Annotated in this window: 44 protein-coding genes and 1 pseudogene; 27 read left to right on the forward strand and 18 right to left on the reverse strand. The window is 58.1% G+C overall.

Going from position 1 to position 40,674, the window contains the following annotated elements; translation table 11 throughout:
* From HOC_RS16660 to bphC, 11 genes and pseudogenes are all read right to left on the reverse strand, one after another.
* Window positions 1–263: YecA/YgfB family protein (locus tag HOC_RS16660; protein WP_035540694.1), on the reverse strand; the 263-nt coding region annotated here is incomplete at its 3' end.
* A complete protein-coding gene (gene tnpC / locus HOC_RS16665) occupies window positions 251–1,903 on the reverse strand; it encodes an IS66 family transposase (RefSeq protein WP_084146413.1) in 1,653 nt (550 codons plus the stop codon). The genes tnpC and HOC_RS16660, both read right to left, overlap by 13 nt.
* A gap of 38 nt (window positions 1,904–1,941) precedes the next feature.
* Window positions 1,942–2,295, reverse strand: coding sequence for an IS66 family insertion sequence element accessory protein TnpB (gene tnpB / locus HOC_RS16670; RefSeq protein WP_035540695.1), 354 nt, complete (start codon window positions 2,293–2,295; stop codon window positions 1,942–1,944).
* On the reverse strand, window positions 2,292–2,696 hold the full coding sequence (tnpA, locus tag HOC_RS16675; RefSeq protein ID WP_206741593.1) for an IS66-like element accessory protein TnpA: 405 nt from the start codon (window positions 2,694–2,696) through the stop codon (window positions 2,292–2,294). Before tnpA (HOC_RS16675) ends, tnpB begins: the two co-directional genes overlap by 4 nt.
* A gap of 96 nt (window positions 2,697–2,792) precedes the next feature.
* Window positions 2,793–2,894: pseudogene (locus tag HOC_RS22845) on the reverse strand (IS66 family insertion sequence element accessory protein TnpB); the annotation flags it as partial.
* Complete coding sequence (gene tnpA / locus HOC_RS16685) at window positions 2,891–3,244, reverse strand: IS66-like element accessory protein TnpA (RefSeq protein WP_045695144.1); 354 nt, start codon at window positions 3,242–3,244, stop codon at window positions 2,891–2,893. The gene tnpA (HOC_RS16685) and the pseudogene HOC_RS22845, both read right to left, overlap by 4 nt.
* Window positions 3,245–3,616: 372 nt before the next feature.
* Complete coding sequence (locus HOC_RS16690) at window positions 3,617–4,213, reverse strand: 2-hydroxychromene-2-carboxylate isomerase (RefSeq protein ID WP_035540696.1); 597 nt, start codon at window positions 4,211–4,213, stop codon at window positions 3,617–3,619.
* Window positions 4,210–5,472 (reverse strand): aromatic ring-hydroxylating dioxygenase subunit alpha, encoded by a 1,263-nt coding sequence (locus HOC_RS16695; RefSeq protein ID WP_035540699.1) that lies wholly within the window; start codon window positions 5,470–5,472, stop codon window positions 4,210–4,212. Before HOC_RS16695 ends, HOC_RS16690 begins: the two co-directional genes overlap by 4 nt.
* Before the next feature lie 22 nt (window positions 5,473–5,494).
* Window positions 5,495–5,983 (reverse strand): aromatic-ring-hydroxylating dioxygenase subunit beta, encoded by a 489-nt coding sequence (locus HOC_RS16700; RefSeq protein ID WP_045695146.1) that lies wholly within the window; start codon window positions 5,981–5,983, stop codon window positions 5,495–5,497.
* A gap of 1 nt (window position 5,984) precedes the next feature.
* On the reverse strand, window positions 5,985–6,311 hold the full coding sequence (locus HOC_RS16705) for a non-heme iron oxygenase ferredoxin subunit (RefSeq protein ID WP_035540700.1): 327 nt from the start codon (window positions 6,309–6,311) through the stop codon (window positions 5,985–5,987).
* A gap of 53 nt (window positions 6,312–6,364) precedes the next feature.
* The gene (gene bphC / locus HOC_RS16710; protein ID WP_035540701.1) at window positions 6,365–7,264 is read right to left on the reverse strand and encodes a biphenyl-2,3-diol 1,2-dioxygenase; all 900 of its coding nucleotides are present in this window, start codon (window positions 7,262–7,264) and stop codon (window positions 6,365–6,367) included.
* Between the two features lie 306 nt (window positions 7,265–7,570).
* Between bphC and HOC_RS16715 the strand changes: the two genes are divergently transcribed.
* The 19 genes from HOC_RS16715 to HOC_RS16805 all read left to right on the forward strand — a co-directional run bounded on the left by HOC_RS16715 (window position 7,571) and on the right by HOC_RS16805 (window position 23,711).
* On the forward strand, window positions 7,571–8,983 hold the full coding sequence (locus HOC_RS16715; protein WP_045695147.1) for an SRPBCC family protein: 1,413 nt from the start codon (window positions 7,571–7,573) through the stop codon (window positions 8,981–8,983).
* Window positions 8,980–9,474: an aromatic-ring-hydroxylating dioxygenase subunit beta gene (locus HOC_RS16720; protein ID WP_035540703.1), complete on the forward strand. Its 495-nt coding sequence runs from the start codon at window positions 8,980–8,982 to the stop codon at window positions 9,472–9,474. The genes HOC_RS16715 and HOC_RS16720 overlap by 4 nt, the downstream gene beginning before the upstream one ends.
* Window positions 9,458–10,480, forward strand: a complete 1,023-nt coding sequence (locus HOC_RS16725; protein ID WP_045695149.1) for a PdxA family dehydrogenase — start codon at window positions 9,458–9,460, stop codon at window positions 10,478–10,480. Before HOC_RS16720 ends, HOC_RS16725 begins: the two co-directional genes overlap by 17 nt.
* On the forward strand, window positions 10,477–11,757 hold the full coding sequence (locus HOC_RS16730; RefSeq protein WP_035540707.1) for an aromatic ring-hydroxylating dioxygenase subunit alpha: 1,281 nt from the start codon (window positions 10,477–10,479) through the stop codon (window positions 11,755–11,757). The genes HOC_RS16725 and HOC_RS16730 overlap by 4 nt, the downstream gene beginning before the upstream one ends.
* A complete protein-coding gene (locus HOC_RS16735; protein WP_035540708.1) occupies window positions 11,754–12,233 on the forward strand; it encodes an aromatic-ring-hydroxylating dioxygenase subunit beta in 480 nt (159 codons plus the stop codon). The genes HOC_RS16730 and HOC_RS16735 overlap by 4 nt, the downstream gene beginning before the upstream one ends.
* Window positions 12,234–12,275: 42 nt before the next feature.
* A complete protein-coding gene (gstA, locus tag HOC_RS16740) occupies window positions 12,276–12,881 on the forward strand; it encodes a glutathione transferase GstA (protein WP_035540710.1) in 606 nt (201 codons plus the stop codon).
* A gap of 195 nt (window positions 12,882–13,076) precedes the next feature.
* On the forward strand, window positions 13,077–13,928 hold the full coding sequence (locus HOC_RS16745; protein ID WP_035540711.1) for an alpha/beta fold hydrolase: 852 nt from the start codon (window positions 13,077–13,079) through the stop codon (window positions 13,926–13,928).
* Window positions 13,929–13,948: 20 nt separating this feature from the next.
* Window positions 13,949–14,872, forward strand: a complete 924-nt coding sequence (locus tag HOC_RS16750) for a catechol 2,3-dioxygenase (protein ID WP_035540713.1) — start codon at window positions 13,949–13,951, stop codon at window positions 14,870–14,872.
* A gap of 14 nt (window positions 14,873–14,886) precedes the next feature.
* Entirely contained in the window at window positions 14,887–15,306 is a 420-nt protein-coding gene (locus HOC_RS16755; protein ID WP_206741594.1) for a GlcG/HbpS family heme-binding protein, read from the forward strand.
* 39 nt (window positions 15,307–15,345) lie between these two features.
* Window positions 15,346–16,830 carry a 2-hydroxymuconic semialdehyde dehydrogenase gene (locus HOC_RS16760; RefSeq protein ID WP_035540717.1) on the forward strand — a complete coding sequence of 495 codons (1,485 nt, stop codon included), beginning with the start codon at window positions 15,346–15,348 and terminating at the stop codon, window positions 16,828–16,830.
* Window positions 16,831–16,834: 4 nt separating this feature from the next.
* A complete protein-coding gene (locus tag HOC_RS16765) occupies window positions 16,835–17,647 on the forward strand; it encodes a fumarylacetoacetate hydrolase family protein (protein WP_035540718.1) in 813 nt (270 codons plus the stop codon).
* A gap of 22 nt (window positions 17,648–17,669) precedes the next feature.
* A complete protein-coding gene (locus tag HOC_RS16770) occupies window positions 17,670–18,608 on the forward strand; it encodes an acetaldehyde dehydrogenase (acetylating) (protein ID WP_035540761.1) in 939 nt (312 codons plus the stop codon).
* Window positions 18,605–19,636 carry a 4-hydroxy-2-oxovalerate aldolase gene (gene dmpG / locus HOC_RS16775; protein WP_035540720.1) on the forward strand — a complete coding sequence of 344 codons (1,032 nt, stop codon included), beginning with the start codon at window positions 18,605–18,607 and terminating at the stop codon, window positions 19,634–19,636. Before HOC_RS16770 ends, dmpG begins: the two co-directional genes overlap by 4 nt.
* Before the next feature lie 9 nt (window positions 19,637–19,645).
* Complete coding sequence (locus HOC_RS16780; protein ID WP_035540762.1) at window positions 19,646–20,416, forward strand: 2-keto-4-pentenoate hydratase; 771 nt, start codon at window positions 19,646–19,648, stop codon at window positions 20,414–20,416.
* A complete protein-coding gene (locus HOC_RS16785) occupies window positions 20,417–20,629 on the forward strand; it encodes a 2-hydroxymuconate tautomerase (RefSeq protein WP_035540723.1) in 213 nt (70 codons plus the stop codon).
* Window position 20,630: 1 nt separating this feature from the next.
* A complete protein-coding gene (locus HOC_RS16790; RefSeq protein WP_045695151.1) occupies window positions 20,631–20,909 on the forward strand; it encodes a 2Fe-2S iron-sulfur cluster-binding protein in 279 nt (92 codons plus the stop codon).
* A 23-nt stretch (window positions 20,910–20,932) separates the two neighbouring features.
* Window positions 20,933–22,432 (forward strand): aldehyde dehydrogenase family protein, encoded by a 1,500-nt coding sequence (locus HOC_RS16795; RefSeq protein WP_035540725.1) that lies wholly within the window; start codon window positions 20,933–20,935, stop codon window positions 22,430–22,432.
* A 39-nt stretch (window positions 22,433–22,471) separates the two neighbouring features.
* Entirely contained in the window at window positions 22,472–23,272 is an 801-nt protein-coding gene (gene hcaB / locus HOC_RS16800) for a 3-(cis-5,6-dihydroxycyclohexa-1,3-dien-1-yl)propanoate dehydrogenase (protein WP_035540728.1), read from the forward strand.
* Window positions 23,273–23,330: 58 nt separating this feature from the next.
* Window positions 23,331–23,711 carry a hypothetical protein gene (locus HOC_RS16805; protein WP_035540730.1) on the forward strand — a complete coding sequence of 127 codons (381 nt, stop codon included), beginning with the start codon at window positions 23,331–23,333 and terminating at the stop codon, window positions 23,709–23,711.
* Window positions 23,712–23,806: 95 nt separating this feature from the next.
* Here the strand turns inward: HOC_RS16805 and HOC_RS16810 are convergent, their stop codons facing one another.
* The 6 genes from HOC_RS16810 to HOC_RS16835 form a co-directional block, all read right to left on the reverse strand.
* Window positions 23,807–24,847, reverse strand: a complete 1,041-nt coding sequence (locus HOC_RS16810) for a 2Fe-2S iron-sulfur cluster-binding protein (RefSeq protein ID WP_035540732.1) — start codon at window positions 24,845–24,847, stop codon at window positions 23,807–23,809.
* A gap of 120 nt (window positions 24,848–24,967) precedes the next feature.
* Entirely contained in the window at window positions 24,968–26,110 is a 1,143-nt protein-coding gene (locus HOC_RS16815) for an alkane 1-monooxygenase (RefSeq protein ID WP_277813056.1), read from the reverse strand.
* A 93-nt stretch (window positions 26,111–26,203) separates the two neighbouring features.
* On the reverse strand, window positions 26,204–26,755 hold the full coding sequence (locus HOC_RS16820; RefSeq protein ID WP_035540734.1) for a 3-phenylpropionate/cinnamic acid dioxygenase subunit beta: 552 nt from the start codon (window positions 26,753–26,755) through the stop codon (window positions 26,204–26,206).
* Between the two features lie 14 nt (window positions 26,756–26,769).
* The gene (locus HOC_RS16825) at window positions 26,770–28,137 is read right to left on the reverse strand and encodes an aromatic ring-hydroxylating oxygenase subunit alpha (RefSeq protein WP_035540736.1); all 1,368 of its coding nucleotides are present in this window, start codon (window positions 28,135–28,137) and stop codon (window positions 26,770–26,772) included.
* A 35-nt stretch (window positions 28,138–28,172) separates the two neighbouring features.
* Window positions 28,173–28,700 (reverse strand): aromatic-ring-hydroxylating dioxygenase subunit beta, encoded by a 528-nt coding sequence (locus tag HOC_RS16830; RefSeq protein ID WP_035540738.1) that lies wholly within the window; start codon window positions 28,698–28,700, stop codon window positions 28,173–28,175.
* Window positions 28,693–30,039, reverse strand: a complete 1,347-nt coding sequence (locus HOC_RS16835) for an aromatic ring-hydroxylating oxygenase subunit alpha (RefSeq protein WP_035540740.1) — start codon at window positions 30,037–30,039, stop codon at window positions 28,693–28,695. Before HOC_RS16835 ends, HOC_RS16830 begins: the two co-directional genes overlap by 8 nt.
* Window positions 30,040–30,256: 217 nt before the next feature.
* Between HOC_RS16835 and HOC_RS16840 the strand changes: the two genes are divergently transcribed.
* Together HOC_RS16840 and HOC_RS16845 are read left to right on the forward strand one after the other, a co-directional pair.
* Window positions 30,257–31,900, forward strand: a complete 1,644-nt coding sequence (locus HOC_RS16840) for a sigma-54-dependent Fis family transcriptional regulator (protein WP_035540741.1) — start codon at window positions 30,257–30,259, stop codon at window positions 31,898–31,900.
* A 96-nt stretch (window positions 31,901–31,996) separates the two neighbouring features.
* Window positions 31,997–33,223 carry an NAD(P)/FAD-dependent oxidoreductase gene (locus tag HOC_RS16845; RefSeq protein WP_035540742.1) on the forward strand — a complete coding sequence of 409 codons (1,227 nt, stop codon included), beginning with the start codon at window positions 31,997–31,999 and terminating at the stop codon, window positions 33,221–33,223.
* A 25-nt stretch (window positions 33,224–33,248) separates the two neighbouring features.
* Here the strand turns inward: HOC_RS16845 and HOC_RS16850 are convergent, their stop codons facing one another.
* The gene (locus tag HOC_RS16850) at window positions 33,249–34,034 is read right to left on the reverse strand and encodes a 1,6-dihydroxycyclohexa-2,4-diene-1-carboxylate dehydrogenase (protein WP_035540743.1); all 786 of its coding nucleotides are present in this window, start codon (window positions 34,032–34,034) and stop codon (window positions 33,249–33,251) included.
* Between the two features lie 182 nt (window positions 34,035–34,216).
* Between HOC_RS16850 and HOC_RS16855 the strand changes: the two genes are divergently transcribed.
* The 6 genes from HOC_RS16855 (at window position 34,217) to HOC_RS16880 (ending at window position 40,650) form a co-directional block, all read left to right on the forward strand.
* Window positions 34,217–35,188, forward strand: coding sequence for a dihydrodipicolinate synthase family protein (locus HOC_RS16855; protein WP_206741596.1), 972 nt, complete (start codon window positions 34,217–34,219; stop codon window positions 35,186–35,188).
* A 29-nt stretch (window positions 35,189–35,217) separates the two neighbouring features.
* Window positions 35,218–36,393: an aromatic ring-hydroxylating oxygenase subunit alpha gene (locus tag HOC_RS16860; RefSeq protein ID WP_035540745.1), complete on the forward strand. Its 1,176-nt coding sequence runs from the start codon at window positions 35,218–35,220 to the stop codon at window positions 36,391–36,393.
* Window positions 36,390–36,887, forward strand: coding sequence for an aromatic-ring-hydroxylating dioxygenase subunit beta (locus tag HOC_RS16865; RefSeq protein WP_035540746.1), 498 nt, complete (start codon window positions 36,390–36,392; stop codon window positions 36,885–36,887). Before HOC_RS16860 ends, HOC_RS16865 begins: the two co-directional genes overlap by 4 nt.
* A 434-nt stretch (window positions 36,888–37,321) precedes the next feature.
* The gene (locus HOC_RS16870) at window positions 37,322–38,245 is read left to right on the forward strand and encodes a fatty acid desaturase (RefSeq protein WP_035540747.1); all 924 of its coding nucleotides are present in this window, start codon (window positions 37,322–37,324) and stop codon (window positions 38,243–38,245) included.
* 352 nt (window positions 38,246–38,597) lie between these two features.
* Complete coding sequence (locus HOC_RS16875) at window positions 38,598–40,004, forward strand: MFS transporter (RefSeq protein ID WP_162174885.1); 1,407 nt, start codon at window positions 38,598–38,600, stop codon at window positions 40,002–40,004.
* Between the two features lie 196 nt (window positions 40,005–40,200).
* Window positions 40,201–40,650 carry a MarR family winged helix-turn-helix transcriptional regulator gene (locus HOC_RS16880; RefSeq protein WP_035540749.1) on the forward strand — a complete coding sequence of 150 codons (450 nt, stop codon included), beginning with the start codon at window positions 40,201–40,203 and terminating at the stop codon, window positions 40,648–40,650.
* The last annotated feature ends 24 nt before the right edge of the window (window positions 40,651–40,674 follow it).

The raw sequence follows: 40,674 nt of genomic DNA on the forward strand, positions 1-40,674 counted from the left end.
TAACGGACCACTTTTCGGGAGGCAGACCAGTAGAGCGCCATGATCAGGCCGAGGATTTCGTTTGCCTCAGTCTGGTCCTCGAACACCGGACCGTCTCCGCCCCAGACGACAGGCAGCCATACGCTTGGCAGGATCATTTCGGGGCAGACGAGGAGGCCGGTGAGGAACCCGTCGAGCTCGGGCACCATCATGACTTCATCGTCTTCCTGAGAGACGAGGAAGTGATCGAGCCGGGCAAGGCCTTCGTCTGTCAGCTTGCGCATGCGAACGGCCCCGGCAGGAGTTCATCAAGTCGGCTCATGGGATGGCCCTGGGCAATGGCTTCGAGCGTTTTGGTCAGGTAGCCGAGCGGTTCGACGCCGTTGAGTTTGCAGGTTTCGATCAACGACGCGGTGCAGGCCCAGGCATGCGCGCCTTCATCATGACCGGCGAACAGATGGTTCTTGCGGCCGAGGGCCAGCGGACGGATGCGGTTCTCAACCGGGTTGCTGTCCATCTCGACATGGCCGTCAGAGAGGAACACCTGCAGCCCGCCCCAGCAGTTGGCGATGTAGGTGAGATGCTCACCCAGCCTGGACTTGGCAGAGATGCGTGCGCGTTTCTGCTTGAGCCAGTCGCCGAACGCAGCCACCAGCGGCGCGGTGCGGGCCTGGCGGACAAGCCGGCGCGCTTCCGGATCAAGGCCGCGGATTTCTGCTTCGATGGCGTAGAGCGCTGCGATCTGTTTGAGGCCTTCATCGGCAATGGGCGAGTTCGAGGACTTCTTGATCTCCACCAGCTTGCGGCGTGCATGCGCCCAGCAGTTGGCAAGCACGAGCGCGCCCTCCGGCCGGCCTTTCCGCGCGAGGCGCTTGTAGCCTGCATAGGCATCGACCTGCAGCGTTCCGGTGAACCCATTCAGGAACGCCTCGGCATGCTTTCCGCCCCGGCCATCAGCGTAGAAGTAGACCACACCCGGCGGACCTGTCCCGCCCCATCCGCGTTCATCCCGGGCCAGCGCCCAGAGATAACCGCTCTTGGTCATGCCTCGTCCAGGATCGAGCACCGGGCACCGGGTTTCGTCCATGAACAGGTGGCCTGAGGTTTTGAGGATTTCAGCAAGCCGCCGCGTCAGCGGAGAGAGATGATAGCCCGCGGCCCCGCTCCAGCCGGCGAGTGTCGAGCGATCCAGCAGGACACCGGACCGGGCAAAGATCTGCGCCTGCCGGTAAAGTGGAAGATGATCGCCGTATTTGGAGACGAGGACCTGCGCGATCAGCGCTTCGGTTGGCAAGCCGCCTTCGATCAGGTGCGCCGGGGCCGGCACCTGCGTCACGCCAGCCTCGCAGGTCCGGCAGGCATATTTGGGACGTACCGTGACGATCACCCGGAGCTGCGCCGGCACGCAGTCGAGCCGCTCCGTGCGGTCCTCGCCGATCCTCACCATCTCCCCGCAGCCGCACGGGCACTCAAGGCTCTCCGGTTCGATCACACGTTCGATCCGCTCAAGATGGTCTGGCAGGCGGCCGATATTGCGCCGGGAAGGCTCACGCGCCGTGCACCCGCGACTGCGCGCTTCGCTTTCTTCCTCAGCCTTTGCAACCGCCGTCTCGAGATCTTCAAGCAACAGGTCGAGCTGGTCCGGATCAAGGCGCTCAGACTTCTTGCCATAGAGCGCACGGCGCAGCTCCTTCACCAGGTACTCAAGCCGCGCGTTCAGGGCTTTGATTTCCCCAATCTCGTCGGCGATGGCGGCGGCGCTCTCTTCAGCCGCAGCGGCCTTTTTTTCAGCAGCGGCAGCTTTCTGTTCGTGCGCGGCGATCTGTTCTGCACGCGCCTCAATCAACTCCGCCTGCGCCGCCAGAACCGCCCGCACCTTCGGCGGAAGTCCGGCAAGTTCTGAAGCAGTGAGCGTCTCGGGCATAAGCCATATTATACACTGCTTCGTTCGCGGTGACTCGCTTATTCGACAAGGTTCGGACGGCGAACATTCACCGCGCGTACCTTGCGCCAGTCGAGACCTTCAAACAGCGCGCCGAACTGGGCTGCCGAGAGCTTCATCACCCCGTCCCGGATCGGCGGCCAGGCAAAGCTGCCCTGTTCGAGCCGCTTGTACGCCAGCACCAGCCCGCCGCCGTCCCAGGTCAGAACCTTGATCCGGTCCGCCCGCTTCGAACGGAACACGACGATGATCCCCGAATGAGGATCGAGGCCCAGCTCCGACTGCACCACCGCCGCAAGACCGTCATGGCCTTTGCGGAAGTCCACAGGCTTCACCGCCACGACCACCCTCAGGCCCTGTCCGGTCAGGATCATGTGATGCGCAGGACGCGGACAATGTCGCCAAGACGGGCCGCGCTGATATCCGCCGGCACCCGAACGACGATCCCGCCCGTCTCGATGCTGATCGCCCCGCACCTGCTTTGATCTTCATGCTCGGCCGTGCGGAGATCGCCCACGACCAGATGGGCAAAGGGTTCTTCGCCAGCCGATGGTAGTATCAGTCGCCCCTCGCGCACCGCCCGGCGCCATCCGGTTAGATGCTGCGGCGTCAGGCCGTGGCGATGCGCAACCGCGCTCACCTTCACGCCCGGCTCGAAGCTTTCGGCAACGATCTGCGCTTTGACCTCATCGGGCCAATTGCGACGCCCCGTCGGACCCTCGAGAACCTCAAGCCGGCTTATGTTGCTCCCAGCGGAAGCCAACAAATGTTGCACTGTTTGTTCCAACGCTTTGCTCCAAACCAAAACGCAAAGCTCGCCGAAACAACGTCGAAGGAGAACCCGTCATAACGGTGGGGCGGTCGCACCGCTTACGACCTTCTCGGCCAGTGCGGAAAGGCCATTAAAGCCCTTGCGCATGTCGGTCACGCCAGCCGCCAGCCAGACCCTGGTCGAAGCCGGAACCGGGATCATGTCACCTGCCTCAGGGCACGCAACACCCTCACCAGGGATGGCTCGTCCCTGCAGCGGATACGCGCTCCCGCCGCCAGTTCCACGATCACCTCATCGCCTGGCCCCGATAAAGGTTGGGCGGTCACCGCGACAGGCGCCGGACCGATCTTGACCGGAAGGAAACCCGTGACCGCCTTGTCGCCCCCGAAGCGGGGATCACGAAGCCAGTTGAAAATGACGTTCGCGTTCATGCCATGTCGGCGGGCCACTTCGGCTACCGACACAAACGGCTCCCGCGTCTCGGCCAGGACCTGGAGCTTGAAGGCCCTTGAATAACTCCGCCGCTTGCGCACAGGCTTATGGTCAAACATGGTCGGATCGTGTCCACTTGAATCAGGCGGACACTATCCGCCTCCATCCAACCAAAATCAGCATCGAGGCGTTCACCACAAGGGCGGGCAGACCGGACGGTTACATAGAATATATTATAATTGTCTGTAGAGCATCATACCGAATTTGTGGGGAGGCTCGTAAATACTGTTGATCGACAGCCACCCAACCCGTTCTACCAACACCATATCTGTCCAGATCGCCCCCTTTCAGGCCCGGACACGCCCGTGCTGCGAGCGCGCACAATCGAGACGTCCGCCGAAGCACAAGGAAAGCCAATGGCAGATAAAGTACCATGTGCAGCGACGGCAATACGTCCCTTTCTTGGCATCACAAACTCTCCTAATTTCGAATTACTCATTGGTAGCAACCAGGTAAGATTCGAGAAAATCGAGGCGGTCATTGCCCCAGAATATTTGATCATCGACAAACATAAGAGGCGCGCCGAATACGCCTCTTTGATAAGCTTGCGTACGCACCTTGCGATATTCGCCCTGGCCGGTTGGAGATGCTATGAATTCGCACAACCCATCGGCGTCGAGGCCAGTTTCTTCGGCACAACTTCGTAACTCGCTGAGATCACCAGGATCGATGCCAAGTCCCCAGATTCGGTGGTATGCCGCTGTGACAAAAGCTTCGGCCTGGCCATGGCCGCGAGCGTAAACCACCGCGCAGTTCCAGTCTGCACAGGCGAAACTCGCAGGAAATTTCAATGGCGCCGCGTATTTGACTGCCCAACGCTCCAGATCAGCCATCATGACCTTTATTTTCGGTGCAACTTCACGGTTGGATGGGCCATAGTTGCCAGCGGCAATCTTCGCCTCCGGAATGTCGATCGGCCAATATTCGATCTTGCAACCAGTCCTCCGGGCCAGGTCTGGCAACTTCAGCTGCGCGAGATAGCTGAAGGGACTGATAAAATCAAAATAGAAGTCGATTGTTTTGGTCAAGGTGCAATTCCAAAGCCGACCAGCTTCTCGTAGTTGTGCCAGAACCCAATAATGGCGCCTTCAGTGACCAGGTGGTCGGCATCATCGGGGCGATCGCCGCCCATGGCGATGTATGAGGCCGCGTCGTGTTCGCCTATGACAGCTCTCTGCACTATCTCGACCGCTTCGCCATCTTCCATGGAGACCAGCCCGGCCGGACCGATCAGGTTTGCCTGTTTCTGCCTGATCGCCTGCATCTCGACATCGTCGTCGGCATAGCCAAAATGGGTCCAGACGAGTTCGAAGCCATCGGTGCCCTTAGTCACGGTCTGCCTGACAGCCAGAGTGTTCTGGATTTGCTGGAGCACTAGGTTCGGGAAGACAGCAAGGATGACGAGGGTCACACCATCGTCGAATTCCTGCCGACCCTTCAGGAGCGACATGTCCTGAAGTTTGAACTCGGTGTCAAAAGTTCGGGAGTCGCCGTAGGCCTGCTTATCTGCCGCATCATCGTTGCTGGCGGCGATCGAATAAAGCAGTGAATGGCGCTTGTTAGCATCCATCACGCTCTTGCCCGTCTGTGTGGAGCGGTAGAGACCGAAAGTGTTATGGAACAGGTGGAGCAAACTCGCGTGATAAGGGTCGCGTGTGTTCTCCGCATACAGCTTCCAGTTGCCGTGGACATGCTGGCGCTGATCTCCAAGAACCTTGATCGGCTTGCACATGATACGTTCGATGTGCTCGATCACGATCGGCCCCAGAAAGTCACGCAGCGGCTCTACAGTTTCCGAAAAGCTGGCGAAGACCAACCCACCTACAGAATCTACGCGCAGCTTTCTAAGGCCATGCTCCTTCATGTCGAAGTCGCCCGGCATACCGCCCTGACCCTTAAGCCCGCGCCGGAACGGAACCCCGATCAGATTGCCTTCCAAATCATATGCCCACTGATGGTATACGCATTCCAGACTGGGCCGGTTGCCGCGCATCTCGCGGCAGACCAAGGCACCGCGGTGGGCGCAGCGGTTGACCACAACATGGACTTTTCCGTCGCTACCTCGGGTAACTATTACCGGGGTCTCGCCGATGAAGGTCGACTTGAAGTCTCCAGGCTCGGGAACTTCGGCTTCTAGTGCGACGAAGGACCACGTCTCACCCTGGAAGATGTTTTCCTGCTCGCGCCTGTAATAGTCCGGATCCGTGAATACCCGATAAGGAACACGGTAGCCCGCGACGTCCGCTGTTGCCGAAGACCCTCTGTTTTTAAGCGCTTTTTCTGCCATAACTACATTTCCATGATAAGGGTCAGATTGGACGAACCATCATTGTATCGATGACGTTTGTGTCAAAAACAGCGACCTTTGATATAAAAAGAGGCTGGTCTTCGCTGCAATCGATCTCGTCAATATACTTCCCGGCATTGTATATTTCGGTGTGTCCGTCCGCACGGGTCATGAGAACGGCGTAGTTCGTTTGCGTCGTTATCTTGAATTCATGCGCCGAAACGATGCGCGTCGGACCAAGGATGTGGCGATAGCTGTGGACCGGGAAAATGTTTGCCTTGCGTAGGGAAATTATGCGGTCGACCAACATGCCCTTGCTGTCGCAGAATATTGCGGACAGTGTCAGATTGCGATCATGGTTCTCGCGTGCGATGACGCGGTAGGTGCAATCCGGTACGAACAGGTCGGGCCATTTCTCCAGCCGGTCGTCATCTATCAATTCGGCGTGGGTCGCGTTGAGTTCGGTCGCAAGTTGCTGCAAGCGAAACCGCTCAGAAGTGGACAGGTCCATTTCAGGCCGCTCCGCCCAGTTCGTCGATGCAAACCCAACCATCCTCGATAGCAACCGCGTATGTTTTGACCGGAACCTGACATGGAAAGGCCTTCGCCGCCCCCGTGGCGATGTCGAACGAACCGCCATGAAAAGGACATTCGATGATGCCGCCATCCTGGTACCCATCGGTCAGCATGGCGTTTCCATGGGTGCACATGTTGTCGGTGACGAAGATGTCACCATTAACATTGTAAACAGCGAGCGCCGGCAGGTCATCCAGAAACACGCCGACCGGTTCGCCATCCTTGACGTCGGCAACTGGACAAAGACGTACCTTACTTGTCATAGTGTTTCGCAATCCTTTGAAATAATTGATATGACAGCCATTTTGGAGGCCCCTTACTGGAGAGGGATATCCATGCCGTACCCCTGGGCCTCATTGCCGTGGCCGAAAATATCGCGGGTGTAGAATTCCTGCTGGGCTGGCGCCTTGCGAGCACCCCAACCAAATTCCCACAACCAGCCGGACGGGTTGGCGCAGTAGAAGGTGAGGGCCAAATCGTTGGCATGTTTGCCAAGCTGAAGCGCGACATCGATCTGCCGCTCGCGCACGATGTCGTGAGCGAGCCCGAGGTCGTCCAGTTCAGTATATTCAAACATCAGATGGTTGATGCGCTTTTCCATCGGGCCGAGGCCGAAGGCGACCGAGTGCTGCCGTTCGTTGCAATGCATGAAGTACGGCATGGCAACCATGCCGTTGGGCAGGTGCAACTGGTATTCAACCGATCCGCGCAGCCCCAACAGGCGGTAAAACGCGGCTGCGGCTTCGACATCGTCTTGGCGCAGGATGCAGTGACCGATCCCTTCCGACCCGGTGACGAATTTGCCGAACATGGGGCGTCCGGGATGGAAAGGCTTGTGGGCATCCACTTGCGGGCCGAAGAAGATTTCGGTGGGGTTTCCACCGGGATCGGTCAACTTGGCCAGGCCGAGCACGCGACGCTCGCGGGCTTCGGCATCGCTCGCCACAGTCACTGCTACCCCGGCGTTGGTCAGCTTTTCAACCATTGCCTCGAACTCGGTCGGATCGCCAAGCCGCCAGCCCATATAGGCCAGATCGTCAGTGTCGCCTTTGATAAGTGCAATGCGATGATGCCACAGATCCATCCGGAGATAGATCCGATCACCCTCACCTTCGTCGACGACTTCCATTCCGGCAACCTCGGCTGCGTAGGCTCGCCACGCATCGAGATCTGTCACTGACATGCCCAGATATCCAAGTTCGGTGACCGATGACATTTGCTACTTCTCCCCTTTATCTCTGCCTTGGACGTTATGTCCAAATGCCCAACGGATCCGCCGTCGCCATTATTGCGACTTCGACTATCCGATTCTGTGGGTGTTATAACTCAAGATTTCTCATGGTGCAATACGTTGCATATACTAAATTCCTCGTGTATAGAAGGCAATGGTTAGGTCTGACAGTTCGATTCGTTGCCTGATGTTTCTCCATGTTTCCGACGATGCGGACGTGGGAAGTTCACGGCGCTCAAGGATTTCGGGCGCGGCATCTGACTGGAATTTAAAAAACGGGAGAAATCAGACATGAATGCGACGGAAGAGCTCGTTGGGCGTATTGCCGACCTGCAGGTCCTGCGGGGCCGATTACAATCATGGCTGGCCAAGGATGAAACGCGCGGCGTCTATCAGGTAGATCGTGCCGCTTTTACCGACCCCGAAATGTTTGAGCTTGAGGTAAAGTACGTTTTTGAACGCAACTGGGTGTTCGTTGCGCATGAAAGTCAGGTCGCTAAGCCCAACGATTTCATCACAACAAAAATCGGCAGGGTGCCTGTCCTTATTACGCGAGACAAGGCCGGGAACCTTCGTGGCATGATCAATGCCTGCGCGCATCGGGGCGCGCGCGTCTGCCGTGAAAAGGCCGGAAATAAGAAGAATTTCATGTGCCCGTTTCATGGATGGACCTATTCATCGGCAGGCGATTTGCTGGACGTCACGGAAGAAGCGGCTGGCGGCTATGCGCCGGGCTTCGACAAGGCTGATTTTGGTCTGCCGCAAATTGCGCGCCTTGAAAGCTATCGCGGTTTCATATTCGCAAGCCTTTCCGACGACGTCTTGCCGCTTGAGGATTATCTGGCTGGGTCGAAAACGTTCATTGACCTGCTTGTCGATCAATCCCAGACCGGAGAGCTTGAGGTAATCCCTGGTGCCACCCGATATCGTTATCAGGGCAACTGGAAGATGCAGGTTGAAAACGGTCTTGACGGATATCACGTCAGCACTGTCCACGCCAACTACTTCATGACCGTCCAGCGGCGTGTTCTGGGCGAATCGAAAAACGATACCAAGGCGATCGATTTTGCCAACTTCAATCAGCAGGATGGCGGGTCGTTCTCTTTCAAGAATGGCCATACGGTCCTGTGGGCTGACTATGCCAATTTCAAGGACCGACCGAACTTTCAGTGGATCGATTGGCTGACTGCCACCCACGGGGAAGAGAAGGTATTGTGGATGAACAAACGGATCCGCAATCTCCAGCTTTTCCCCAATGTGTTCCTGATGGACCAGACCAGCAGCCAGATCAGAATCATTCACCCGATTTCGGTCGATGAAACGGAAGTCACGACCTATTGCATCGCGCCTGTTGGTGAGAGTGCTGAGGCCCGGGCCTTGCGGATTCGGCAGTATGAAGACTTCTTCAACGCCAGCGGCATGGCGACACCCGATGACCTGACCGAGTTCAACAATTGCCAGATTGCTTTCGCCAGCGGTGAAGGCCGGATGAATGATATGTCGCGCGGCGCTCCCAGATGGGAGAAGGGCGCTGGACATTTCGGTGCAGGACTGGATGTAGACGCCGTCCTCAGCAGTCCCGCCGTGGCCGACGAAGGCCTTTATGTTGCGATCCATGATGAGTGGGTGAACCGCATGAATTCGGCGATCGATCGCGAAAGCGCTGAACTGATGGCGTTTGGGGACAAGGGGCTGGTTTTGTGACTGACGTAGATGCAAAATGGCTGTCGGTGTTGCGCTTCCTTGGGCGAGAGGCCCAGGCGCTGGACGAGAAGGACTGGGATTCCTGGTTGGCGCTCTACGACGAGGAGGCTGAATACTGGGTCCCTGCCTGGGATGATAGCGAACGCCTGACCGCCGATCCGAAGCGTGAAATCTCGCTCATCTATTATCATAACCGGGGCGGGCTGGAAGATCGGGTGTTTCGCATCCGGACCGGCCGGTCTTCATCCAGTACGCCTGCTCCGCGGACGCAGCATATGTTCACGCTGCTGTCGGTCGATGACACCGCTGCTGGTTTGCAGGTGCGAACCTCATGGACCGTCACTTCGGTGCTTGAAGGCGATGTCACCGTTTACAGCGGATCCGCGCACTACGACCTTGCGCCAGCAGGCAATTCCTTTGTGATCAAGCGCAAGAAGACGATTGTGATAAACGACGTCGCCAAGACAATGCTCGATGTCTACAGTATCTGACCGGCCAATGGGTTCGCTTGGCACACGGCCGGTCGTTGGAACGATGATCGGCGATCCTGCCGGGATCGGTCCGCAGGTTGCGGTCAAGGCGCTTGCGAGCGGGCAAGTTCACGAAGTGTCTGTCCCGGTTCTGGTCGGGTCGTCTGCGGCCGTCGAACGGGCCATCGACATGACCGGGGTCAAAGCGCGCGTGCGTGCCATGAAGTCGCTCGAGACGCCCAGTGACGATCCCGGCGTGATTGATGTGATCGACACCGGTGCCTTGCCTGCCGGGGTTCTGCCGCTGGGCGAAGACACTGAGGCGGCGGGGCACGCGTCGGCGCAGTGGCTTGATGAGCTTGATGCGCTGGCGCGGGACGGATCCTTTGCCGCGACGATCATGGGACCGATCAGTACCGGTTCGCTGAAGATGGCCGGCAAGCTGGACAAGGTTATCAGCCCCACGCCCGGCGAGAGCTATCTCGTTTTGCTGACCGGCCCCTTGCGGGTAGCGCACCTCACCGATCATATGTCCTTGCGGCAAGTGATAGATGTCATTTCCGCCGATCTGGTGGCCAAAGCCATCGGGCAGGTGAACGACGCTATGCGGTCTTGGGGCATCGCTAAACCGCGCATCGCGGTTGCCGGGCTAAATCCCCACGCCATGGGCGATGAGGAGCGGCTGGCCATCGCGCCGGGTGTCGAGGGGGCCAAGGCCATGGGGATTGCCGTCGAAGGGCCGGTCGCGCCGGATTCAGTCTTTCGCCAGTGTATCGAGGGCCGCTACGACATGGTTCTCGCGATGTTCCACGATCAGGGCCATATTGCTGTCAAGACCTGGGGGTTTTCGGGCAACTGCGTAATCATGATGGGGCCGCCCTATCTCCACATGTCGGTCGCCCATGGCACCGCCTACGACATTGTCGGTTCAGGCATAGCGGACGCGGCGATGATGCTCAGTGCGATGCGCACCTGTGGGCGGCTCGCATCTGGGCAGGGATTTGAACTTCAAGGAGAAGCGAAATGAATACTCAAGTGCGGGTTGAGGCCCAGCGATCAATCCCCACGGCGATCGACTATAAGGTCTATCACGACCCCGAAGTATTCGCTGCGGAACAGCGCAACGTCTTCAAGGGTCGCACCTGGTGTTACCTTGGACTAGAAGCCGAAATTCCCAATGCTGGCGATTTTCGAACGAGCCATGTCGGTGAAACACCCGTAGTTCTGGTGCGCGGGCAGGAGGACAAGGTTTTCGCCTGGGTCAACCGGTGCGCGCACAAGGGAGCAACTGTATGCCGCTCACTGCGCGGCAATCAGGCTGATGGCGCTTTTGTCTGCGTATACCATCAGTGGGCTTACGATTCCGAAGGAACGCTAGTTGGCGTGCCGTTCCGGCGCGGCATGAAGGGCGTCGGCGGCTATGATAAGGATTTCGATCCGGCCAATCACTCGCTCGAGAAGCTTCGGGTGGAGAGCTACAAGGGGATGGTGTTTGGGACGTTTTCGTCTGAAATAGAGCCGCTCGAGGACTTTCTAGGCCCCGTGATGCGCAAATATATCGACCGGGTTTTCCAGCGCCCGATCAAAGTGTTGGGCTATTCGCGGCAGTATATGGCGGGCAATTGGAAGCTCTATTCCGAAAACAGCCGGGATAGCTATCACGGCGCCTTGCTACATCTGTTCTATCCCACCTTCGGCATTTACCGCCAAAGCCAGGACAGCGCGGGAGAACTTGCCGAGCAGGGCTTCCATAACGTCTTTACGGTGTCCAAACCCAAGGGCGACATCGATTACACGTCGTTCGGCGACGAAGCCAATCGGGAGATGCAAGGGGCCACGAAATTGCAGGATGAAAGACTGTTGCAATTCCGGCCCGAAATTGACGACGATGTGGGGCTGCACATCCAATCGCTGTTCCCCAACGTGGTGCTGCAGCAAATCCAGAACACGCTGGCGACTCGTCAGATCGTGACGCTTGGCCCTGACAAGACCGAGCTGGTCTGGACTTACTTTGGCTATGCCGACGATGATGAGGAAACAACGCGGCACCGCCTGCGCAACCTGAATCTCGTTGGGCCTTCCGGGCTGATATCGATGGAGGACGGCGAAGCGGTCGAGCTTTGCCAGCAGGGGACCATCGGGGCGGAAGGCAAGTTTAATTTCATCGAAATGGGTGGCGACGATGTACGCGAATATTACGCACCGATGGGCATGGATGAGAACGCCGTGCGTGGATTCTGGAAAGGATATCTGGAATTGATGGGTGATGCCTTGTCGGCCTCGACAGCGGAGGTGCCGGCATGACGATCGCAGATCCAGTTCTGCAAGGTCTGATCGATTCCCTGAACGCCGCTTACGGTCTATGCCTCGATGACGGGCGCCTTGAAGATTGGCCCGAGTTCTTTGTTGAAGATTGCCTCTATCAGGTGATCGCTCGCGAGAATGTCGACAATGGCCTGCCTGCTGCAGTGATGTATTGTGATAGCAAGGGAATGCTGGTTGATCGCGTGGTGGCCCTGCGCCAGGCCAACGTGTTCCCAGAACATTTCAGTCGTCATCTAATCTCTCGGGCGGTTGTGACTGGGAGCGAAGGGAACACGGTGACGGCGGAGGCCAGCTATGCCGTGCTGCAAACCCGCAACGACGGTGAAACGCGCATCTTTAATGCCGGAAAGTATGTCGACAGGTTCCTTGTCGAGGACGGCGCGGCAAGGTTGGTCAGCCGGACGTGCGTCTACGACACCCACCGGATCGCGACCCTGCTGGCGACCCCGATCTGACGGCCGTAATTTTTACCAACAAGAGACAAGAGGAGAAACACAATGCAATTGTTTATTAGTCCCGGCGCCTGTTCGCTTGCACCGCATATTGCCCTGCGCGAAGCCGGCGCGGATTTCGAGGCGGTCAAGGTCGATCTCGCAACCCGCAAAACCGAAGCAGGCGACGATTTTCTGGCCGTTAATCCATCCGGCAAGGTCCCGGCGCTGACCCTGGACAACGGTCAGAGCCTGACCGAGAACCCAGCAATTCTGCTTTATATCGCCGATCAAAATCCCGGAGTCGGCTTGGCGCCAGCGGAGGGCAGCATTGAGCGCTATCAGCTGTTGAGCCGCCTCAGCTTTCTCGGCTCGGAATTGCACAAGGCGTTCGTCCCGCTGTTCACGCCTGGCACAACGGACGACGCCAAGGCCGCAGCGACGGTCGCCGTGAAAGGTCATTTGGCCGGACTTGATCAGGAAATCGCTGGCAAGGAATATTATGTCGGCGAAGCATTTAGCGTCGCTGATATCTACCTGTTCGTAATCCTCGGCTGGCCCGCCCATGTCGGCATCGACATGGCAGCTTATCCTGCGCTCGGCGCTTTTGCTGGCAAGATAGCGCAGCGTCCCTCGGTGGGAGCAGCTCTCAAGGCAGAAGGCCTCCTCTGAATTTCTTTCGCTGACACTATCGGGAGCAATTGCGATGGTTGCAAAGCTTTGGCCTATTGCAAATGCATTCTTTTTAGAGCAATAACAAATAATAACAAATTTGGTCTTTTGGAGTAAATCCGGGCGGGTCGGGTTCTTGCAGGAACAAGATTCGTCGGGGTTACCGGAACCAACACAAAAAAGTTCGGGAGAGATATGATCACCGCTTCGAATGAAGTCGCACGCGCCGAGATCGGCAAATCGCTGGTCGTGGATAACTGCGCAACCAATTATCATGATGTCGGCGAAGGCGCGGCGGTTTTGCTGGTCCATGGCTCAGGGCCTGGCGTCACCGCCTGGGCCAATTGGCGACTTAATATGCCCGAACTAGCTAAGCGGTTCCGAGTCATTGCGCCAGATATGTTCGGTTTTGGCTATTCCGATTCCAAGGGCCGAGTCGAAGACAAGCAGATCTGGGTTGATCAGTTGGCAGCGCTGCTCGACGAACTTGGCATCGACAAGGTGTCAATGGTGGGCAATTCGTTCGGTGGCGGCATTACCCTTGCTTTCATGATCGCTCATCCAGATCGGGTCGAGCGGGCGGTGCTGATGGGGCCAGCCGGTCTTGAATTTCCGATTACACCCGCGCTTGAGGAAGTCTGGGGCTACGAACCTTCGGTCGAAGCCATGCGCTCATCACTCAAGTATCTTGCTTGGGATCACAGCAGGCTGACTGACGATCTGGTCAAGTCGCGATATGAAGCAAGTATCCGTCCGGGTGCGCATGAACCTTACCATGCGACCTTCGGCGGCCCAGACCGCCAGAGCAATATAGCGATGCTGGCAAGCCGCGAAGAAGATATTACCGCGCTGCAGCACGAGACCCTGATCCTGCATGGCCGGTCCGATCAGGTCATTCCGCTGGAGTCGAGCGTGCGCTTGGCCAATCTGCTGCCTCGTGCGGACCTGCACGTTTTCGGCGAATGCGGGCACTGGGTTCAGATTGAGCGCATGGCCAGCTTTAACCGAATTGTGTCTGAATTTTTCACCACCGGCCTCAATGGCTGACTCATACAAGGAGAACTGAAATGGCTGTAACTGGTGTACTCCGTCCAGGATACGTGCAGCTGAGGGTCCTCGATCTCGACGAGGCTATTGTTCATTACCGTGACCGGATCGGTCTCAATCTCGTCAGCGTCGAGGATGGGCGTGCCTATTTCCAGGCGTTCGACGAATTCGACCGCCACAGCATCATCCTGCGCGAAGCGGATTCGGCCGGATTAGATCGGATGGCGTTCAAGGTCGCGAAAGACTCCGATCTTGATCATTTTGCCGCACGCCTGCTCGATGCGGGAGTTGACGTCGATGTCATTCCCGCTGGCGAAGATCCGGGTGTCGGACGCAAAATCCGCTTCAACACGCCGACCGCGCATGAGTTTGACCTATACGCAGAAATGGAGCTGTCCGAAACCGGGCCCGCAGTACGGAACCCTGATGTCTGGATCGCCGAGCCCCGCGGCATGCGCGCGACCCGGTTTGACCACTGTGCGCTCAACGGCGTGGACATCTCGGCGAGCGCCAAGATCTTCGTGGAAGTTCTCGACTTCTCCGTCACCGAGGAACTGGTCGACGAAAGTACGGGGGCACGTCTCGGTATCTTCCTGTCATGCAGCAACAAGGCCCATGATGTCGCCTTTCTGGGCTATCCGGAAGATGGCCGGATCCACCACACTTCGTTCTTTCTCGAATCCTGGCACGATGTTGGGCACGCGGCTGACATTATCAGTCGCTACGATATCTCGCTCGACATCGGCCCTACGCGCCACGGGATCACTCGCGGCCAGACGATCTATTTCTTCGATCCGTCGGGCAACCGCAACGAGACGTTCAGCGGCGGCTATTTCTACTACCCCGACAACCCGCGCCGCATGTGGCAGGCGGAAAACGCAGGCAAGGCGATTTTCTATTACGAGAAGGCGCTGACCGACCGCTTCATGACGGTAAACACCTGATCATGGACGGTTTGGTGACAATCCGGACAATCGGACACGGCTTGGCCGCACAAGCGGTTTCGGCCGCCGTCGCCAAGGGCGAGGAAACCGGTTGCCCGGTCGTTGCCGCCGTCATCGGTGGAGGAGGCGAACTGGTGGCTCTGCTGCGAGCAAGCGGAACACCCTTTCCCTCGTCACAAATTGCCCAGGACAAGGCCTATACCGCCGCCAGCTTTCGGGTTGCGACGCCTGACGTGTACAAGATGGTTTCGGGCAATCCGGCGCTGAGCGCCGGGATAACCGTTCAGCCGGGGATCGTGATGTTTGGCGGGGGGCTGCCCATCGTTATCGATGGCGAATTCGTCGGCGCAATCGGCGTCTCTGGTGGATCTGAAGAACGCGACATTGCCTGCGCCAACGCGGGCCTATCCGCAATCGGCGCAGGGCAGCAGTGAGCGGCCAGCGCCTCAATAAATTGGAACGATAGAACTCAAATGACTACCAATTCGCCTCGACCTGTAGCCGACACCATCCTCAATTTCATTGGGGGTTCCTATCGCAAGGGCAGCCAGGGAAAGACCTTTGACAACGTCAATCCTGCAACCGGACAGACGATCGGCACGGTTCATGAGGCAAGTGAAGCCGATGTCGCCGATGCAGTGGCGGCGGCTGAGGCGGCTCTTGATGGTCCTTGGGGCAAGATGACGACGGCCGAGAGGGTCAAGTTGATCGTCGCGGTGGCCGCCGAAATCGAGCGCCGTGCGGATGATTTTCTCGATGCCGAGGTGGCCGATACCGGCAAGCCCCGTCACGTGGCTTCGCACATCGACATTCCTCGCGGCGCGGCGAATTTCCGCATGTTCGCCGACGTTATCGCGACGATGCCAGGCGAATCCTTCACCACGCCGACGCCCGATGGTGGGCAGGCGATCAATTATGCCGTGCGCAAGCCCAAGGGCGTGATCGCGGTGATCTGCCCGTGGAACTTCCCGTTGCTGCTGATGACCTGGAAGGTCGGACCGGCGCTAGCCTGCGGAAACACAGTGGTAATCAAGCCTTCGGAGGAAACCCCCCGAACAGCAGCGCTTCTGGGCGAAGTCATGAACGCGGTGGGGATGCCCGAAGGTGTCTACAACGTCGTCCATGGTTTCGGCGGCGGCTCGGCGGGCGAGTTCCTGACCTCCAACAAGGATGTCGATGCGATCACTTTTACCGGCGAGACCGGAACCGGGCAGGCGATCATGCAAAAGGCTGCAGTCGGGGTCCGCGACGTTTCTTTCGAGCTCGGCGGCAAGAATGCGGCGATCGTCTTCGCCGACGCTGATCTCGACAAGGCGATTGAGGGCCTGTCACGCTCGGTCTTCCTCAACACCGGGCAGGTCTGTCTCGGCACAGAGAGAGTATACGTCGAGCGGCCGATATTTGATGAATTCGTGCAGCGGATGGCGCTAGCCGCGCAGACGTTCAAACCCGGCGTGATAGGCGATCCGACCTACCTTGGGCCGTTGATCAGCGCAGAGCACCGCGACAAGGTGCTCGGCTATTACGCGAAAGCGGTCGAAGAAGGGGCGACGGTTGTCGCCGGCGGCGGCGTTCCGAAAGTCGATGGCGATCAGGCGGGCGGCTTCTATGTCGAGCCGACGCTGTGGACCGGACTTGCGCACGACAGCACAGTGATGCGGGAGGAGATCTTCGGTCCGTGCTGCGGGGTAATCCCGTTCGACTCCGAAGACGAGGTTATCGCGCTGGCCAATGACACCGACTACGGATTGTGCGCGACCGTGTGGACCGAAAACCTTTCGCGCGCGCACCGGGTGGCAGCGGCGATGCAGGTCGGTGTGTGCTGGGTCAATTGCTGGTTCCTGCGCGATTTGCGCACGGCGTTTGGCGGGTCTGGCCATTCCGGGATCGGCCGGGAGGGCGGTGTTCACAGCCTCGAATTCTACACTGAAACCGCAAACATTTGTGTGAAGCTCTGAGATTATGACCATGGAAACCACGATAGACCCTCGGGTCATTCAACAAGCAGCCGAACAATTGCGCGGTGCCGCGACAAGCGGAACGCCCGTCGCACCGGTTCGCGACCTCATATCGGCGGGCGGGGTGGATGCGGCCTATGCCGTGCAGGAGGTCAATACCCGGCACTATGTCGACAGCGGACGAAGACTGGTAGGCCGCAAGATCGGCCTCACTTCGCTTGCAGTCCAGCGGCAGCTTGGTGTCGACCAGCCCGATTACGGCATGCTGTTTGCCGACATGGACGTGCCTGAAGGCATACCGGTTTCGCTTGATCAGGTGATTCAGCCCAAGGTCGAAGCTGAGATCGCGATCGTCATCGGTCGCGACCTGCCCCATCCGGACCTGACGACCGCCGAAATGATCCGCGCGGTGGAATATGTCGTGCCGGCGATCGAGATCGTCGACAGCCGGGTAGCCAATTGGGACATTCGCATCTGGGATACGGTTGCCGATAATGCCTCAAGTGGCCTGTTCGTGCTGGGCGCGGTTCCGCGCAAGCTCGATGGGCTCGATCTGCGTGAATGCGGCATGGTGATGGAGATCAAGGGCGAACCCATTTCGGTCGGCGCTGGTATCGCCTGCCTGGGCAGCCCGATCACCGCATCGTTGTGGCTGGCGCGGGTCATGGCGCGGGTCGGCCGGCCGCTGCTTGAAGGCGACGTGATCCTGTCCGGCGCGCTCGGCCCCATGGCCGGAGTGAACCGAGGCGATGTCGTCGAGGCAAGAATAAACGGTGTCGGAATGGTGCGGGCAGAATTCGCCGCCGATACCAACTGAAAACTGGATGAAAGACAAGCGTATGCCAAAAATGAAATGTGCGATCATAGGCTCGGGAAATATCGGCACCGACCTGATGATCAAGTTGCTCAAAGGTTCAGATGTGCTCGAACTTGCCGCAGTGGTTGGTATCGACCCGGCATCCGAGGGGCTGGCGATGGCCCGCGAACGGGGCGTGGAAACCACCCACGAGGGGATTGAAGGGCTACGCAAGCTGTCCGTCTATTCGGAGATCGGGATCGCTTTTGACGCGACCTCGGCTTACGCCCACAAGGAGCATGATGCCGCGTTGCAGCAGGATGGCAAACTGGTCGTTGACCTGACACCCGCAGCATTGGGACCATTTTTCGTGCCCCCGGTCGGAAATGTGCTCGACAGCAGCGTCCGCAACGTGAACATGGTCACCTGCGGAGGCCAGGCGACCATCCCGATCGTCGCAGCCGTATCACGCGTGAGTCCTGTCCATTACGCAGAAATTGTCGCATCGGTTTCGTCGCGTTCAGCGGGGCCGGGAACCCGCGCCAATATCGACGAGTTCACCCGGACCACTGCTAAGGCGATCGAGGTCGTTGGCGGTGCGCGCCGCGGACGCGCGATTATCATCCTCAATCCGGCTGAACCGCCGATGATCATGCGCGACACGATTTTCACGCTGACCGATCAGGTTGACGAGGATCTTATCCGGCAGTCGGTGCAGGACATGGTGCAGACCGTCCAGTCTTATGTCCCCGGCTATCGCCTCAAGCAGGAGGTACAGTTCGAGCGGTTTGGTTCGAACCAGCCTCTCAAAATCCCCGGCTATGGCGAGTTCGTCGGTCTCAAGACCAGCGTTTTCCTCGAGGTAGAGGGGGCGGGCGATTACCTGCCAAAATATTCCGGCAACCTCGACATTATGACAGCTGCGGCCAAGGCGGCCGGCGAGCGGCTTGCATTGCAGAACCTAGAAAGGGTGGCACCATGACCTTCAACCCTGAAACCGGCAAGCTTTACATCCAGGACGTCACCCTGCGTGACGGGATGCACGCAATCCTTCACATGTACGGCACCGACAGCGTCCGCACGATCGCCAAGGCCCTGGACGATGCCGGTGTCGACGCCATTGAAGTGTCGCACGGTGACGGTCTCAACGGCACGTCATTCAACTATGGCTTTGGCTCTCACACCGACTGGGAATGGATCGAGGCGGCAGCCGACGTGATCAAACGGGCGGTGCTGACCACGCTGCTGGTCCCTGGCATCGGCACGGTCGAAGAGCTTCGCCGCGCTTACGCATTGGGTGTTCGCTCGGTACGTGTTGCAACCCATTGCACTGAAGCAGACGTTGCCAAGCAGCATATCGGTATCGCCCGCGATCTTGGTATGGATGTATCGGGCTTTTTGATGATGAGCCACATGATCGACGCCGAGGCGCTGGCCCAGCAGGCCATGCTGATGGAAAGCTATGGCGCGCACTGTGTTTATGTGACCGACAGCGGCGGCGCACTCGACATGGACGGTGTGCGCGAGCGGCTGCGGGCTTACGACCGCGTTCTCAAGCCAGAAACCCAGCGCGGCATGCATGCCCACCACAATTTGTCGCTCGGTGTCGCAAATTCGATCGTTGCCGCTCAGGAAGGCGCAGTACGGATCGATGCCAGCCTTGCAGGCATGGGGGCAGGGGCGGGCAACGCCCCGCTCGAAGTGTTCGTTGCTGCGGCCGACCGAAAGGGCTGGAACCATGGATGCGACGTGATGGCGTTGATGGACGCAGCGGAAGATCTGGTCCGTCCACTCCAGGATCGCCCGGTGCGGGTCGACCGCGAGACGCTGAGCCTGGGCTATGCCGGTGTCTATTCAAGCTTTCTTCGTCACGCGGAAAAGGCGGCCGAACAATACGGCCTCGACACCCGCGAAATTCTGATCGAACTGGGTAAACGGCGCATGGTTGGCGGGCAGGAAGACATGATTGTCGATGTTGCGCTCGATCTCGTTTCCGCGCGGGCAACATAGGCGATGGCAATGGACAAGATTGAACGTTACGCGGAAATTCTGGACAGCGCGGCGCTTCATGCGCGCGCAACGCCCCAACTGACGCATACCGACCCCGATCTGAGTGTGGCGGATGCCTATCTGGTGCAGAAGCTGTCGGTCGATCGTCGCCTCAGCCGCGGTGAACGCCGAATCGGAGTCAAGATGGGTCTGACGAGCCGGGCCAAGATGCTGCAGGTCGGGGTCGACGAGGTAGCCTGGGGACGCCTGACCGACGCGATGCTGATCGAGGAAGGCGCGTCGATGTCTCGCGCACGTTTCGTTCACCCACGGGTTGAGCCGGAAGTGGCCTTCCTTATGAAGGCGCCGCTTTCCGGAAAGGTCACAGCGATGGAGGCGCTGGCGGCGGTCGAAGCGATTGCTCCAGCAATGGAAATCATTGATAGCCGGTACGAGAACTTCAAGTTCGCTTTGTCTGATGTTATTGCCGACAACACCTCGTCTTCTGGCCTTGTGATCGGACAATGGAACGATCCAGCCAAGGATTTCTCGAACCTCGGGGTTGTTCTCGAAATCGACGGCCATGTGATCGAGGTCGGTTCGACTGCAGCTATTCTCGGCCATCCCTTGCGGTCGTTGGTCGCCGCGGCGCGACTTGTCGCTGAAGGCGGAGAAGAAATCTCAGCAGGCGACATCGTCATGGCAGGTGGCATCACCGCCGCTCCCAATCTCGCGCCCGGTCAAACCGTCCGCACGAATATCCAGGGGCTTGGTGCCGTAATGTTTCAGGTGGAGGCGTAAATGCCAATCATCGAGGTCAACATGCTCGAGGGTAGATCGCCGGATGACAAAGAACGGTTGATCCAAGCCCTGACCGATGCTGCCATAACGTCGATCGGGGCGCCGCGTGAATCGGTCCGCATTATCTTGCGCGAGATGCCGAGCGGCCACTTCGCGGTCGGTGGACAGTCCTTCGCGGCGAAAGCGGCCGCAAAGGCCGCCGGGAAGGAATGACGTGACAACTGGGCTGCACCTGATCCGGATTGTCGGCGGCGGAGAGTTCAGTTGCGGTGAGGACGAGTCGGTCTTGCTGGCCATGGAGCGATGCGGATCGAGCGATATTGGCGTTGGTTGCCGGGGCGGCGGGTGCGGGATCTGCAGGGTCAAAGTGGTCGAAGGGGGCTATAAGACCGGCAAAATGAGTGCCGCAAAGGTTTCAGAAAGCGACCGTGAAGCGGGTTATGCCCTAGCATGCCGCCTCTATCCGGCCGCTGACTTATTAATCGAAGTGTAATATAAATCTAGAGGAGATATGAAATGGCTACCAAACTCAAAAACGTTGAAAACGAATACGGAATTAAGAGCGAATACGGTCACTTTATCGGCGGCGAGTGGATTTCCGGTGATAGTGGGAAGACGATCGACCTGATCAATCCGGCCACAGGCGCGGTGCTGACCAAGATCCAGGCCGGTAATGCCAAGGATATCCAGCGTGCAGTGGCCGCTGCAAAGGCCGCCTTTCCGAAGTGGTCAGAAAGTTCGCCTGCCGAACGTCAGGAAATCCTGATTGAGGTCGCGCGTCGGCTCAAGGCGCGCCATCAGCATTATGCCACGCTTGAGACCCTGAACAACGGTAAGCCAATCCGCGAATCGATGTATTTCGATATGCCTCAGGCAATCGGCCAATTCGAGCTTTTTGCCGGCGCGGCGTATGGCCTTCATGGTCAGACATTGGATTTCCCCGATGCTGTCGGCATCGTTCACCGCGAGCCGCTGGGCGTGTGCGCGCAGATTATCCCGTGGAACGTGCCGATGCTGATGATGGCGTGCAAAATCGCGCCAGCCCTTGCTTCAGGGAACACGGTTGTGCTTAAACCTGCCGAGACGGTCTGCCTTTCGGTGATCGAATTCTTCGTAGAAATGGCGGATCTTTTGCCCCCAGGCGTGATCAACGTGGTCACCGGCTACGGTCCTGACGTCGGTGAGGCGCTTGTGACTCATGAGGACGTCCGTAAGGTCGCCTTCACCGGGTCGGTGGCGACGGCCCGCCGGGTCATGCAATATGCATCCGCCAATATCATCCCGCAGACGCTCGAACTGGGCGGTAAGTCCGCGCACATCGTTTGTGGGGATGCTGATATCGATGCCGCGGTCGAAAGTGCCACGATGTCGACCGTGCTCAACAAAGGCGAAGTTTGCCTGGCTGGCTCACGCCTGTTCCTGCACGAGTCGATCCAGGATGAGTTCCTTGCGAAGTTCAAGGTGGCGCTCGAAGGTATTCGTCAGGGCGATCCGCTGGACTTTGCGACCCAGCTCGGCGCACAGGCGTCGAAGATGCAAATGGACAAGGTCGAGAGCTATCTCCAGTTGGCTACCGAAGAAGGCGCCACCGTTCTGACCGGCGGCAGCCGTAACGACAATCTTGCCGATGGGCACTTCATCAGCCCGACGGTCTTTACCAACGTCAACAACTCGATGCGTATCGCGCGTGAAGAGATCTTCGGCCCGGTTACCAGCGTGATTAGTTGGAAGGACGAAGACGATATGATGAAGGTGGCGAACGATACCAATTACGGCCTCGCGGGTGGTATCTGGACCCGCGATATTGCGCGCGCGCACCGCATGGCACGCAAGCTCGAAACCGGCACGGTGTGGATCAACCGCTACTACAATCTGAAGGCCAACATGCCACTCGGCGGTTACAAGCAGAGCGGGTTCGGTCGTGAATTCAGTCATGAAGTGCTTAACCACTACACCCAGACCAAGTCGGTCGTGGTGAACTTGCAAGAGGGTCGCACCGGGATGTTCGATCAGTAATTTTGAACTGAACGACAATCGGCGAAGAAGGAGAGAAAATTGTCTAAGAGGCTTGATGGACAGGTGGCGCTACTTACCGGTGGCGCCACCGGGATCGGCGCGGCGGTAGTCGCGCGCTATATCGAAGAAGGCGCCAGGGTCGGCGTGCTCGTCAAGGATGACGAGCAGACAGAACTGGTGCGTTCGCGACATGGAGACAGCGTCGTCGTGGTAACGGGAGACGTGCGTTCCTATGCGGACAATTCCCGCGCCGTTGCGGAAACCGTGGCGGCGTTCGGCAAGCTCGATGTGTTTGTCGGGAACGTTGGAATCTGGGATTTCATGGTTCCGCTCGAACAGCAGGAGCCCGAGCAGCTCGGAAAGGTTTTTGACGAGATATTCGATGTCAACCTCAAGGGCTACTTTCTCGGTGCCCGCGCCGCCATCCCCGAGCTCCGGAAGGTTAAGGGAAGTATTATTTTTACCGCCTCGACTTCAAGCTACTACACTGGAGGAGGCGGCACTCTATACGTTGCGTCCAAGCACGCTGTGCTCGGGCTTATCAAACAGCTGGCCTGGGAACTAGCACCGGACATCAGTGTCAACGGCGTTGCGCCGGGTGGGACACGGACCCCGCTCAGCGGTACCCAGACCGGCGGCTTTGCAGAGACGAAGATGGAACAGATGCCCGGGCTTGACGATTTGATTTCCGGCATGACTCCGCTCGGAAGGATCGCCGAACCTGCCGACCATGCTGGTCTCTATACCCTTTTGGCTTCGCGGCGGGACTCTTCGTACATGACCGGAACAGTGCTCCTCAGCGATGGCGGAATCGGAATCGGGAAACGTCCGGACGGGTGAACACGATGCCGAGAGCTAGGGTTGTTAGTATCAAGCGCATGATAGGAGGATAGAAGCCATGGCTGAGAAATTTCAATTTTCCGACTTGTTCGTCATTTCGGGGGTTATTGGAGCCGCCCGGTGGAAACCGACGCACCTTGGTCCGACCGTCGCGCCTCCCCAACTGGTCGAATTCGGCGGCGATCTCACAAGAGATCGCGCCGAACGTATGATGGCTCATGCCGAAGCCGGGGGACTCGCAATTTACGGGATCGGGCAGCTCAGCTACCATCGTGCACCTGTCGACAAGACAGTCGTCTATCCGATCGACGCCTTTTACGCGCATGGTCAATACACGTCAGTTATTGCTACCTTGAACCGCGTTGCAGTTCTGCTCGACAACACCCAAAAGGTGGATATCCAGGAAATGGTTGGCAAGATGATCCGGGTCGATAACTGACTCGGGGTTGCAGAATCACTGTCTCGCGCCCGGCTTGACATTGTTGCTCCAAGGCGCAAAACAGCGCTTGGCGCACAGGCTATTTTAGTGCGGGGTTACCGCGCGCTGCTCCGATCGAGGAAACGATCTGCAGAGATCGCATGGCGAGACACGCCGGCTTTGAGTAACACTTCTTCAGCGAGGTCGACCATCGCGGGCGGGCCACAGAGATAGGCCTCGCATTGTGCCCGGTCTGGTATTTCGGCGATCTGCTGCGTCACCAGCCCCCGGGCGCCTTCCCAGGGGCTATCCGGTGATTCTTCGGACAGGACCGGTATAAATTCGAACGGCGCATTCCAGTCGGCGGCGAGTGCGCTGATTTCATCAAGGCAATAAAGGTGCGCCTTGGTCCTGGCGCCATACAACAGGATAACCGGCCGATTGGCGCCAAGCGCACGGGCCTCCTGCAAAATCGCCATGATCGGAGCGAGGCCGCTGCCACCCGCAATGCAGAGCATTGGCGCCTTGCTTGGCTTGAGGTGGAACGCGCCATAGGGCGCCGCCACCTCCATCTGCGTTCCGAGGCGTTCACCGCCAAACAACCAGTCGGTGAAAGCGCCTCCCGGAACATGGCGGACATGGAATTGCAACTGCTTTGCCGACCCGTTTTTGGGTGCGAATGCGAAGGAGTAGCTTCGGGGGCCGTCGATGCTAGGCAGGCTCAGATCGGCGTACTGGCCTGGGGTAAAGGACAGCGGTCGGTCAAGCTCGACAATGAGGTTGATTATATCCGGGCAAAGCCGGGTGGCTGCGACAATCGTTGCCGGATAGTTTTTGACAGCTTGCTGGCTCAACAAGGGAGCGTCGAGTGCAATCGTCAAATCCGAGCGAGGTAGGGCCTGACAAGCAAGCCTGTATCCAGCCGACAGTTCGTCGCGCTCCAGAACCAGCGCGGATGGACTTAATTCCCGTATCTTGCCGTCCAGAAGCTTGAATTTGCAGGTTCCGCACGAACCGACTTTGCAATCGTGCGGCATGGCCATGCCCTCGGCGAGCATTGCTTCGAGCAGGGTTTTGTCTTGGGCGACAAACAACTCCCGCGCTTCGGAGGTCACAGTCACCTTGTTGGGCTTGGGCTTTTTCAGGAAGGAAAACATGAATGCGATCTATTCTGTTCGATTTGCGGCAAGTGGGATGAAAGTAAAAGGAAGTGTCATCCCCGGAGGGACGACGCTCGAGTAACATGCAGATGACCGGACGGATGTTGGTGGACTGTGTCAGTCGATGGCGAGCCACTGCGGCCAACCGGCCCTCGCGTTGGCGGCTTGTGCAAGTTTGCGCTCGCCAGGTGATGCAAACCTCTGGTCCCAGTCTTTGAGGCGCGGCTGGGCGATGAACCGGTTCCAGACTGGCGGGACCAGTCCGCACAGGAAACACAGAAACAGCGACGGCATCTGCGGCGCCTCGGGCTCGGGCCGCAGTTCGTAGAATGGGGTGTGCCCGTCGAGGTGGTGGTTGATGTGATTGGTGATCTCGACCCCGATCGGACGCACGATCATGCCAAGATGGTTCCATGCGTGATGCTTGGCGATCGGCTCCCCCTCGATCCGCAGCAGGCCGTAATGTTGAAAGTAATTGAAGCCTTCAACCAGCATCTTGGCAAAAAACATCGCGGTGACCGTCACGAGTCCGGCGATAGGACCGGCGAGAACGACCATCACACCGATAATTGCGCCAACCAGCACCAGTTGCAACCACATCGCATTGCGCCAGCTCCATTTCGAATGACCCAGACGCGAAAGGATCTCCGCCTGCTTATCCCAGGTGTCCTTGTACGAACCCCAGGTGGCCGAAAACACGAAGCTGTAGATGGTCTGCCCTCTCAAGGGTGTGTCACTATCTTTCGCTGTGTCGAGATGCACATGATGGGTGACAATGTGCGCAATATCGCGATTGGGATCGCCATAGAAGGCACTCAATCCTTTTGCCACAGCCCTTGGGAACCAGTGCCGGCGATGCATCAACTCGTGCGCGACGGGCAGGGTCGGAACCGCAGAAAGCCATGCAAGGCTGGCGATCGATCCGGCGATCTGCCAACCCGAAGCCGCATCACCCAATATCGGATTTGTGCCGGAGTTTACCGAGTGGGCGAAAACCAGATAGAGTGCGATCATCAGCGGTAGCTGCAGATAGATCGCTAAATCGGCGACGGACGAAATGCCGAGTGCGCGCATTTTGCTGTCATTTGGAAGGGCTATGTCAAGCATCATCAGCACTGGGAAGGTGCCAAAGCCGAGCCACACGAACGGGCCGCCGAGGACAAACCCTGCGATGCCCGTCATGGTCATAACGGGCACAAGATAATACCGTAATGCGTCCACTTTATTCTCTCCGATCCGTCCGGTCCGCAGGCCGGCCATATTGTTGTTCGTATATGGGAATGCCCCGCGCCGAGGAGCGCATGGTTAGCGGCACGAAATGCGACTGGCTTCGCATTTCGTGCCGCCGCATCCCTAAAGGAAGATGTTCAGGTTTTTGCTGAGCAGGACATTATGCTTGAGTATGATTCGCCGTTTGACCAGCTGAAATGCAGCTCCCGCTTCGCGCCAGATATCGACACGGTTGCCGATCAGCGAGTCTTCCTCACGCTCATTGCGATTGCGATAGGCGTAGAAGTTGGAGAAGACTTGGTATTCTCCTTCCTTCTCAGTCATTTCTACCTCAACGTTGGTGATGATGTGCGTGTAACGCGTGGCCGGATCCTCGGACCAGGCCGTACCGGTTTCCAGCCGCGAAAGCCGTTTCTTGATCTCCTCCAGATTGTCGTTGTAATAGGCCATCCGGGTCAGATCGTTTACTTGGTCGGTCTTGTCGCGGCGATAGCGCGTTTCAATGCCGGGCATATGATAGAGCAAATCGTCGGCCAGCATCTTGACCCAACCGACATAGTTCTCATCGTCGAGCATGCGCGCTTCGCGATAGACGGTCTGGGTCAAGGCGTGCGTCAGTTCGAGCGAGGCGCTCTGGCCCGTCTGCGGGCGTTCGAACGTGGCGTTCTTTGTCATAGTAATGATTCCTTTCAAAGCGCGAACAGGCCGGGAACGTCGCGCGTCTCGCTAACGCCTGTCAGGCGCGGTTCTGGGCGCTCGGGCATTGCATCCAGCTTGTCGGCTTCCATCATATCGAGCCAACGCTGGTAGAAACCGCGCTGGTTGGCGTCGTTATACTGCCCGCGATAGACGATGCCCGGCAGCGTATCGTGCTCGATCTGGCGCGATATGCCGCAGCGGTAGTGCAGGCGTTCGTGGCGGGTCACTACGCCGCGGTTGACCGTGGTACAGTTACTCCAGTTTTCCCCATCGTCCATCTCGAACGTGCCCCCTGGGCCAAAGGTCTGCATGACCCCCTTGGTAATTTCATCCTTGATGTCATCGGGCATCGATTTGTTGACGATCACCCAGGTCTTGAGTTCGAACTCCATTGGTCCCTTGGGCTGCCACTGACGGAAGGTCGAAATGCCAGGAAGGAACGACACGTTGGGGAAAATCGACGCGGAGGCGACCGATCCGAAGATTTGGGAGCGCATCTCACCCAGCCGCTGGGCCATCTTGGGCCGGATTCTTTCATAGTATTCCATAACCTTCGGTCGGCCCAGGAGGAAGAGATCGCCCACCCCTTCGGTGCCGAATTCCCACCCGTGGCCGTTGACGCTGGCATGGTAGGAATTTTCCATGTCGACCGGCGGGAAAGGCTCGCCATTGTTCATCGAACGGCAGCCGGAATCATGGGTCCAGCCAGCATGGTAGGCATCACCGATGAAGTTCTCGACGCCGAACTTCCAGTTGGCGTTAATCACCGACTTGATGCAGCCGCCGATCAATTCGGTGCCGCCATCCTCATTGTCGAGCAACATGTCGAGGTACCAGCGAAAGTCGCCCAGCCACGCGTCCAGGCTCGGACCGTCTTCGGCGAAGGTCGCAAACACCAACCCCTTGTAACCGGCTACCCGGGCAACCTGCTTCAAGCCGTTCTTTTTCCGATCAATATCGATTTCGTCGTAGCAATATTCCTCATGCATGCCTTTCAGTTCACCGCCGGTATCAAAGGCCCAGCCGTGGTAATTGCAGACAAACCGGCGGGTGTTTCCGGCGTCGGCAAAGCACACCTTGTTGCCGCGATGCGGACAGGAATTCAGGAAGACTTTGATCGAGCCATCGGGCTGACGCGCGACGATCACGCCGTCTTCGCCCATATGGGTGGTTAGAAAATCGCCCGCCTTGGGCAGCTGGCTCTCGTGGGCCACGAACAGCCAGGACCGTGCGAAGATGCGGTACAGCTCTTCCTCGTAAATCTCGGCATCGCTGAAGATCCGGCGATCGAGCCAGCCTTCCTTGAGGTCCATGTATTGTGAAAATTCTGGCTCGCGGCCCATCCGTTCAATGCGCATCATTTCTCTCCCATTAACTTCTTTGTAACTTCATTTTAGAAAAACACGTTGATGTTGCTGTCTGGCAGCACCGCATGGTCAAGCGCGATGTCACGCGCAGCGAGGCACCAGCCCTGCGTGCCATGGCGCCACCGGTCGGTGCGCCCCGCAGTAAATTGACGCGCCAAGCCGTCGATGCGGTTGCGATGAATAACGATCACCGAGTGTACGATCACCTCGTTTTCGGCATCCGCAGGTTCGATTTCGACGTTCGATATGACGCGGCGCACGAAATTGGGCGGATCCTCGGCCCACACATATCCCGAGCGCAGGCGATCGATCCTGAGTTTAAGGCGCGCGATGTTCTCGTTAAAAACAACGCCAGCGCCGACTGCTGCCGGCGGCGACCGATCTGCCCGGAAGCGCCGCCGTTTGAGGTCCATTCGGTAGGTAACATCGTCGCACAGCAGCTCCAGCCAGTCCTCGAAGCGTTCGGCATCGAGCAGGCGCGCTTCGTGATACAGGCGCTGCGTCAGAGCGATCATATCCTCTACCAGGACCGGGGCAGGGTTCATTTCAAGCATTCTCAGGCTCCTCAACGGAGAGCGAGTTGATGTTGTAGGTGGGAACCTCGGCCCAGCTTTCAGCCTGCATGTGTTCTTGCCAGCGGCGATAGAAATAGCGCTGGTTGTGCTCGCTCACCAATCCGGCTGCGATGTCGCCAGGAAAGCCATCGCGCGGCCCAGAACGGCCGAGCGCCATGTTAGTGAACACGTCCATCTGCGCCGTCCGCCAGCCACGCGACTGTTCGGTGCAGGCAGCTAGATTGTCGCCATCGTCATTGTCGAACAGGCCCGCAAGCCCGAAGGTCAGGCACTGATTGTCAAGGATTGCTGCTTGCATCTCGTCAGGCATGTCGTTTTCCACCATCGCCCAGGTCCATTGCTCGAGCTTGCCCGGACCCTTGGGATGATAGACCCGAAACCAGTTCAGGCCTGGCAGGAACTGGAGGTTGGGGAAAATCGTGATGTTGATCTGCGAACCCCACAGCTGTTCGCCGCGCACCTTGCCCAACCGCTCGATCGCCGTGGGACGATTGGCCTCCAGATAATCCATCATGGGCTTCGGTTCGGGGTAGAAGGCGTAGCCCGAAATCCCGTCGAGCGAGGTCAGCGCCATGTGGCCGTTCATTCCGGCGACGGAAAGCCCGCCTTCGAGGTTGGTACTCGAATTGCCGACGCTGAGACCGGCAAGGTCCATCGACTGGACGGCCGACATCGCTCCGGCATGCGCCCAACCCAGATGGTAGCCATCGCCGCAGACATTCTCAACCGGCAGCTTCCAGTTGCTGCCCAGCTCCATCTTCTGGGTTTCGCCGAGCAGCGAAGTTCCGCCTGGCATCGCATCCAGCCAGACATCGAGGAAGAATTTTGCATCGCCAAGGTAATCCTCGAGCGAGGGCGCATCTGGATCGAAGCAGCCGAAGACCAGGCCCTTGTATTCGGCAACATGGGTTACCTGAACCAGGCCCAGCTTGCTGCGGTCCAGTTCGCCAAAATAGGCCTCGTTTTCCAGCGGAACCCCGGCGAGCGACCCGTCTGGCGCGAACGACCACCCATGATAATTGCAGGTAAAGGCCTTGGCATTGCCGCGATCGGCGCGGCAAATGCGGTTCCCGCGGTGGGTGCAGCTGTTGAGGAATGCTTTGATCGATCCGTCTTTCTGGCGAATGACGATGACGTCGTCCTCGCCCATGAAGGTGCGGAAATAGTCACCAGCTTTGGGGATCTGGCTGGTGTGAACGAGGAACAGCCAGCAGCGACCGAAAATGCGTTCAAGCTCCTGTTTGTAGAGCTCCTCGTTCGAGTAGATCGTCCGCTTTTGACGGCCTGTCGTCGTATCGACCAGGTCGGAAACATCCATCTGCGTCCTCTCCTCCGAGTCGCCGCCGCAGATTTCCTTCGGTCAGCCATGTCCAGAATTTTGCTTATATCATGCATAAACTGTGCCAAATTCAAAAGTCAAGGAATCTCGTGCATATATAAAAGATCTCTACTTTTAACCCCGTTAAAGTTTGACATATTTGTCGAGTGCTGGATGATGTTGTGGCGCACAGTGTACATTTTTGTTATGATAAGGCATGAAGCATCTCCCCGCGTACACCGACCTTACCAGCCGGCTCCGTTTTTCGCCCGAGCAGGGCCGCATCTGGCGTGACAGCGAGCGCTGCGTATTGCTGAGTAATTCTGCGCTAGTCATGTTGCGGAACGAAATAGTTGTCCAACTGGGCTTAGTCAGCGCTCGCCGACTATTCTGGGAGATAGGGTTCGCCGAAGGCGCGCGTTGCGCAGTCGAAGCAAAGCATTTAAGGCCCGGCAGCAGTTTCCTTGATGCCTTTGCGGTCGGCCCTCAAGCCCATGCAGTAACCGGGTTCGGCTGGACCGAGATCGAAACTTTGGACACCGATACCGAGAACGGGCATTTCGATGGTCGTTTTCTGGTCCACGATTCGATTGAAGCCGGAATCCATCTCGCGACCGATGGCATTAGCACCGATCCTGTGTGTTGGTTGCAAACTGGTTTTGCCAGCGGCTTTGCAAGCACTTTCGCGGGTCAGCCCATAATCATGCGTGAAATCGAGTGCAAGGGAATGGGGCATCGGGCCTGCCTGCTCCATGGCAAGCCTGAAGCCGAGTGGCCAAGCCTGGACGATGTCGAAACGGCAGTGGTTCAAATCGATTCAAGCGGCCTCAAGAGTCAGGACGACCAATTCGTCGCTGGAGTATCGGCAGGCTTCCACGCGGTGCGCAACTTGATCGAGCGGACTGCAGGGACCGATGCCACGCTGTTGTTCTTGGGGGAGACGGGAGTCGGCAAGGAGGTGTTCGCCAGGATGGCGCACCGGCTTAGCCTTCGCCGCGACGCGCCTTTCGTCGCGCTGAATTGCGCAGCAATTCCTGAAGGCTTGATCGAGGCCGAACTGTTCGGTGTGGCCAAGGGTGCTTTCACCGGCGCCATGACCGACAGGCAAGGACGTTTCGAACTCGCCCACGGTGGTACGCTGTTTCTCGACGAGATTTCGATGCTGTCACCCCTGGCGCAAAGCAAGGTTCTGAGGGCCATCCAGGAAGGCGAATTCGAACGTGTGGGTGGTACCAAGACCATCCAGGTAAACGTTCGCCTGATCGCCGCCTCCAACATCGATCTCGAGGCGGCAATCGCTGCGGGGACATTTCGTCCGGACCTGTACTTCCGTCTTTCAACACTGCCGATCTGGGTTCCGCCGCTGAGAGAGCGGCGCGAGGACATCCCGGGATTAATGGAGCACTTCCGCGCCAAATATACCAAGCGTCACGGGCGTACCGTAGAAGGCTTCACGGCGCGGTCGATCAATGCGCTGCTGATGCACGACTATCCCGGCAATGTCAGGGAACTGGAGCGGATGGTTGAGCGTGCCGTGCTGCTCGCCGACGAAACTGGTGCCATCGATTTACGGCACCTCTTCATTGGATCGAACAGGGCGCTCATCCCAAGCAGTCTGACCCTGGCTCAGGATGGCCGTGTGGTCGGCGCGGAGCCGAGCTCCGAAGAGTCGTCTGGGATTGACCAGCTGGTCGGCTTGCTTCGCCAGAACGGCGAAACGCTTTCGACGATCGAAGATGCGATCGTTCGTGCATCAGTCGAAGCCGCCGGCGGTAACGTTGCACTAGCGGCCAGAGAATTGGGGCTGACGCGTCGGCAACTGGCATACCGTATCGAGAAAATTCGAAATGACAGATATTGACGGATTTACAACATATTGTATATTGTGCAACACAAACCTTAACAGAGTGTGCAAGGATAAAGGTATGGCGGCGTTCGTGAAATTGGGAGAAATCGAGTGCATTCGGTAGCGATTGTAGGTGCGAATCTTGCTGGTGGGCGAGCGGCGGAAGCACTTCGGCAGGCGGGGTTTGACGGTCAGATCACCCTTATCGGTGAAGAGCCGTTGAGGCCCTATGAACGCCCACCTCTTTCGAAAGAACTTCTGTGGAATACGGCGGAGGCTCCGAATAATTTTTTCTTGCAAGATGAGGGCTGGTACGCGGAAAACAGGATCGACCTGCTTCTCAACACGCGTGTTGAAGCGCTAGATTTGAATGCGGGCGGAGTGCGCCTGTCCGGCGGGCCGCTGGTCACCGCCGACAAGGTGTTGCTGGCGACCGGCGGGCATGCCCGCAAACTCAATTTAGCGGGAGCCGATTGTGCCAATGTCCATTATCTGCGCACCCGCGACGACGCCACCAGGATGGCACTCGACCTTCGTCAAGGGGCGCGGGTCGTTATTGTCGGGATGGGGGTGATCGGTGCTGAAGTGGCAGCCAGCGCGATCAAGCTGGGCTGCGAGGTAACCGCGATAGAGCCGCTGGCGGCGCCGATGGAACGGGCGCTGGGCAAGCGCTTCGGCCTATGGCTGGGTGAGCAGCACAGCAAGCGTGGGGTCAGGACCTATTTCAACCGGGGCGTCACGGGGTTCAAGTTCGCGGACGGTCGCGTCTCCGCCGTAGAGATCGACGACGGCACCCTCATCCCTTGCGACGCTGTCGTAGTCGGCGTGGGAATCATTCCTGCAACGTCGCTGGCGATAGATGCCGGGTTGACTGTAAACAACGGGATCGTCGTCGATCGTCGTTGCCAAACCAGTAGTCCAATAGTGTTCGCCGCCGGCGACGTGGCCGAACAGGACGGGTTTTTTGGTGGTCGATTCCGTCAGGAAACGTACCAAAACGCGGCCGACCAAGCCCAGGCTGCGGCCTTGGCAATGCTTGGCCACGAAGTCGATTACTGCAAGCCGATGTGGTACTGGAGCGACCAGTTCGATCTGAACATCCAGTTCTGCGGACAAATTCCGGTAGAAGCCGAGATTGTCGTCCGCGGCGACGTCGAAAGCAACGCATTCGTCGCTTTCTTCCTCTCCGGGAATACCATTGAAGGAGTCCTGACTGTCAACCGCGCTGCCGACATGGGAATTGGCAAACGGCTGGTCGAACGGCGGGTGATCGCCAGTGCGGACCGGCTTGCCGATGCGGATGTTTCATTACGTGAGCTGCTTAAACAGACCGCTTGATGGATGGCAGCGCCGCGGGACCGGCCTATCCGATACCGCCGCCTGCGACGAAGAGCGTCTGTCCCGTAACGTACGACGCTTCTTCCGATGCAAAAAAGCAGATTGCGGCGGCCAGTTCCTCGGGTTCGCCGAAACGGGCCATCGGGGTGTCGCGCATGGTTTGCTCCATCACCCCGGCAAAGCCCGCCTTGACGGCGTCGCTCATTGGCGCCGGATCGCGCGGCGTGACCCGGGTAACATTGACACCCCCCGGCGCAACGCAGTTGATTCGGACACCGCTGGTTTCCAGTTCCAGCGACAGGGCAGCGGTCAGCGCAGCGACTCCGCCCTTGGCGGCGGCATAGGGCACCCGGTTCACGCCGCGTGTGGCCACTGAACCGATATTGACGATCGAACCGCGCCCGGCCGCGAGCATATAGGGCACCACTGCGTGGCAGCACCAAAGAGTCGGCCACAGCGAGCGGTTAATTTCTGCCACGATCTCGTCTGGTGTATAGTCCCAATAGGGTTTGGCCCAAATCGTGCCGCCCACATTGTGGACTGCCACGTCGATCCGGCCAAATTGATCGGAAACCGTCCGGTAAAGTTCGGTCGCTCCCTCGCATTGCTCAAGGTCGAAGATGGCGGCGTGGGCGTCCGCGCCGTCGGCCCGCAGCCGGTCGACCGCATCCTGCGTGGCTTGAGCTGCGCGGTCAGCGACGATCACCGTCGCGCCTTCTTCCGCCAGGCGCTGGGCGGTGGCCAGCCCGACACCTTGAGCTCCGCCTGTCACAACCGCTACCTGGTTTTCGAACCGTCTGCATATAGGCATGGTCAGTCTGCTCCTCTTTCCCGAACTCCTGAAAAATACGCAAGGTCGAAGGACGATCTTGTATATATCCGCACTTTATGTCATGCAAGGAAAAGCGTTACACAATGCAGAACGCCGGGACACTGCGGCAACAATCACCTGACGTAAATTCTAGGAGAGCGACGAAGATGACGCGTACACTTATGGCCCCAGCCGACATCAAAGGAGCATGGGCAATTATTCCCACTCCGGCGAAGGACAATGCCTCGGATTGGCGCGCGACAAAAACGGTGGATCTCGATGAGACCGCGCGCGTGGTAAACGGTCTTATCGACGCAGGAATTAACGGAATTCTAAGCATGGGCACGCTTGGGGAAGCGGCGACCATGACCCACGATGAAAAGCTCGATTTCATGAAGGCATTGGTCGATTCTGCGGCTGGCCGGGTGCCGATTTTTGTCGGAACTACCTGCATCAACACCCGCGATACCGTCGCGTTAACCCGGCAGGCGCTCGATATAGGTGCGGATGGCACTATGTTGGGAGTCCCGATGTGGTGCGCTCCCAGCCTCGACGTTGCCGTGCAGTTCTACAAGGATGTCGCTGAAGCCGTCCCTGAAATGAACATTGCGATCTACGCCAATCCCGAAGCTTTCAAATTCGATTTTCCACGTTCATTCTGGGCACAGGTGGCCGAGCTTCCGCAGGTCGTCACGGCGAAGTACATCGGTGTCGGCACCCTGCTGCCAGACCTTGCGGCAGTTCGCGGTCGCATCAAGCTGCTGCCGATCGACTTCGACTATTATGGTGCAGCCCGTATGGACGATTCAATCGACGCCTTCTGGTCCAGCGGTGCCGTGTGTCATCCGCTGGTGACAACTACGCTGCGCGACCTCGTGTCGCAAGCGCGCGCGACGGGCGACTGGAGCGCGGCGCGGGCTTTTATGGGCCAGCTCGGCCCAACGGCAGCGCCGCTGTTCCCTAACGGCAGCTTTAAGGAATTCTCGACCTACAACATCGCGCTTGAAAAGGCGCGGATGAATGCCGGCGGGTGGATGAATGCCGGCCCGGCCCGTCCGCCTTATCATCTTTGCCCGGAACCCTACCTCGAAGGCGCGCGCCAGTCGGGCAGAATGTGGGCTGAGCTCGGCAAAGCACTCGAATCTGAGAAATGATATCAGCGCGATAATTTGGGAGAGAGCAGATGACGGAGATTAACCTGTCGTGGCCGAAAAACTATAATGAAGTTCCTAAAGAAGCCTTTGTTCGCAAGGACATCTATGCGGAGGAGGTCAAACGGATTTTTCACGGCACCGAATGGCACCCGGTCGCCCATGAAAGCGAATTGCCCAACCCAGGAGATTTCAAGACTTTCCGGTTGGCGGGCGTACCGCTGCTTATCGGGCGCGACGTCGAGGGCGTGGTGCGGGTGTTCTACAACGCTTGCTCGCACCGCGGCAATCAGCTCGAGACGGCGATCATGGGCAACAAGACCGAATTCGAATGCCCTTACCACCGCTGGCTGTTCGATTCGAAGGGTGACCTGGTCGGGTGTCCTAACCCACGGGAATTTCTGCCCGGTTTCAACAAAGCTGACTATCCGCTTGCCCAGCCGCGGTTCGACATCTATTTTGGCCTGATATTCGTGACGCTTTCGGCGGAAACCGAGCCGCTGCTTGAATATCTGGGCGACTCGCAGAATTGCTTGCGCGAGCTGCTTGCGGGCGACGGGCGGCTCAAGCTGCTTGGCTACCAGAAGGTCCGTTATGATACGAACTGGAAGTCGTATACCGATAACGATGGCTATCATGCTCCGTTGCTGCATCAGGCGTTCAAGATGCTCAACTGGCAAGGCGGCAAGGGTCGCCAGTACACGGCAACGCACCGCGGCCACATCTGCTTCGAATCGGCCCTTTCTGTGGCAACCGGGCCTTCCGTGCTCAAGGACAAGTCGCTGATCGAGTTCAAAGGGCAGGACCCGGCGGTCGGATCCCGGATCGTCTCGCTGTTTCCAACCTTCGTTTCGACGAAGCATCTTGACGTCATCAACTTGCGCTTCGCTACACCGATCGATGCGGAGACGGTTGAAGTCCACTATGCCTATTTCGCCCATCAGGATGACGACGAGGACATGGTTCGCCATCGCCTGCGGCAAAGTTCCAACCTGCTCGGCCCGTGCGGCCTGATCAGCATGGAGGATGCTTCGGTCTTTCACCGCATCCACATCGGAAACCACACACCAGGGTCGGCCATCTTCCAGAAGGGAGTACATGACCCTTTGAAGCTGGAATCGGAATTTCTTCAGAATGACGAGAGCGGCAATCTTCCGCGCTGGGAATATTACCGTTCGGTCATGGGCTTCGAAAGGGCGACAGTATGATGCAGACAGATACATCGCTCGAAGCGGCGCTTAACGCCCTGCTGCTGGCTGATGCTCACGCGCTCGACAGCAAGGATATGCCGGGGTGGCTTGGTAATTACGCGGACGAGGAGGCTGCCGCCTACTACTGCCGTTCGGCGGAAAATTCGGAGCACGGACTCGCCCTTGGATTCATGTACGACGACTGCCGCGCCAGGCTCGAGGATCGCGTCACCTTCGTGAACGACATCTGGGCTGGCACCTTTCAGGACTATCGAACCCGCCATTTCGTCCAGCTCACCAGCTTTGATCGCGTTGATGCAACCACCCTGGAAATGCGATCAAATTTTTCGGTGTTCATGACGCCTAAAGACAGCGGTATCACCCAAGTGCTGGCGGCAGGGCAGTATCTCGATACTGTTCGGCAAGACAAGAATGGCGAACTGAAGCTGTTATCGAGGCGCGCTGAGCTCGATACCTCAGTACTTCCGCGATATCTGGTCTATCCGATTTGATCAGGTGGTCAGCCGAAGCGACGGATATTTTCCGCCAAACCGGTAACTAGTGCTTCGGCCGCAACAGAAGGGCCCGGCGTCATTCAGGCCCTTAGTTGTTATAATTTGAACGATAACAAGTGTTTGCCTATGGGAGCCGATTTGACATTTGAGCCCCGCTTGCCGAACAAAAATATTATGCCATGCTGACCAACGTCGGCATGGCCGTGTAACTTTAAAAAATCGCTTCCGACAATCCCTGGGCGGTTTAGTATGGGCGCCGGGCGTTCAACGGGGTTGCCTGATTGCCATGTCATTTCAGGATAAGAGTTGTATATTATACAACATGCGTCTATAGTCCGCACAATTGTGCAACGAGCAATTGAACACAAAACATGGAACGCCAAACCGCGATGGCTGAACCCATGGGTTAATTAAGATTTGGGAGATGTGGTATGGCTGCGAGTGTTTTTCCAAAAAACCAGGAAGAGTATTTCGAGCAGTTGCGAAGGGCACCGTTACTGGCGCTGCCGACCTTCTTGCTTTTCGTTGCCTCGATGGGTGGCATCGGAATTGTCTGGTATCTGGCATTGACGGGGCAGATACCTATCTGGCTCGGCACCATCGCCAACGGCCTGATCACCTATCTGCTTTTCAGCGTAATACATGATGCGGCCCATATGTCCCTTTCCAGGGTCAAATGGCTAAACGAGACGATCGGAGCGATCGGCCTCTTCTTCTTGTTCCCATATGCCCCGATGGTACTTCTGCGGTGGGTGCACAACAAACACCACAGCTATGCCAATGGCCCACTAGACCCTGATCGCTTCGAACACGAGTCGTCATGGTGGCAGGTGCCGTTTCGCTGGACGATGTTTGACGGCGCCTATATTTATTATTTTTTCAAGTACGGCCAGAATGTTCGCAAAAAGCACGGCAAGGAACTCGTCGCTTTTTACTCGGTCTTGCTCGCGCTGTTTGTAGCGGCCCTTTATTTTGGATACGGCTTCGAACTCTTCATGTTGTGGTTTCTGCCCTCGCGAATCACGCTGTTCCTGATTGCGATCGTTTTCGTGATTCTGCCGCACTATCCGGCGATGGTTGCACAGGATGAAGAGCCCTATATGGCGACGACGATGCGCTACGGATGGGAATGGCTGCTGACACCGTTGCTGGTTTATCAGAACTACCATCTCATCCATCATCTCTATCCGGAAATTCCCTTTTACAGGATGCATAAGGCCTATTTCATCAAGTTCGATGAGATCAACCGTCAGAACATCAGCCGACAGACAGCCTTTGGGGTCAAGCCGGAGAACATGGAGTCCCATCTGGCCTACCGCCAGGAAAAAGACGCGGCATTGCAGCCAGCTGAATAATAGATGGCCCGACAGGCTGCCCGATCAGATCACTGCCGTCCCTACGGCTGCGAACGGCCTCTCGCCGCGATCGGTCAGGCTGGCCTCTACTCATGGACAGGCGCTACGCTGCACGCGCTCCCGCCTTCCGCACTGCGCCGATCACAAGGCACAGGACCGCCAATCGGCAGCGCGGGCTGGTTACGGTGCTGGAACAATCGACCGGGCGGAGCATCATCCCCAGGAAGCTCGAACGGAGAAAGTCCGCTGACGAAGCGTATTTGGGAAGCAAGCAAAGGGGCGTTCGGCAGGCTGGCGCAATTTTGCTCAACCATGTAGACCAGCGAAAACAGCAACGGCGAGGATGTCCATTATGAGTGCCAAAGAGATTGGGGGAGGTGTGCCCCCTAATGCAATCCCAGCTGGTCCCCCCGAATTCGACGTGGGGTTTGCTTCAGACACATCGCCATGGACGCCCTATCAGAAGCTGGTGCTTCTGCTGTGCTCCCTGGTGATCGTGCTCGATGGTTTCGATGCGCTGGCGCTCGGTTTTGCCGCCCCGGCGATGCTGCCCGACCTTAACCTGACCAAGGAAGAACTTGCGCCGGTGCTGGCGATCGGCCTGATCGGCATGACCATAGGCGCCACAATCGGCGGGATCATCGGCGACAAGTTTGGACGCAAGATAGCCCTGTTGGCCAGCACAATCATCTTCGGATCAATGACGGGCGCAATCGCTTTCGCCAATGACTTGCCGACACTGGGACTATTCCGCTTTATTGCGGGTATCGGTCTGGGCGGCGCGCTCCCGAATGTCACCGCACTGGTTGCAGAGTATACGCCCCAACACCGTCGCAGTTTTGCGGTTACGCTTAGTTTGGTTTGCATGGCGGTTGGCGGAGTGGTCGGCGGGTTTGTTTCTGCCGAAGCGCTTCCGGCATTGGGCTGGCGGGGATTGTTCGCTGTGGCGGGCGCCTTGCCGCTAGTGCTGGCATTGGCGCTGTTTTTGTTGCTGCCGGAATCTCCACGATTTCTGGTGACCCGGCCGGAACGGTCGAACGAATTGCGCCAGATCTTCGAAAGGATGCGGTTCGACGTGCCGTCGGACGCCGTGTTTGTCGATCGCGCCGAATCGGGTGTCAACAAGCCATCGGCGGCAACCCTTCTCCGCCCTCCCTACTTGCGTGATACATTGCTCTTGTGGCTGGCCTTCTTTGGCTGCCTGCTGGCGGTGTTCATGTCGTTTAACTGGCTTCCGACCATGCTCGCCGATGCCGGCTTCGACCTTCCGACATCGAGCCGCGGCCTGCTGACGTTTAATGTGGGGGCGATTGTGGCTGCGGTGCTGGTATCCTGGATAATCCTTTTCACCGGGTCGCGGTTGCCAATGGTGATTATGGCGCTTGGCGGTGCCGGGGGGGCTTTGGCGTTGAGCCGCATGGGGTTTGACCCGGCCGCGCCAAAGCTGCTGCTCCTGACGGCGCTGGCCCTGCTTGGTGGCTGTATCGTAGGCCTTCAAGTTGTACTCTACGTGCTCGCGTCACACGTCTATCCGACGTTGCTGCGTGCAACCGGGGTTGGACTTTCGGCGGGAATCGGCAGGGTCGGTGCGGTATTGAGCAGCTTTATCGGCGCAGCGGCCCTGTCCGGCTTCGGCCCGGTGGGCTTCTATTATGTAGTGGCCGCCGCCATGGCCGTGACGGTGATCGCGTTGCTGCTGGTGAGGAGACACATCCCGCCCAGCGCGAAAACCGGGGCAACCCCGGCCGCAGGGACCTGACGCTGAGCGCTGCGGTTGGGTTTTGAACGTCGGTCGCGGGCGTCGCAGTCTTGATGGTTACCGAAAAACTGATTGAGCATGATCGGCCCTGCAAGATGCCACGAACACCTTCTTGCCTAAAGTTCGCTCGCTAGCGTCGAGCGGGCACGGATCATCGGCCCGACGCGTGTCATCGCCGATTGCGCGAGCCTCCTCGATGCGCGACGAAATCAACCAGGATAGCTATGTGACCGAGGCCGACGAGATCGTTTTTCTCGTCGAGGAAGTTCCGCGCAAACTGCGCAAGCTGTTTGATGCGTCCGTGGCAAAATTTGGCCTGTCTCGCACTCAGTGGCGCGCCCTTGCCTATATATTCCGCTCACCGGGACTCACCCAGACCGAACTTGCAAAACACCTAGATCGTGAACGCGCGAGTGTGGGTCATGTGATCGATCAGTTGGAAAAGGCACATTTTGTCGAGCGGCGTTCGATGGAAGGGAATCGGCGCGTCTGGAGCCTGCACCTGCTTCCCAAGGCTATCGAGATACTTCCATCACTTCGGTCGGAGGCCGACGCGATATACGCGCAACGACTGGCAGGAATTTCCGCAACGGAGTTTGACACGGTCAAGACCCTGCTTGGGAAAATGTCTGGCAACCTTGGGTAGCGTCCCGGGACTTGGTGTAAATTC

Source organism: Hyphomonas oceanitis SCH89 (assembly GCF_000685295.1).
In the GTDB taxonomy this organism is placed as follows: domain Bacteria; phylum Pseudomonadota; class Alphaproteobacteria; order Caulobacterales; family Hyphomonadaceae; genus Hyphomonas; species Hyphomonas oceanitis.

What these genes read in the sequence shown, in the direction of transcription:
- tnpC (WP_084146413.1), bottom strand. Translation starts at nt 1,903, where the DNA reads ATGCCCGAGACGCTCACTGCTTCAGAACTTGCCGGACTTCCGCCGAAG.
- tnpB (WP_035540695.1), bottom strand. Translation starts at nt 2,295, where the DNA reads ATGATCCTGACCGGACAGGGCCTGAGGGTGGTCGTGGCGGTGAAGCCT.
- tnpA (WP_045695144.1), bottom strand. Translation starts at nt 3,244, where the DNA reads ATGTTTGACCATAAGCCTGTGCGCAAGCGGCGGAGTTATTCAAGGGCC.
- HOC_RS16695 (WP_035540699.1), bottom strand. Translation starts at nt 5,472, where the DNA reads ATGGCAGAAAAAGCGCTTAAAAACAGAGGGTCTTCGGCAACAGCGGAC.
- HOC_RS16700 (WP_045695146.1), bottom strand. Translation starts at nt 5,983, where the DNA reads ATGGACCTGTCCACTTCTGAGCGGTTTCGCTTGCAGCAACTTGCGACC.
- HOC_RS16705 (WP_035540700.1), bottom strand. Translation starts at nt 6,311, where the DNA reads ATGACAAGTAAGGTACGTCTTTGTCCAGTTGCCGACGTCAAGGATGGC.
- bphC (WP_035540701.1), bottom strand. Translation starts at nt 7,264, where the DNA reads ATGTCATCGGTCACCGAACTTGGATATCTGGGCATGTCAGTGACAGAT.
- HOC_RS16715 (WP_045695147.1), top strand. Translation starts at nt 7,571, where the DNA reads ATGAATGCGACGGAAGAGCTCGTTGGGCGTATTGCCGACCTGCAGGTC.
- HOC_RS16725 (WP_045695149.1), top strand. Translation starts at nt 9,458, where the DNA reads ATGTCTACAGTATCTGACCGGCCAATGGGTTCGCTTGGCACACGGCCG.
- HOC_RS16730 (WP_035540707.1), top strand. Translation starts at nt 10,477, where the DNA reads ATGAATACTCAAGTGCGGGTTGAGGCCCAGCGATCAATCCCCACGGCG.
- HOC_RS16735 (WP_035540708.1), top strand. Translation starts at nt 11,754, where the DNA reads ATGACGATCGCAGATCCAGTTCTGCAAGGTCTGATCGATTCCCTGAAC.
- gstA (WP_035540710.1), top strand. Translation starts at nt 12,276, where the DNA reads ATGCAATTGTTTATTAGTCCCGGCGCCTGTTCGCTTGCACCGCATATT.
- HOC_RS16745 (WP_035540711.1), top strand. Translation starts at nt 13,077, where the DNA reads ATGATCACCGCTTCGAATGAAGTCGCACGCGCCGAGATCGGCAAATCG.
- HOC_RS16750 (WP_035540713.1), top strand. Translation starts at nt 13,949, where the DNA reads ATGGCTGTAACTGGTGTACTCCGTCCAGGATACGTGCAGCTGAGGGTC.
- HOC_RS16760 (WP_035540717.1), top strand. Translation starts at nt 15,346, where the DNA reads ATGACTACCAATTCGCCTCGACCTGTAGCCGACACCATCCTCAATTTC.
- HOC_RS16765 (WP_035540718.1), top strand. Translation starts at nt 16,835, where the DNA reads ATGACCATGGAAACCACGATAGACCCTCGGGTCATTCAACAAGCAGCC.
- HOC_RS16770 (WP_035540761.1), top strand. Translation starts at nt 17,670, where the DNA reads ATGCCAAAAATGAAATGTGCGATCATAGGCTCGGGAAATATCGGCACC.
- dmpG (WP_035540720.1), top strand. Translation starts at nt 18,605, where the DNA reads ATGACCTTCAACCCTGAAACCGGCAAGCTTTACATCCAGGACGTCACC.
- HOC_RS16780 (WP_035540762.1), top strand. Translation starts at nt 19,646, where the DNA reads ATGGACAAGATTGAACGTTACGCGGAAATTCTGGACAGCGCGGCGCTT.
- HOC_RS16785 (WP_035540723.1), top strand. Translation starts at nt 20,417, where the DNA reads ATGCCAATCATCGAGGTCAACATGCTCGAGGGTAGATCGCCGGATGAC.
- HOC_RS16795 (WP_035540725.1), top strand. Translation starts at nt 20,933, where the DNA reads ATGGCTACCAAACTCAAAAACGTTGAAAACGAATACGGAATTAAGAGC.
- HOC_RS16805 (WP_035540730.1), top strand. Translation starts at nt 23,331, where the DNA reads ATGGCTGAGAAATTTCAATTTTCCGACTTGTTCGTCATTTCGGGGGTT.
- HOC_RS16810 (WP_035540732.1), bottom strand. Translation starts at nt 24,847, where the DNA reads ATGTTTTCCTTCCTGAAAAAGCCCAAGCCCAACAAGGTGACTGTGACC.
- HOC_RS16815 (WP_277813056.1), bottom strand. Translation starts at nt 26,110, where the DNA reads ATGGCCGGCCTGCGGACCGGACGGATCGGAGAGAATAAAGTGGACGCA.
- HOC_RS16820 (WP_035540734.1), bottom strand. Translation starts at nt 26,755, where the DNA reads ATGACAAAGAACGCCACGTTCGAACGCCCGCAGACGGGCCAGAGCGCC.
- HOC_RS16825 (WP_035540736.1), bottom strand. Translation starts at nt 28,137, where the DNA reads ATGCGCATTGAACGGATGGGCCGCGAGCCAGAATTTTCACAATACATG.
- HOC_RS16830 (WP_035540738.1), bottom strand. Translation starts at nt 28,700, where the DNA reads ATGCTTGAAATGAACCCTGCCCCGGTCCTGGTAGAGGATATGATCGCT.
- HOC_RS16835 (WP_035540740.1), bottom strand. Translation starts at nt 30,039, where the DNA reads ATGGATGTTTCCGACCTGGTCGATACGACGACAGGCCGTCAAAAGCGG.
- HOC_RS16840 (WP_035540741.1), top strand. Translation starts at nt 30,257, where the DNA reads ATGAAGCATCTCCCCGCGTACACCGACCTTACCAGCCGGCTCCGTTTT.
- HOC_RS16850 (WP_035540743.1), bottom strand. Translation starts at nt 34,034, where the DNA reads ATGCCTATATGCAGACGGTTCGAAAACCAGGTAGCGGTTGTGACAGGC.
- HOC_RS16855 (WP_206741596.1), top strand. Translation starts at nt 34,217, where the DNA reads ATGGCCCCAGCCGACATCAAAGGAGCATGGGCAATTATTCCCACTCCG.
- HOC_RS16860 (WP_035540745.1), top strand. Translation starts at nt 35,218, where the DNA reads ATGACGGAGATTAACCTGTCGTGGCCGAAAAACTATAATGAAGTTCCT.
- HOC_RS16865 (WP_035540746.1), top strand. Translation starts at nt 36,390, where the DNA reads ATGATGCAGACAGATACATCGCTCGAAGCGGCGCTTAACGCCCTGCTG.
- HOC_RS16870 (WP_035540747.1), top strand. Translation starts at nt 37,322, where the DNA reads ATGGCTGCGAGTGTTTTTCCAAAAAACCAGGAAGAGTATTTCGAGCAG.
- HOC_RS16875 (WP_162174885.1), top strand. Translation starts at nt 38,598, where the DNA reads ATGAGTGCCAAAGAGATTGGGGGAGGTGTGCCCCCTAATGCAATCCCA.
- HOC_RS16880 (WP_035540749.1), top strand. Translation starts at nt 40,201, where the DNA reads ATGCGCGACGAAATCAACCAGGATAGCTATGTGACCGAGGCCGACGAG.